The following is a 53273-nucleotide window of genomic DNA, read 5'->3' on the forward strand; positions in this document are numbered from 1 at the left end:
GCCTACCGTACGTTCCACAATCATATCGCGTTCGAGCTGCGCGAACACCGCCAGGACACCGATCATGGCCTTCCCTAATGGTGTACTGGTATTGAATGGCTCAGTAGCCGAAACAAAAGATACGCCATGCTTTTCGAATACATCCTCCAATAGATAAAGAACGTCTTTCTGCTTCCGAGATAGGCGATCCAGTTTCAGGACGATCGCGACATCAAGCTTCTTTTCCTCGATATGTCGAATAAGCCTTCTCATACCTGGTCTATCGAGGTTTGTAGCGCTTTCGCCATCATCCATATAGAATGTGTAGTCCACCCATCCCTGAGCCTTACAATAGGCTTCTAGGCGTTCACGCTGCATGTCTAAAGAATATCCCTGAACCTGATCTAGTGTACTGACTCGTAAGTAACAGGCTACCCGCATGATATCACCTCACTTCCATTCTACGCGGTTTAGTGGGCATAAGAAAACCCCCAAGAGACGAACAGAGGTATTATACAGACCTCAGTTTCAGGAGGAATGAGAAATGTCGGTCGCCACCCGCAAATCCTTGCTAATAAAGGGCTCAAGGCCTTTTCCTGTCACAAAAACGGTGAGTCGATCGGCACCGCGATAACTACATTTTACGTTCTTGATACGGGCAAAAGAAAAGCCCCCGGTTAAGGGGCCATATTTTTGTATTTTTGAACTTCATTATTCCATTCAACCAAACTGTCATTAGCAAATTTGAGATAGACTCCGTTATATTTGCTTTCTGGTTGACTCTCCGATCTGCTTAAAGCAGCCAAAACATTTGAAATAGAATTCGTTAACTTTCCATCAAGTTCGGCTTTGATTGATTCTACAGGAGATGTTGTAGTTGCATCAATATTGATTGCATCCATCCTATTCGATAATCCCTCAAATACCTGTTGAAGTTCCATTCGTTTGAATACACCAATAGAAAAGTTTTTTGCGTCAAGTGGATCTAAGTGTTCTTTTATCTTGTTGTAAATATCTACTCTATTCTTATAATATTGATCAATTTCTAAATGCATTTGTTTATTTGTTTCTTCAATATTCTTTTTCTCATTAAAGTCGTCAAACGATTTTTTAGCACGATCATAAAGTGCTTTTGCATCTTTATTCGTAGGTTCTTCAATCAAGGCGTTGTCAAAACTCTTTAACGCCTCATCAAATTCCTCAAGACGCAGTTGCTCTTTTCCTTGATCCATGTATTTATCGAAGTCACTTTTTCCGCACCCGGAAATCAGCACCAAAAATGCCGCTGTCAACAGAACTAGTATCATCTTCTTCATTAGACAAAAGATCTCCCATCGCATCGATTCTAAAAACTTATTTGTTTAAAAATATCATAAGAATTCTTAGGTATCCATATTTTTCATGTAGAATCTCCAAAACCGCTTTAGTACGATAAAGGGTAACACCAAGATAGGCGGTTGATGGAATTGCAGATGATCGGACTCAACATCGATACAAAAGAAATCGAGTATTACCGGTTGAGTGATGTTAATTATGTAAATCTGGTCAGGTTTAAGAAAAATGCGGATTTATCCCCTGTATACCATACCTCTTATGGTTCATTTACTCCGTTATTGACACTATCGGATCTAGGAAGGGGGCTACGACCTCACGGATTCGAGTTTATAGATAGGTCGCACTTGATTAATCGGAGGAGGGTAAAGGTTAAAAAGAGGGACCTAAACGTGCTCATAATTCAATTTGTCGATTTGTCAATAATTACCGTTTCCCCGAGAGGCCGCATAAAATAGCATGTCAAGTACAGTTTGACCCCCCTAAACTGTAAGATTATTTCGACATAGATCGACATTAATATTTTTTAATCATCTATATACTTACATTATCGACAATTGATGCGCTTCAGACTAATCGATTTCGGTTAGTCTACTCCAGGTCGGGAGGTGAAATTCCCTCCTAGCCTGTCGTCAATGCTCCTTGATATGTTCGTACAGGTCTTCTGCATGAACACCCAAGGTAAGCGCGATCGATACTGCTGTCGAATATCCCATCTTGGCATGACCGGTAATATAGTTGGATATTTTCTGTTCGGTTAATCCGGTCTGATCAGCTAGCCATGACTGGGAAACCCCTTTATCTTTTAGCAGTTGACGAAGCAGGCAACGACCGGGGGTAACCCGCATCGATGCAGCTCCTTTTGCCAATATGGTAAAATAGGTCTTGTTATGCGAACGTTCGTTCGTATAAAATAAGAACAATGACAAAACAGGACGGTGGAGACATGAATAAAATGAAGAAAGAGGTTGAAGTGATTGAGTTTCTGATACGTTATGGATTGTACGAGAAATGGCTCAATCTATTGAGCGATTCGCCCTCACAAAAGCCAAAAAACCCCTAGCTTCTTCCTCCGTCATGACTCGTCCGTCAATTTTCAATGTGTACTTCTGGATGATGTCATTAACATTTTTTATGTCTATGTCTTGGTTCAATTCGTCAATGGCATCTCTGTTTTCCCTTGCATTTGAAATTCCTTTTAGATAATCAATCGATGTCTCGTACAGTTGAGCCATTTTTACAAGCATGTCTGTGTCTGGATCTCGTATACCATACTCATAATTCGCATATGTGCTGACACGCTTAAATCCCAGTTTTTCTGATACATACTTTTTTGTCCATCCACGTTTTTCTCGTTCTAACTTTAATCGATCTCCTAATACAGACACTCGCAAATCACCTCCAGATTGGCACGGTACTATTTTACCACTGTTACACGTAAAATATATTTAGTTACACAAGAAGTGTTGACTTACACTTCACGTGTATGATATTCTTCAAATATGAGTTACACATTACGAGTAATCGAGGTGAGAATATGCTTTCTAAATTGCGACAATTGCGGCTGCAAAAAGGCATCAGCCAAACGTACATCTCTAAGAGATTGGGTTTCAAGCATCCGAGTGGATACGCGAATATCGAGATGGGAAGAAACCGGCTTAGTTTCGAAGATGCCGTTATTGTTGCTGATATTCTTGGAGTTGAAGTAAGCGAACTCCAGGAGGACAAGGTTTTTTTTGAACAAAAGTTACACGTAGAGAGTAAGACGTCAGCATGATCACAAAAATATTAGATTCGACGCAGCGTGATAAATTCCTTTAATTAACCCGGAGGTGAATTATTGTGAATCAATTGTTCAATTTCAACGGAAACGAAGTTCGTGTAGTCAGCAAGGACGGTGAACCGTGGTTCGTTCTCAAGGATGTTTGCGAGGTGCTTGAGATCGGTAACCCGAGTCAAGTAAAAACGAGGCTGGACGATGGGGTCATTTCAAATGAGGTCATCCCCGACTCGCTTGGCAGAACACAAATGACGAGCGTCATCAACGAAGACGGCCTTTACGATGTAATCCTCGAAAGTCGCAAGCCCGAAGCCAAAGCCTTCCGCAAGTGGATCACCTCAGAAGTAATTCCATCAATCCGCAAGACTGGAAGTTACAGCATTCAGCAACATTTGCCTCAATCCTTCGGCGAAGCACTCCGGCTACTGGCTGACAAAGTAGAAGAGAACGAGCGAGTAACAGCCGAAAATGCTCAGCTAGCCAGAATCATCGAGACCGATCGGCCCAAAGTCAATTTTGCCGAAACATGCATGACCAGCGACCGCAGCATATTGGTGCGTGAAGTTGCCAAGCTTGCCAGCAAACAAGGAGTGATGATCGGCGAACGTCGTCTGTTCCGACGTCTCCGTGAATGGGGCATGTTCCTCCAACATCGAAACGAACCGACACAACGCGCGATGGAAATGGGCTTATTTGAAATCAAGAAAGGCGTATATTCCCATCCGGACGGCACGCGTGATTATCAGACACCGAAAGTAACTGTTAAAGGCCAAGAGTACATCATCAATCGTCTCCTCAAAGAGGTTGAACAAGAGAAGGGAGCGTAACACATGTACACTCCAAAAAGCTTGAAAGAATTTCCCCAAGACGTACAGGACACCGTCAACAAGATTATCGCAAACGGAGCTAAAAGAAAGGCAAAACGAGAGAATGAGAAGAAAGGAGCTTAACGAACGGGAGGACGAGCATGGACAAGCCTAATCAGGTCACGAGCCTTGATCAGCTTAACAAATCCGCTCAAAAGAACATCTACAAAATCCTTGCCAAGATAGAGGTGAAAAAAAGGAGGACAAGCCATGCCATTACTGGGCCTCTACAAACACGGCGACTTCAAGGACAAGATAGTGAGCACGACTGACCCCATGAAGTTGCTGAAGGAGGAATAGACCAATGTCGAGCCACTTTGATCGCTTCGCCCAAGGCTTACCGGACCCGCAGGACAGGCCTATCAACAATCAGTACCGTCGTTATCGCACGATCGAGGAAATGGAACTGCTCAAACGCATGGATCTCTGGGAGGAGGAAGAAGACGATGAATAACCGCAATCCCCGCACGGTACGCAGCCAGAAGGTACGTAACCCGATCCCGAGAGGCGGTGACGCAGCATGAACCTTGAGAAGCTCCTGACGCGTTTATACGAGGCGCAGAAGATGAAGGGGACCAACGCCCTGAACGAGATCATGGAGGCGATTGACGCCCATCTGACGGGCGCTAGCAGCGAGTATGACAGCCTAATGGCTGACCTGGAATGGTATCGATCCGGCAACAAGGAGGATGATGCAGCATGACGAACGCAGCGGCAATTGGATACATGATTCTGGCGGCTAAAAAGCTAGATTGGAGCATCCATGATATACACACCTTGGAAAGCATGATGGTTGACATGATGGACGAGCGTACAGAGGAAGAGGCAGAAGAAATTTATCGCAATACTTGAGGTGATGTTGTGAAAAACAAATACGAAATTCATGGCGATGTTGCTGTAATTTTTTTGAAGCGAAAAGACGGAACCGTAATGGAAGCATTGGTTGATTCCGCTGACATTGAATTATTAAACACATACAAAGGAACGTGGCATGCGCATTGCGATTTAAAAAACAATGGATGTTATGCTCGCGGATGTATTTTCAAAGGAAAGATTAAGTCAACAATTTCAATGCATAGGTTCCTAATGAATCAACCTACAGGGTTTATGATCGATCACATTAACCACAACGGGTTGGATAATAGGCGGTCTGTCAATCTTCGAATAGTTTCAAATTCAGAGAATCAATTAAACAGAAAAGGAGTTACAAGACATAGCAAAAGCGGACTCAGAAATGTCTATTGGAACAATACAAGATCACGCTGGCAAGCCGCTATCAAAAAGAGCGGAAAAGTTTACTACTTTGGATTTTACGATGACATTCATGAAGCGTCTGTAGCAGCAGAAAATGGAAGAAGAAGTCTAATTGATTTTTAAGGAGGTGTACAGGATCACATGAAAGAGTGCCGCCATAAAACAACCGTGTACAGCCTAACCACCAAGCTCTGCGTAGAGTGCTCCGGGAAAGTAGTCAAGCGCAACAGAACGCTACAGCTCATGAGGCCGGTAGTCCGGCAGGAGGCGTAAGCATGCATCAACTTAAACCGGGATTGACACATGAAGATATTTTCAAGAGATTCACCGAATCATTCCACCAGATCGCAAAGAACATATTGGATGACGTTGTTGGTGAATACCTCCCACATGCTGAATCCGATTTGGACAGCAATGTTTATTACAGAGCAATGGATTATATCGCGGGCACTTTCGGTGCAGATTCGATGTATGGAAGTGCGGGAAAACGTTTCCGGCAGCACATTTTTGAAGATAACAAGGACCTCATAATTGACCAATTAAATCAGGATATCCAAGCAGAAAATGAACAGTTGAGAAACGAAGTTGAAGCATGGAAGTCGGCATATTACAGGAGTAGGCATGAGCAATAACGTCTACCTACGCCTAGCACGTCTGACCAACAACATTCCGCTAAGGTGGGTTTACGCCAAACAATACGCCAGGGAAGTGAGGAGAAAACGAGATGCTAACGGATGAACAACTCGCAAAGATGAATGCTTACGCCAAAGAAGGGAAAGCATTGCGCTCAACCCTCCGCATGATAGTGAGAGATCTCACGAAGGAATACAAGGCGCTGCGAGACTCTAAGGGCGGTGAATCCAATGGATGACCTCGCCGCCACATGGGCAGAAATGCGCGGGATGACAGGCCGGGAGTTGGAGGTGTTCATAGAGCTATACCCGGTCCTGTACCAAAAAGAAAAAGCCTCCGCGCCAACGGAGACCAAACAAAGCCTTCTCAATCCCAGTATAGACGAGATCCCATGGTAAGGGAAGTCAAACAAGCCTTCATCATCATGCGGATCGATGGAGTGCCCGTCAACGTGCGCTATGAGCCTGCCAGCTCCGTTTCTGCGGCGGCTAGGTTCTACACCATAGCAGACTACGAGACATTCATCAACGGCTTCTACAAGCCGCCAGACGTTGCGATGTACAAGCCCGTTAAAGTGACTATCACATACGAGGTGAACGAGGATGAGCGAGACGCGGAATCTTTACCAGAAGATCAGCGCTGTCATGAAGGACATCCAGTACCTGCAGAAGGATGACAAAGTTTCAACCGGCTCGAGCGGATCATATAAAGCGATGTCGGAGGAAAAAGTTACGCAAATCGTCAGAGAGTCCCTTATCACGCATGGATTAGTCATCCTCCCGGTCGCACAGACACACTGCAGAAACGAGCTGCGGGACAAGGAGAATATCCTTAAGGGATATCTGAGCATCGTTGATACGCAATACAAGATCGTTGACATCGAGACCGGACAATTTGAACTGCTGGCATCCAGCGGAACCGGCGCGGACAGCCAGGATAAGGGTGTCGGCAAAGCGATGACGTATTCGTACAAATACCTTCTACTCCGGACGTTTGCAATACCGACCGGCGATGATCCAGACAAAGTATCGAGCGCATCGCTAGACGAACAGCATGAGTTGGAGAAGTCCAAAAGAGCGGCGGAGGATGCGAAGAAACTCCCTGCATTGCAAGCAAAATGGCAGACGCTCGCCGGCAGCCTGGATGGTTTCAACGATTGGCACATGAAGCAGAAGAACAACGGTGTGACCAATGAGCAGATGAATGAACTGCTTGCAAAAAAACTACTTGAACGAACCAAGGAGAGTGCCTAGATGAATCGCATAGTGCTGATCGGACGAGCGGCAAAGGATTGGGAGCTGCGCTACACCGGGACCGGGACGGGAATCGCTAACGGCGTTATCGCGGTAGATCGTCAAGTATCGCAGGGCAAGGAGAAAGAAGCGGACTTCATCAACCTCGTAGCCTTCAAGCAGACGGCAGAAACATGCGCGAACTATATCAAGAAAGGTCACCGGTTCGCTGTAGAAGGACGGCTGCAGGTACGGAGTTACGACAACAATGAGGGCCGCAAGGTTTGGGTTAGCGAAGTCCTCGTTGATCGCATCGAGTTCCTGGAGCCTAAACAGCAAGGATCGCAGAACCAGACGGAAGGGCGCCACTCTACTCCACCGCCAATCGATGATGACGACCTTCCATTTTGACCTACAGGAGGCGCTAGACCATGGACCATATCCAACTATCAGATGAGATACGAACCGTCTCCACGCGCCTCCAGAAGGCCGCAGACGCGATGTTTAAACTCGGCGCTGAGAAGGCGGAGGCAGAGCGAGTGTACCGGATGAGATTGTCGCAGGAAATCCTGACGCTAAAGTCTGAGGGAATGAGTGCGACGCTGATCCCCGATATAGCACGCGGTAACGTATCGGATCTCCTGTTCCAGCGGGATGCAACGGAAGTGAAGTTCAAGGCAGCTACAGAAGCTTGCGCCGCACTCAAAGCATCCCTGAGCGCCCTCCAATCCATCCTCCGTATTCAGGAGTCCGCATGATGTACACCAAAGCCTACCAACTCCGCAACAACCGCCGAGGCAAGATGACCCAGCGCAAGAAAGGTGAAATATCCGCAAGTGTCACAGAAGAATTATACGAGCGCTCCGGCCACGTTTGCGAACGGTGTCACCGGCAGCGTGCAACACAGAGGGCGCACCTCACCAGACGTCCACAACTTGAACATAAGACTACCGTTCGGGATCTGGCTCATTTGTGCGCCTCTTGCCACAAATTTGCCGACGAGAGCGGAAAGCCAGGGAGAGAATGGCTAGCAGCATTCCACAAATTAATCAGCGCTGATGGCGCTTAAGGAGAATGGAAAAATGAATCCAAGACTTGCTATGAGAGAATCCATTAAATTTATCCTTGGAAATATCGGTATGGATGCGGATGTTGCTTATTCTGTAGCGGAACAAATGCACGAAGACCATGACTTTCTTGAGCAATTAGAAGAATTTGTCCAGGAGTATCTTGGAGATTTCGGCGAGAATTACGGACTTTAAGTTTTGGCCACAGGCCTCCGACTCGACCGAATAAGCATAGCGAAGCGGAGGCCGTACAGGGTCTAGCAGCATTCAGAGATCGGATAGGCGGTGACTATGAAAGCACTAAGTCTATTTAGCGGTATAGGCGGAATCGACCTGGCCTGTGAATGGGCCGGAATAGAGACGGTAGCATTTTGCGAGCGAGAGCCATTCCCGCAGAAAGTATTGCGTAAACACTGGCCGCACGTTCCCATATACGACGACGTATGCACTTTAACGAAAGAGAGGTTAGACGCGGATGGAATCGGGCCAATTGACATTATTCTCTCAGGAGACCCTTGCCAGCCTTACAGTCAATCCGGGGAGCGTAAAGGCGAGGATGATGACCGTTTCCTCTGGCCAGAGGTTGACCGCTTACTGGAAACCATCAGACCCCGCTGGGTATTGCGCGAAAATGTTGCTGGAAACATCACATTGGGCCTCGATGGCGTGCTTGCTGACTTGGAGCGTCACGGCTACACCTGGCAATCGTTTGTTATTCCATCTGCAGCTGTCGGAGCCTTTCACAGAAGAGACAGGGTATTCGTTGTGGCCAACCTTAACAGCATCAGAATGAATACGGAAGAACATGAGGTGGTTGAATGAGTTCGGTGGTTATCAGCGATAAATTCCATACCGCTCGTAAATGGCATTGGTGCGATAACTGCCGAGGCGCTATCCTGACAGGGCAAAAGTATAGGAGGCTGTTCGGGGCTGCGTACAGTTTTGAACAAAAGCGCGAACTGAAAATTTGCACACGCTGTACGGATGAAAAAGAAAATGGTCACTCCGTCCTAATTTTGAATTCCGACTGAATATCGAGGAACAAGGGAGGAAGAGACATGACCAATACGGTCGATAAGCAGGCGTTGCTGAAGGATATGGGCGACACCCTTACCGCTTATATCAAGCTTTATCAGGGAGCAAACGCCGCAGAAGTGAAATCTTGGATGGATGCTATCCGCAGCGGTAAATACGAATCCGCCCCACCCGCAGAGAGACAGGCAGACGTATACCGGGAGGCGCTGGAATGGTATGCGAACAAAGAGAATTACGAATGGAATGCAGATGACGAAGATTTTTTTAGTGCACCTTGGGCGAGCGTAGTTGACGATGACGGAGAACGGGCGCGCCAAGCCCTATCCGCATGCCCTACCACACAGCCTAGCGGCATCCGAGAGCCGGTCCAGTGGTTCGCCGAGCAAATGGAGCAGACGCTTCGGCGGAACGATCACAAGGGTGGATGGGGCGCATGCTCGGACGCTTACTTGTGGGGAAAGCTCGAAGAAGAGATCGAGGAACTGCGGCAGCACTATCCACGCTATGACAGACCGGGCGAGCTCGACGGCATTGCCCGGGATGCGTCTGACGTTGCTAATATCGTCATGATGCTCGCTGACAACGCCTGCCGCCCCGGCATCAATAGCACAGAGGGGGACCCGGCTGGGACGATCGGATACTACCCAGATGTAAGTATCAAGCGTAGCACAGAGGAGGAAGAGACGGATGACTGACACCCCGGAACCCGGAACCATTCGCTATCTCCTCTCCCAACTGGATGCCAAGGATGCGGAGATAGAGCGGCTTCAAGATAGGGTGGATGATATCTTTGCCGATAGAGAACAGCAACTTAACGCCTATGTCCGTCTCCGCGCTGACAACAAGGCTATGCGGGAGTGTCTTAACAGCGTTCGCGACTATAGCCAGGACCAAGAGTCACGACGGGCTGCTAGGGTCTGCCTCTCTACCCTCCAGGAGCCCGCCAATGACTAACCTAGCCCGTATCATCCAGATGGCTAGAGACGGAGAGGCCATATCCCCCAAGTCGATGAGGGATGCGATTGTGGCGTTGGCGGATGAGAACAAGCGGCTAACGTTGCTAAATGACGAGAAGTACAATCTGCTGCTCCGCATGAAAGATGAGGTTGACGAGTTCTCACGACTGATTGGAATAGATCCGGGCACGAAGACGATTGAAGAGCAGGCCAGAGAGTTCAATAGCATCCTCTCGAAGGCCAAAGGAGTCATGTCGCTGATAGGGGAGGGATCGGAGTGAATACAGAGCAGCCGAGGCCGGAGAATGAGCATGACTAAGCCCATGAACTGGCTATACGTAGCCTACATCGTGATATGTGCGGCGGTAATCGCTGTGATGGTTGAGGAGATGCACTAACTAGATTCGGAGGTTGATAGCGTGCCTGGTTACATCAGTCTTCACCGTGATATCCAAAAGCATTGGCTATACGAGGAAGACCGAGTATTTAGCCGATACGAAGCGTGGCTAGATATCCTGATGAGGGTTAACCACGCAGAGGGAAAAACGACGCATAACGGTACGGTCGAGGTGGTGCCAAGAGGATCGACGATATGGTCCATGGGCGACATGGAAAAGCATTGGGGATGGTCAAACAAGAAAGTTAAGCGGTTCTTAGATTGTCTCGAACGCGACCAAATGTTGTCCTATAAAAGCACCACCAAAAAAACCTATCTAACCGTTATAAACTATGACATTTACCAAGGTGGCGAGGAACCAAAAGCACCACCAATGCACCACCGAAGCACCACGGAAGCATTTCAAAAGCATACAAACAATAATGTTAATAATGACAATAAGGAAAATAAAGAACCTAAAACCAATCGTCGCAAACAAGTTTACGACATCGATTCGATTCCTTTTCGCTCTGCTAATTATCTCTATGAACAGATCCTAGTAAATTCACCTGACCTCAAGAAGCCTAACCTTCAAAACTGGGCGAACGATATGAGGAAGCTCATAGAGATCGATAAGCGAGAGCCGATCCAAATCGCGAGATTGATCGAATGGGTATCCAAAGACCAATTCTGGTCTGGAGTCATCCTGTCGGCAGAAAGCCTTCGCAAGAACTGGGACAAACTCATCGTTGCCATGAATCGAGGTGATAGCAATGCAAAGTATGGGCGACGCGCTAAAGGATATACAGCGGAGGATATCGCAAAGGCGACAAGAGACGACGACCTCGCAAGCGGTGGCCTACAGGTGTCCGGCCTGCAAGGATCTTGGAACGACGATCATATTCGAAACATATGAGGACGAGACCTATCAGCACAAAGGCAAGCCAATGAAGTACGAAAGAGCGGTCGTCCGTACCTGCAAATGCCATTATGACCAACAGGCCGAAAAGTACCGGGCTAATTCAGGGTTCACCGAGTCGATGAAGTCCAGGACGTTCCGAAGTGCTGAGATTGACGAGGACAACCGGAAGGCATTCGAAGAGGCTGCCGACTTCATCCGAAACATCGACGACCACCGCAAAGAGGGAACATGGATCTATATCTACGGCGATTCGGCTAAGGCGTCGGCACAAAGCAAGAGCGCATACGGTACCGGCAAAACGTACCTCATGCAATGCATCGCTAACGCCTTGGCGCATCGCAATATCCCATCGATCTACGTAACGGAAGAGACGCTGTTCGGAGAGATCAAATCTACCTATCAGCGAAACTCGGACGAGAACGAGCAAGACGTACTAAGGCGGTACTATACAATCCCTATTCTCATGATCGACGACTTATTCACCGCAAACTATACGGACTGGTCGGAAGGGAAACTGTTCAGCATCCTAGACTCCCGTTACAACGAGGACAAAATAACGATCATGACGAGCAACTTCGCAACCGGTCGGATCGAAACCAAGCTGCCGGAGAACGGCGGGAAGATCGGTAGCCGTATCGTGGGGAAGTCGATCTTAATCGAGATGCTAGGGAAAGACAGGAGGCGTAGAAAGCGATGAAATTACCGTTTGCAGACGATGACTTTGACCTAGCGGACCGCGACTTTGACGAATTCATCCGCAGAGGCCGCGCAGAACGCGAATGGGAAGCTGAGAATGAACACCGGCGCCAGATCGATTCGTACCACATCGACTAAAGCGAGAGATTATGAGAAAGCCGACGGAGAGGTGAGAAGGTGAATGCGCGTGATCTTGACTTTAGAAATCTATGGCAACAAGCACTTTAACTATCCAGGCATGAAGCGAAAACCGGCAATCATCCGAGCGATCGAAGCAGTACGAAACGATATCTATCTGTCGGGAAAACCGATCATCGATATTCGAACATCACAAAAATGAGGTGTAAAAGTGAGACACCAAATCAACATAGCCCGCAAACACGGTCGCCCGATCCCCAACAGGGGAGAGCTGACAACAGAGAAGGCAAACAGCGCAGTCATCAGCTCACTTGCAAAATGGCCTCTAGCAGACGCATAGACAGGCGATAGATTCAGCGGGCCGGATTATACCAAGTTGATGATAGAGGCGATAGAAACAGGCGTAGAGGAGGCGAGAGGGGTATGCGGAGGTATGAGGTCATCAAAGATATTCCCAGTGGGTGGGAAACTTCTGCAAAGGTCGGAGACATTCTAAGGCTTAGACACTGGGAAGGAATCCCGACGCTGTTCAAAAACAATAAGGCGGTATGTGATGCTGACAGTAGATATGCTATCGAATACTGCAAGCCCGTTGAAGAGGGGGAGGCGCTAAATGCTACGAATCAAGACGAGAACAAGTAAGTACGGAGCGCGTCACGTAATCGCAGACGGCAGACGTTTCGACAGCCGGGCAGAGTACCGCTACTACGAGCAATTAAAGCTGCGACTCAGGGCAAAGGACATCGCCAGTTTCGAATGCCAAGTACGATATACCATCCTGGACCCTTACAAGCACCCTACAACGGGCCGGAAGGTGCAAGGCATAGTCTATGTGGCTGACTTCGTTGTAACGCATCTAGACGGCTCCCACGAGGTGATAGACGTCAAGGGTGTGCGGACTGAAGCTTACCGGAATAAGAAAAAAATGTTCGAGAGCAAATATGGGATCGAGATCAAGGAGGTTAAGGCGTGAGAGGGTCTTTCACAGAACGCGTATCGCTAGGATCGATTGGATCAATGTCTGTAGGCCAAGAACTAGACAGCGGAGACATCATATGGGCCATATCATCAGTCACGATGGACGAGTATGGGATTTGGATACGCGGGGTCACAATGACGGAACCTGAGGAGGCGTTGTACCGAGCAGCTAGACGCCAACTGGTGGTCACCAAGGAGGTAAAAAGGTGAATCCTCTATCCGAACTTCAAGCCAAAGCGCAGGAAGCCAAGGAGCAGGGTATCAAGGTTATCAGCGTCGATTACATTCTGAGCCAATTCGACAAGGAAAAGGACTACTACTCTCTGGCCTCTAGAAGGCCGCATAAGGCGCGGTAATGTTCGAACAGTAATTTATACTACGGAGACGCTAGAGCGCGCCTACGAGGCGTATACGAGGCCACAACACTATGGGGGATGGATATGCGATACAAGTTTAGGGCGTGGAGTCACGGACTTAGGGCAGTGAAGAAGAAGTACGGCGAGTGGATTGCTCCACCACAGATGATCTACGAGGACCGCCCGGGTGAATGCCTGACGTGGAAATCGCAGGGGCAGAACATCGAGATCATGCAATGGACAGGCCTAGTAGACAAGAACGGGAAGGAAATATATGAGGGGGATATCCTCGAAACCCACTTAGGAAGATTCACCGTTGTATGGGACCGGTACAAGTTCATACTTCAAGGCTATTACTACAGTTCCCACGATGAGCCAAGCGACTACTTTTCAGAGCAAGGGAAGGATGAGGTAGTCGGCAACATCTACGAGAAGGAGGTGAACAAGCATGGTAGGCAAAGTGACAAGGATCGAGAATATCCCGAAGATGCGGAACAACAAGAAGAAGCAGAATCGGCGGGAGACGAAGTCGAAGAGTGACAATCCAATGCCTCCGTTTCCTGCATCGTAATGCATAAATAATCTATCATACCATGACAAGATATGGTATAATAAGTCTAGAATTCATCAACAGTTTGTGCTATGTAACGAAAAATCATAATATTGCGAATCATCAAACTATTGGGGGTAACAAACCATGGAACGGTTGCAAACGCAAATTGCGGAGCTTGAGAACGACATCAAGAAGCTGCAGGACGACGCGTCTAATGCGGTAGACGCTGACCAAGCGCTGGAAATCAAAGGCGAGATTGCAGCGCACGAAGAGGACCTTCGCCTGAAGCGCGATGAGCTGGAGAAGATCCAGAAGGCCGAGGAAGTAGCCCAGGTCATCGCAGCAAGCACGGACACGTTCAAAGTAGGGGATACGGTATTCACGCTTGAGCAACTGACGGCAGACGAGAACTCCGCCAAGATCATACGAAAAGGTCTGGAAGCGCTGGGAGAGCAACTAACGGTGAAGTCGGTCAAGTGGCTTTCGGATATCACGGCGCTGCGGACTGAGTACGAATCCAAGCTAGCAGAGAAAGACGCCGTTATCGACGTACTTAACAAAAACGCAGAGGATCTGCAGGACACCAATGCCAAGCAGCATATGGACCTTGAGCAGGTTTCGGCAGAACGTGACCATCTCGCTCAACGCGTCAGAGAGCAGGACACGATCATCCAGCAAAAGAATGGTGAACTGGATGACCTGCGTGTCCAACTGGCACAAGGCGCCGTCAACGCGGTCAAGGTCATCAATATCGACTCGACTGATGATGTGGAAGCTGCTGCACGGGCTGTAAAGGCGCGGATCGACGCAGACAATCGCCGCAAGGAAGCAGAACGGCAAGCAGCGAAACGCCGGATTTACAACGTACAAGAGATCAACAACGTGAAATCGACAGCACAATACGCCGACACGGACGAGTGGTTCGAATTCAATCCGCTGTACATCGCGCAGTATGTGGTGCTGAACGAGGACGAGCTGGCCCGATTTCGGGAAGAGAACAGCGCCAAGAACATCGAAACCGAAACGGACGTGGCTGGACCGGTTGATGTGGTGGCGCCTAGCGTAGAAGCACCGCCACTTGCCACCGAAGGTCAGTTTCAAGGCGAGAGCGGCGATGGATCACCAGTGGGTGAAGGACAGCCAAGCGAGGGTGGAACGGTGGCTGAGGTTACGCGCGAAGAGTTCGACGCGCTGAAGAAGCAAGTAAGCGAGATCGCGTCGCAGGTGTTCGGAAACCAAAGCGCGGCATAAAGGGCGGTGATCGCATGAACAACGACCAAGTATCCGATATCCTGACCAATTTCCGATCATACCGATACGCGGCGAAGGTGGGAGAGGTCGAGGGGTTCTTAGATGGGGCCCCTACCCTCTACAATGAGCGTAAGACGAGCCCCAACAGGTGGGACGCCACACGCTATAGCCGGATCGTGGAGACAGTCAAGGGAGCCGTAGACGAAGTGTTGTCGGACGAGCAGCGGACGGTCATCATGAAAAAGTATCTAGAGCGGAACAAACTGACGATGGGGCAGATCGCGAGCATCCTCAATTGTGACCGGACCACGATCACGCGTCGGCACAAAGAAGCGCTGAAGCAACTCGGGATCGCATTGGAGCCACTAGAGCACGAGGCGGAGATTACACCGTTCGAGCACATGTTTGAAGGAGAACCAACGAACCGAATTGCATCATTTTTGCACACAAATGCATCAAACGAAGGTGTATGATAGTAACATGGGGCGATGTGATGGAGGGAGCCGATGACTCTCTCTGTACCCGCCCTGTACCCCCAGGCGCGGCCGCATGCCCCCACTCGCGGCGGCTTCGCTTGGTGACATGCTGAGAACTGGGAAAGTCTGCGGCGCATGAGGAGTGCTAAGAAAGACACTCTACGTTGCGGTCGGTGGTTCAAACTCCATCATCTCGGCGCCAGGTGACAAGCGGGGACTTCGCATTCGAGGGCCTCGCATCACATAAACGCGCACGGTTGAGCAGAACGTGGTTAATAACACTCACGGGCAAAACCCCTCTCAACGATGGGAGCTAACCCGACCACTAACCGTCATGATAGCAGCATGGACGCGCTTTATAATCAAACAAGGAATCGGGATTCGCGGCGCATGACCGCGAGCGGCCCCGGTTCTTTTTGTTATGGAGACAAGCGCATAAAGCGCATCTCAAATAAGCGATGAGGATGATGAGGAATGGAAGAACGTGACTTGGCAATTTCGGAAGAGCGTGGAGCGAAGGCGAACATTCAGGATTTGGTTGTATACGGTAATACGGACAGCTTCGCCTTACTCTGTAAGGCATCTTCACAGGCACAAGGATTCATGAAGTCCACGAAGGTATGCAACGTCGAGGACGGTTGTATTGTACAGGTCACGACACAACAGAAGAATCCCGATGGAAGCTATGCCGTAGCGGAAGCGCTGACTTATGTCCCGCGCGTTCACATCGATTTGGCTGCTGAACCGCGCAAACTTATGCCGATTGATTACCCGAAATTGGGCTTGGAGAACTATCTGACACCCGTAGACGAGGCAGAACGCAAAAGAAGCGAGGACGAGTACCGTTACAAGGAATACCTCGGAATCCTTTTGCAACTGCATCAATCGGGTCATGACTGTCATTCGGAAATCAACACGACATTAGCCAAAGTACAGGAACTGATGTTCAAATAAAGTTCGTGGGCGGCTAACTACCGCCCTATTCCGGTTTGATTATAGGGGTGATGGGCATGAGAACCATCAACAAACGCTGCATCAAATGTGGAGCGTATGAGGACATGGTGCCGCAGGCTAAGAGGTGCACATACTGCAGAAGGCCGAGGGTATCACGGAAGCGCGAGACCGTCACGCTAACGTGGCAATAGCATGGACCGCATCACAAAACTATTACTACTCTACATCGCAATATGTACGGTGATCATCGCCTACTATGCGGTTAGGGTGATTACGGGGAGGTGAGAGGATGGCATTTAGGAAGGTGGTCAGGGTACCATTCGTCATTTTGTCCGCTATCTTACTAGCTGTTTTGTACCCTGTGATATTCATGATCGAACTAATTCCATGGATGCTAGATAAAGAGTACGAGTTCATGACACATCTGAATCCATTCAGAATAGAATTTTGGTCAATCACGAAAAGCATATTGAGAGATAAATGATAACTGGAGGTGAAAGGATGGCGTTGACGGCTAAACAGCAGCGGTTCGTTGAGGAGTATCTGATTGACCTCAACGCCACGCAGGCAGCGATTAGGGCAGGATATAGCGAAAATACTGCACAAGAGCAAGGAAGCCGACTGTTATCAAATGTTATGGTAAAAGAGGCAATCGAAAACAGGCAGGAAAAGATCCAGGAAAAGACTCAAGTGACGCAGGAATGGGTCATCCAGCAGTATATGGACATAATCAAGAACTGCAAGGAAGTCGAACCGAATACAGCTAAGGGCGCATTGGATAGCGTGGCTAAGCATTTAGGCATGTTCAAGGATAAATTAGAGATCACGGGGTCGTTGACCATCGAGAATGTGTTGGAAAAGATATGAACATGACACCGGAACAAGTGGAGAAGCTGCGGAAGTATAAATACGACTTCACCTACTACGCCCCACGTCACCTGAAGATCCGCACCAAGGACGGGCGACTAGCTAACTTCTCACTTAACAGCATGCAGATGAAGATTGACCGCACGATAGAGGAGCTCAAGGCTCAGAACAAGCCGGTGCGGATTATCATATTGAAGTACAGGCAAGGCGGTGCGTCCACCTACACGGAGGGGCGCATTTTTCATGCCACCAGCACCAACAAGCTCACGAATAGCCTGATCGTAGCGCATGAGGACGACGCCAGCACAAACTTGTTCAACATGTCGAAGCTGTTCTATGACGAACTGGCGGACGGGCTTAAGCCTATGAAAAAGGCGAGCAACGCTAAAGAGGTAGTGTTCGAGAATCCGACGCTGGACCCGAACGAGAAGAACCGTAACCCGGGACTGCGTAGCCGGATCAAGATAGCAACAGCCAACAACCTGGGCGCCGGTCGGTCGGCCACCATTCACAACCTGCACGCATCAGAGGTGGCGTTCTGGCGGGATGGTAAGACGATTATGCTTGGACTTATGCAGGCAGTGCCAAACACACCGAATACCATGGTCGTACTGGAAAGCACAGCGAATGGTGTAGGTGGATACTTTTACGACGAATGGCAGCGGGCGAAGAAGGGTGAATCCGACTTTGTGCCGTTGTTTTTTGCGTGGTTTGAGGAACCGAATTACGAGATGGACGTCCCAGAAGGCTTCGAACCTGACGAGACAGAGCGAATGCTCATGCAGCGGTTCCCGGATATCACCCATCGGAAGCTGGTATGGCGCCGGTGGTGTATCAAGAACAACTGCGGCGGCGATCCCGAACTATTCAAGCAGGAGTATCCTTCCGACGACATGGAAGCATTTCTCGTATCCGGTCGTCCACGCTTCGATACACAGGCTCTGACGGAGTATATGAGCCAAGTAAAGCCAGGGATGGTGGGCAACCTTGAACCATCTTTTGTACAGCAACCAGGAGGATACCTCGAAGTATGGAAGCTCCCGTCGCGCACGAAAGAATATTTCATTGGCGCGGACGTTGCTCGTGGTCTTGCGCATGGTGATTACTCTGCTGCGGTGGTTATGGATGAAGACTATGACGTTGCTGCTCTGTGGCATGGTCATATTGATCCTGACCTATTTGCTCAAGAGTTGGCGAAGCTAGGCAACTACTATCACGAAGCAGTCATCGCAATCGAGGAGAACAACCACGGCCTGTCGGTCATCAACAAGATTAAGGATAACTACTACAACCTTTACAAGCGCGTCAACGTGAACAAGGCGACAGACGAGACTCGCGAAGAGCTGGGATGGTTCACCTCAGAGCAGACGAAGCGGCTAGCGGTTGATCATCTCGCATCGCTTATCAGGGAGCGCAGGATAGGAGTGAGTAGCCGTTTGATGATCGAGGAGATGTTCACCTATGTACGAGATGATAAAGGCGCCACAAACGCGCAGGAAGGCTCCTATGACGACACGGTTATGGCGGCTGCTATTTGCGCGAAAGTTGTGGAGCAGATGGGCGGATCGGTTCAATCGATTGTTACTCCGATGGGAAGATCGATCGAACAGATAACGAGTGACTTCGTGCTGACGGATGAAGGATTCAGACATAAATCGGAGGTGCATGACGATGACGATTCCTCATGGTTCAAACGAGCCGGGTGGTAAAGAGGTGGTTACCACCATGGTTAGTGAGCAGACGTTCAGCGAGACCATTGTCAGGGCGATGGGTCGAGATCCCAACGAATGGGAGCTATCCAACTTGGACTATGACGGCAACGGGACATTCGCTGTGTCCATTAAGGAGCGATGAACATGCTTGAGGGACTTCTGAGTGTCCTTGTGGCGGTCCTAATCGGAGGCGCTGCCTACTATTCCGCCCACTACGTTGTGCGGCTGAGACACGACTACACGATTGCACACGAAGAACTGGTGAAGGCCGGGAAGTACGTGGAAGAGTTGGAGTCACGCGTGATGCACCTTGAGGCAGAGCGTGATGTTAACTCAGCTAGGATGGAACCGACAGGCGACACGACAGGATGGAGCGCAATGAATATTCGATCATAGGAGTGATGACATGTTACTCGTACAAGACTCAGCTAATGCTGGCATAGCCGTTACCCCTAGCGACACGGTAGATATCGCGTTTAGCGCAGGTACGACAGCCACTAGCTTTGTATACGTTGGCGGAACTGGTGATTTAGCGGTCGTTATGCATTCGGGTGCAACGCTGACGTTCAAGGCGATGCCGGTAGGGCTGTACAAGCTGTGCGTCAAGCGGATCAACGCAACCGGAACAACAGCGACGGATATCCTGGCCCTCTGGTCATAAGGTGGTGTGAATGTGGAGGACAAGAAATTACTTGGCAATGACCAGCCAGAGCAGGAGGCGCCGCAGACTGAAGCAGAGCGTTCTTTGGCGCTTAAAGTCCAACGGCTATTCAGGGAATCATGGGATTCCAAGCAACAGTTGAACCTGCCCCAACTCTGGCGTAAGTTCGACGACTACAAGCATAACCGGCAGAACCCAAAGCAGTCGGAGGACCACCCAGGAAGCACCACGAACGTCATTCACCGGGTGATAGAGTCTCAGATATCCGACCTATTGGACAAGCCCTACGGCAGCGTAGCAAAGGGCACAGAGCCTGGAGACGATATGTTTTCAGAGCAGGCACAGCACATGGTTGACTTCGTTCTTGACAAGGGGGATTTCAAGGAGAAGATCAATCTGTCTGAGCATGATCGGCTTGAGTTGGGCGACACGATCATCAAAGTGTGGACAGACAAGAAAGCGCTGAGTGGTAAGGGACTTCCGGTCTATGAAATTGTAAGTCCGGCCAACTTCTTTTCCGATCCGAAGATTACTGCAGCTCACCGATTGCAGGAGAGCGAATTCGTTATTCACGCTACACCGCGTGCGCTGTCCTGGTATCGCAGGCAATGGCCGAAGTTAGGGAAATACGTCCAGCGTCAGGTGCAGATCCCGTATGACCCAAATGCAACGTTTACAGACGATGGTGCGGATGAGGTACACGTTGAGACGTCCATGAAGGCGTTGCTGCTGGAGTGCTATCTGCGCGATGAGGAAGGCGAAGTTTATTGTCTTCATGTCGCCAATGACATCCTGTTGGAAGACAGTCGGAAGAATCAAGGTAAGCTGCAGCGTCGTAATCTGTTTCCATTCGTGCAGATCAACTGCTACCCACGGCGCGGAACCAGTTGGGGCATGGGAGATGTCGAGTATCTGATCCCCACGCAAGACCTGATCAATGAACTAGACGATCAGATCCGAATCAACGCTAGGTTAATGGGTAACCCACAGATCGTTGTAGGGCAAGGGGCAGGCAAGGGATTCGACTTCCGCAAATGGACGAGTAAGCCGGCGCTTCGTATTCCTATGCGCGATGTGAACGCATTTAGAGTCGTGCCGGGCGTTCCGATTAGCCCTGATGTACCTGTCAGGCGCGATAAGGCATTCCAAGAGGCTGACATAATCAGCGGCGTCAACGATGTGTCTCGTGGAGAGAAGCCGGGACAAGTAACGGCAGCGGCTGCAATCTATGCACTACAACAGGCGGGACAAAAGGGCGTTATCCACAAGAATGAGATGCTTAAAAACGGGTGGTCCAAGGTTCTGGGGCTTCTGTTCGACGAGATTATGGATAACTGGGACGAGGAAATGTGGATTCGCATTGATGGCGAGAAGCCAGACTTCAAATTCGTTAATCCTGCAGATTTCAAGAGCATCCCGATCCTGGTACCGAATGCCATGCACGGTGAGGTTGAAGGGGAAGAGCCGATTAAACAACTGACAGATGAATCCGGAAAGGTCATGACGAGGGAAGCAGAATACGACTTCCAACTTAGCCTCGGAAATGGATTGCCATATGACAAAGCATTCGTATTCCAAACGCTGCTAGATATGACGAAGGTGTCGTTCCCTGACGGCCCTGCTGTCACGCGTACGGAGCTTAGAAAGTTCCTGCGTGATCAGGTCGGACTCGATCTTGAAGACCAGCCAGAAGGTACGCAGCCACCTGAACAGCCACCAATGCAGCCAGGAATGCCACCTGTCGGATTGCCACAAGGGATGCCGGGTCCAATGCCTCCGCAAGCGCCACCGCCGGGGATGGGACAGCCACCAGCCCAGCAAATTCCGCCTGAGATCCTAGCGATGATAGGAGGTGTTCCACAATGACAACGAGGGTCATGACGCAGAAAGAGGCGGCGTGGATTGCACATGCGGTGGGCGGTGATCCCCTCATTGCAAGCTACATCGACAACCAAGTGGACCATGGACAAGACTTCTACCGGATTGCCGCTAACTTGCCTGTCTGCGGACGTTGCGAACGTCTTGTACTCGTCCACAACAAAGGATATGTGTGCCCAACATGCGGGCATACGGAGGAGAACAGCCGGGGCCACAAGATGAAGACACATTTACGGCGCGGTATGTACCGCTAAACGATGGCAATGAGGGGAGGTGATCAAATGTCTACTAGCGGCAAGGTGATCGGTCCAGGTGGAACGACGAAGGCGGCACGAGATGTAGGGTGCATGAGCAAAGGCCCAGGTGGCGTATCCGGCTCCAACACATCGACGACAACCGGCAAGGGTTATGAAAGCGGTCGAACACAGGGCCTGCGCAGCAACTACAAGCAAACGGGTTCTGGTAACTCCTCGAAAGCGTAATAAACCGGGCATCTCCAGTCGTGGGGGTGCCCTTTCCATATGCACAATCGGTGCTGACACTCTGAAAGCAGAGACGGGCGAAACGGTCGGATGCCGCGACCACATATGGGGGAATCGAAATGTCGGAAGCAATGGGATTAGCAGAGTACAGATCCGCTATGGCTGCGGGCGTTGATCTCTACCAACAAGTAGAGACCGGGGAGGATGCCGCTCCCAACACGGAGGAGCATGTCGAAATCGAGGTTGAACCAGAAGGCCTTGATGATGACACGCCCCCCGAAGAGCTAGAAGGCGCTTCTGAGGACGATGTAGACGAAGGGGATGAAGATCCCGAACCGATCCCCAAGGAGCAGAAGAACGCCTTCTACAAGCGCGTACAACGTGAGCGCAAGAAAGCACAGGAAGAAGCCGAAGCGAAGATCCGTGCGGAGATGGAACAGCAGATCAATCCGTATAAGCAGTTCTTTGACAAGCTCGGCGTAAGTCCGGATGAAGCATTGCGGGCGATCGAACAAAACAATCTCCGGCAAAGCGTGCAGCAGAGCGTTAACCAAGAGGCTCAGAGCCTCCAGTACCAGTACGGCTGGGATGACGAGCAGACGCGGCAGTATGTGGATCAGCAGACGCAAATCAGGATTCAACAGCAACAGCAGCAGCAAGAACTCCACGATCTGCGCATTCAGGTCCAATTGAATGACTTAGCCGAGAATCCGGACTACCCAGGCGCGAAGCAGATGAAGTCGCAGATCAGCGAGTTTATCCGCGCTAACCCTGCGGCGAGCGTGCAGCAAGCGTATTGGGCCGTAGGTGGGTCGTCGCTGGCTCAGCAGTTGAAGCGCGAAGCAGAACAACGGGAGATCGCCAAACGCGGGAAAACCCAACGTACGGTCGTCAAGGACGCTCCGGCATCGCTGGATGGACCGGCTCCGTTATCGCCTGAAGAAGTGGCCTTTGCACGACAACAGGGCATGAGCGAATCTGAGGTTCGCAAACTGCGGGAAGTACCGAACAACCTGCAAGAATTCAGAAAATGGAACAAAGGGAGGAAGTAAGAATGGCTCGTTTCGTACGTTCTGACGGCGGCTACAACCAACCTACTACGGTAGGCATCCCGGTGGCAGCAAGCCAAACAATCAATGTGGGTGACATCATCCAAATCACGGCAGCGTCTGGTCTTGCTTCTGCTGCTATTGCATCGTCCACGACAGTCGTAGGTGTAGCACAAAATGCTATCACAACCGGCGCAAGTCCTACCGCGCAAGATATCGTCTATATCATTCCCGCAGAGGACAATGTGTTCCGGGTGGCGTACAGCGGCACAACGAAGACGAGCATAGCGCAAGCCGATCTTTACGGTACGCTGTTCAATCTGGCGAACAAAACCACGGTCAACCTGGACAACACGACAGGTGGCATGTGCCAGATCGTCGGATACAACAATGCTCAGCAAACGGCCGACGTCGTGTTCGCCGTAGCGAAGAAAGTTTAAGGGGGATTAACCAATGCCAATGAATACAGGTCAGTTTCAGAATCTCTATACCCGCCGAATCGATCTCGCCTTTTTCGAGGGCTGGGAAGAAGTGCCGGAGCAATGGAGCCGCGTCTATAAAGACGTAGACGCTAAGACGAATAACCGCACGACTCAAATCATCGCTGGTACGGGATCCTGGGAGAAATCGAACGAAAACGGGAACCCGACCGAGCAGCAATTCCAACTCGGGCCGCTGGTGTTCACGCAATTCGACATCTTCAAGTCCGAGGTCGTCATGTCCAAGGAGCAAATCGACGACGAACTGTACGATGAAGTCGTCAACATGGCGAAGGATTCCGGACATGGCGGACGCAATACCGTCGAAGACGTCGCTGCGCAGTACCTGCAGGAGTTGTACTCCAATGCACTCGGCACTGGCTATGACGGTGTGTCCACGTTCAACGATAACCACCCGAACTACGGCACGAACGGTGGAACGCAGGACAACCTGACGACTGGTGCGCTTAACGACTCCACACTCAAACAAGCAATCATTCTGTTCCGCAAGCAGAAGGACGAGAACGGCAAGAAGATTTCGTCCATTCCGAACAAACTGGTTGTTCCTCAGTCTCTGCAATTTACGGCGGCTACGGTCCTTCAATCGGCTCTGCAGGCCGGAACGACGAACAACGACAAGAACGTTCTTCCAAACCTCGAACTCGTGGTGTCCGACTTCTGGGATGCATACACGCAAGTCCGTTGGTTCATCGAAGGCCCGCAGCATCAACTGAACATGATCTGGCGGAACCGTCCGACCTTCGACAAGTACCCGGTCACGAACAAAAACGGATCTCAATCGTGGCTTGGTTACGCCCGGTTCAAGCCGCGTGCTGAGAACTGGCGTCACCTTGTCGGATCGACGGGGATCTGATTGGAGGAGAAACGATGGCAGGAACTTACGGTACTCCCGACTACGCTCCAACGTCAGGGCCGGTTGACTTCGAACGCCTCTTTGTGAAAGGCGTAGAGGTCGTTCCGGGAGCTTCCGGCGGGGCGAAGATCGCCAACATTAAGCCGATCAGCACGCGCGGAGACGTTGATGCTACGGTCGTAGCAAAGTCTTTCAATGCGCTTCTCGTCGCGCTTAAAGAGGCTGGAATCATGGCAGATAACTAGGATTGTGGGGGCTACGGCCCCCTTTTCCTGTATACGGAGGTGATAGCGTGAATCATTTTGGAGGTATCACACCAAAAGAACGGTACGACAACGAGGTTTTAGAGGAACTTAGGGCGATCCGTCAGCTACTCGAACGCAATGCGCAAGCGTTTGAGCCGCAGCCGGTCGTCAAGATGGATGGAAGACGAGGGCCGAGGAAGAAAACTGTATAGGCGGTGATAACGTGTCTTCGATGAGAAGAGTGAACGAGGTTGTAAGCAGCAAGATCGGTGATTATCTGACGAACTTTGTTACTTGGAATGGAGTAATGTACAACGTCCTTCAAAATGATCTTGAAGGGGGAGGCGTTGTCGATGATACGGCCGCACTGCAAACACTCGTTAACGAAGCAATAGCAGAAGGTCGTAAGGCTATCTTCTTACCGTATGGCAAAAATGGACAGTACCGTGTGACCGACCTTACCAATGCGGATAAAGTTGTTTTCTTTGGTGACAACGCGACATTCGTAGGTGGATTCAACAAAAGAATTGAACAGATAGGCGCTTCAACCCCTACAATTCAGGCATCAACGTTACTAGCAGATGCTATCTCGCAGCAGATCGTACCTCTTAATGGATTGCTCGCAGCTAAACGTTCCATTACCGAGACGAGCACATTAAAAATTGCGTACTGGGGAGACTCCATTACGTACGGATACAACCTTAACGATCCGAACAACAAATATGCAGCGAGATTCGAAAATAGGTTGAAAGAAGTATTACCGTCGGTATCGATAACTTCTCAAAACTTTTCTCTCGGGTCCCGTACGGTACAGATGGCCGCAAGTAGCACGTATCTAGCATTAAGCTCTGAACCTCCTGATCCCACTCAGGGATTTTATGCTCCGTGGGCTACTGTGGGCAAATCATGGCGAGATAATGTGCGAGATTTCCAACCGGATTTGGTCGTCGTTGCATTCGGAATGAATGACGCATACGTGAACACGGTAAAGGCGGATGAAATATTTTCCGCTTCCTTGGATTCACTGGTTCAGTATTCAAAAACTTGGACAAAGCAACCTAGTATTGTGCTTGTTCCAGTGTTTTTGCCTACCCAAAACGCCGCCTTAACACCGGAACGCCAAGACGTAGTATTCTCGGTTGCACGAGCAACACGGGAATACGGTCAGCTCAACGGATATCCGGTTGCAGATGCGAATCGTATCTACAATATTTTGAGAAACGGTATCGATGACGTTGCTCGATCCAACATCACCGAAGTAGGATTTGTGAATTTTCCAAGTGGGTGGATAGGTGATACTAACTCATTCATTTTATCTGGCGCAATATTGACTCCGAAACCTGGAGTAGTGGGAAAGTTTGTTTACCGCAATAGGAATTTCTATAACGGGTTTATTCAATTTGACGTGATACCTTCTGTGGCGAGCTATTCGGGTGAAGCATGGGTTAACTTTCGGAATAGCACCCTCGGAACCATGACACTCCTAGTCAGAGGCGGAACTGGAACAACAGGAAATGTGCAACTGTTTGCAAATACGACATCTCTTGCCCAAGCGAACAATCTTACAATCCCACTTAATGTCGCTACCACAATTCGAATTGAGTCGTATGGTTCTAATCACAAAGTCTACGTCAATGGTGTAAAGGTTATCGATGTGACCGGTATCTATGTTCTCCATGATGGAACCGTCGGACTTGGTGGAGATGGAACAGTACCAACATATTCGAATCTGCAAATCGGATACGATGATCCACTCGGCGCTAAGCGTCCATTCAGGACTACGCCTATCTTTAGCGAGTCCGAACTGATAGGCGATTACAACAGCACGATCAACGATGGAAACGGGATTAATCATCCCACGGGCGCCGGGCATTATCTCTTCTACTACGTTGCATTTAAAGGCGTCATTCAAGAACTGGCAAGGCTGGAGGAGAAGGGTCTATATTTGCCGAACCGGATTCCGGCTGCGGATTGGGCCGTTCCTGGTACGGGTTGGACTACAACGACGCGAACAGGTAAAACCATCTACTTTAAAATTCTTAATGGTGCATATCGAAAAAGCCGAGGAATTGCGCTAAGGAATCTATCATCGTACGCATATTTAGGGCTCTCAGATAAAGCCATTGATGCAGGTACATTGATTGATCTGGAAGATGGGAAGTTCGCCTACTTCAACGTCAGCGGTAGCGATATGATATTCATTTCGAATACAGGCGCGCCGACATTCGATTCAGAATTGTATCGATTTTTAAGACAGCCATAATATGGTGGTGAAAAATGACAACTTCACAACAAATAGTTGATGATATTAACTTGAGATATCGTAATAGCTTTACTACAGATCAGAAACTTGTATGGATGAATGAGGAGCAACGAGAATTGTTTGATGTATTGGAACTCGACTCGCCTCCGTATACGTTTCAAACAGTTGCTGATCAGAACTTTTACCCTTTCCCTTCACAATTCGACGTAACAAAAATCAAAACCGTCACATTCCAGATGAACGATAGCACGAACGGGATCTCTTTCGTTGAGGTCCCTTTTGTTCGCAATGATGACCGCCAATTTGCACCGCACTCCCCCTGGTATACGATCACATCGAACGCGATGTTTTTATATGTACCGGACAAGATGCCTTCAGATAGACAGGTCTACATTTACCTGGATAGTGACCCGACAGAGATCACGTCAGACAACTTGAGCAGCATGCCTGACCTTCCAACGAAATTCCATGAGTTGCTTAAGCTCGGAGTCCTGGTCCGTATTGCCGAAGCCAGAAAAGACGTCATCATGCAAAACAACTACTACGCCACGTACAAAGAAAAGCTTGATGATATCTTATGGCAACGAAAGCTAGCAGAACCGGAATGGACACAGCCTGTTGATGGTAATTACCGTCCACAATGGACAACCCAGTTTTATCAGCGGGGATGGAGGGATGCATAATGGCGCTGTGGCAATCGTGGCCAAGAAATGCGGATAAGCGTAGCGCCAACAACTTCACAAAGGGTATCGATACGGGCGAGAGCCCTTTTTTTATCGATGACAATTCCCTCGTTGATGGTTATGGGTGGGACATGGATGACTATCCGGCGTTAAAGGTGCGGAAAGGTAGGACGGAAATCGGAACAAGTGTAAATGGAAGGACAATGCTCCTTACAAACTTTAATACCACTCACTTGGTTCGTAAAGTAGGACTTATCCTGCAATTTAATGCAGGATCTACCTGGGTCGACATCGCCACTACCTCCATAGCGACTGACACGGACGCCACAAACTTCGATATTAGAGGACCGGCCCTGATCCTGACAGATGGGAACAACACCCCATCGTATTGGAACGGGGTAACTATGACGAATCTCTCGCAAATGCCAAAGGGTAAGTACGTAACGGCAGATAACTTGCGGGTGTACACGGCTGGGGTAGACGGTAGTTCGGACACGTTGTACTACTGTGCCTTCCAGGATGCAACGAACTGGACTGCTACCAACAATGCCGGAGCAGTACAGTACTACACGGCAAACGGTGGGGGGATTACTGCTCTTCGCGCATTTGGCGTGGGCGTGTGGGTGTTCAAGAAAGATTCCTTTGCGATCCTGTACCATACCGGCGATTCACGTTTGGCATATCGCCTCCAACCTCAATCCGATAACATCGGATGCGTCAGCTTCAAGACGCTCGTAGAGGTTGGTCCGTTCCTGTTCTGGCTTGGGATGGACGATGTGTACATTGGCGGCGGGGACGCTGCGAAGCAGATCGGACAACCAATTCGCAGATATCTGAATAATATCAACCGCAACGCCATTGCGACTTCCTTCGCATTCGGGACGAACCGTCGCTACTATCTGTGCATCCCTACCGGATCAAATACGTACCCGGACACCTGCTTGGTATACGACTATGTGTTCAAGCAATGGTATCCGTACAGCAATACGTTGAACGGACTGTGCTATGGTGCAAGCCTCAATGGGGTAAATTACGCCGGAGATTCTAGCGGGCGAACGTTCAAGATGAACGATGGTGATACAGACAATGGCGCTCCCATTCCGTGGCGCGTACAGTCCAGGCCGTTCGATGACGGCGTAAAAGAGGCGCACAAAGAATTGTGGGAGATGCATCTGCAGGGATATTTCCCGTCAGGCACAACGCTCGGCGTAGACATTGCGCCCGACGATATCGGAACGACATGGTATCCGATCAGCTACGATCCGACTGCAGTGAGCGCCGCAACCCAGAATAAGAACCTGATCGTGCCGCTTGATACTGTACCTCTTTGCAACTTCTATTCATACCGGATTAGCGGTACCGGACCGGCGACGATTCAGGAAGTGCAAAGGTACGCGAGAATTCAACCTGTCCAATATTAGGAGGATAAACCATGCCAGTACCTACATTTGCAGGATTGCCGCCATTCCCCGAATTCGACGATGTTGTCAATAAAGTCAATCAGCTTGTGAATCAACTCAGGAACCTACTTCTCAATCTGGACACTCTGAACATCGTCGAACTGAACGCTGACGTCATCAATTCCGGTACAGTGAACGCCGGGAAGGTTACGGTTAAATCCGATCTCAATGCGGGCGCCTATATCCTTATCGACGGCAACGGCATGACGATCAACGATGGCAGCAAGAACACCTTCCAGGTGAATATCAACGGCCAAGTTACGATGACGAGCGCGACGATTCAAAGTTCAACGGGCTATCCTAAGGTCGTAATGAACCCAAACGGGACCCTATTCGGGGCATATAAAGATGCAAGCAACTTTGTATCGGTTGATCCTCAATTTGCTGGCGCTCCAGGATATGTCCTATATAGCGGAGGTAATCCTGTAGGCGTACTTCATTCTATTACAAACGGAATTGAACTTTTTGGATCGGGGAATCTGCAATTACAAGGCCCAAATGGTATTAATCTGATTACACTTGGACCACCTGTAACGATTCAAGATTGGTCGTACTTGCAAAATGTTGCCACAGGAAAGACGCTTGCTGATGATATGGCGACTAAAGGAATATCAACAGGTCCGTCTGGGGGGCACAACCATGGGATCCCCGATGGCACAGTACTGCTTACATCAGGTGGCGGGTCGGTAACATATTTCGCAGCCCCAAACCATACTCACGCACAGAAATAGATGGTATAATTACCCCAAATATAGGAAACGGGGTAGAATCATGAAGAAAGTTGTCATCGCCTTTGTCGCAGGTGCAGTTGTTATGTTCTCCGCTCAGGCGGGAGCTGCTACCTTAATCGGTTCAAAAGTAAACGGGAAGAAGGACGTTAAACTCAACGGCAAGACAATCGGGCAAGCTGCAATTATCGATGGGACAAGCTACCTCCCCGTGAGATCGATGGCAAATAGCCTCAATCTCGGCGTGGACACGAACGGAGGAACGATCAATTTGACTTCTGACGAGTCACAGCCCACACCAACACCTGCTCCTACTGACATTACATTAGGACCTGACCCAACGCCAACCCCTGATATAAAGTCCGAAAAGGAAATTCTGACGGAAAAATTGCAAGGTGTTAATGGGAAAATTTGGAGCCTTAACAAGTTCCTAAGCACTTTCAAACCGATCGTTGAGAGTGGCAAGAGTTCGCCAGAAGGACAAAAGCAACTAGATCAGCAGTTAGAAGACTACAACTCTCAATTAGCCGACCTCCAAAAGCAAAAAGCCGATCTGGAAGCGCAACTGGCTAAGCAGAACTGATTGAATGTCTAAAATGGGTATGATAAGATTAAACTAAAGAAACCGCAGATGCGTGAACATCTACGGTTCCGTCAGTACACAGGTTACGCTAACGCGGTTGGCCGTGACAAGGCGACGGGCAGAAAAGTAGACCGATTACCTTGGGTAGGGGCGGTCTACTTTTTCTTTAAGTAAGTGAGTAAAGCGAGAACGAACATTCCAAAAAGGAACATCAGACTTATCGCTTCGAAAACGCTCACCGGCATCACCTCCTCTCGGAGGGAGTGCCAACCGCCCTTACGGCCCCTATGTACTTAGCTCAATTATACCATTTTTAGCCACCTTCTGGGTGGCTTTTAATTTGAGGAGGATTAAACTATGATTAACGTAACAACCACGTTTTGTCGACATTGCGAAACCGCACGCTTTGACTCCAACATGGATGGTAAATGCCGTTTTTGCAACACACCTCTTGTGAGCAAAAATATAGAACTGCCCGAGATGAGCAGTTCTGAAAGAGAAGAAGCAGAGAAGTATTTGGAAAGCAGAAGAACTGGTAACATGCAAACCGTACATTAGAATTGGCCTTCGATCCAATTCCACACATTAGCTGGAACATTGTACCCAGCTGCGCCTTTTCCTGCAGTAATCACAAGCAGTACGTCGTTACCATCCAAGACATTGCGAATCTTGTCTCGGACAGTGGTTATAGACTCACTCGTGTTCAATAACCATTGTGATTCTGTTGGTCGGGCATATGAACCGTAGCTTTGGAGCACGCGGTATAAGTCTTTATAATCCCTTCCCGGTGCTTTAAGATCATATGTTACGCAGTAGATGGGCATATATGCCTCCTCCTTTCCTCATGTTTTGCAAACCAAAGCACATTTTAGCAGAGTTTGTCTGCCAGAGTCTACCATAGGTAGGCTCTTTTTCTATTCCACGAAAGGAGTTGAGCCTGTGGCTATTTCAAGTCCCACTTCTGGAGATGCATACAGCTTAGGCGTTCGTAATGCGTTGATAGGCAAGGGCGTTTCTGCCGGCGACATCGGTTATGACCCATCCAAGGGCGTGACGGTAAAAGGGCAAACGTTCATCAACCCCGATAAGGTATATCAGGGTTCTGCGTACACAAGCAGCAACAACTTCAACAAGGCGTGGGACGCGTATCAATCGACTCTGAACAATCCTGCACCGTCATCTACTGCCAACACAGGGTACACGGCAAGCGTACAGCCAACAGCGAATCCCTATGCCGCGTACAATCCTTACAGCAATGCAGGGGCTCAGAACCCATACAATAATCAGATCGCAGATGTTATCAAGGCTATACAGGTGATGGCGAGCGGTAATCAGTCCTATGACCCGTACTCTAGCCCAGAGTATGCAGCTCAACAAGCCCAGCAGCAACGGGCAGCGGATCAAAGCATAAGAGCGGCGCAGGAGACAATGGGGTCCGCAGGATTCGGTCGTTCTACGGCGCTCGGAGATGCCGCTCAGACCGCGCAGAACACAGCGAATGAGTATATGCAGCTTCAGGTGGTTCCGCAGCTCATAGCGGCAAATCAGGCGCGACAACAGCAGCAGTTCCAGAATACGCTGGCGGCGCTTGATCCGTTGCTGAATCAGCAGTCCAGGGCGGACAACCTGGTGCAACAAGGATTTAACAATTCCATTGCTCAGGGCCAACTGACTGGGAACTACGTGCCACAGGGTGCCAACGAGATCATCAATCAACTGCTGAACCTGAAGACTCAAGCCGAGGCAAAGGGGATTACTGCAGATCAGCGCACAGGACTCAGCCAGCAGGCGGACGTGCTTCGTAATCAGCTCGCATCCTTGGGCTATAATCCGACTCAGTTTGGATCGAACGTGACTGCATCTCAAGCAAGTCAAAACGTTGGTCAGGGCATGAGAACGTTGGGCGGTCAAGAGATGGACGAGAACGTTAGACAATACAATCAGAACTATGCATATCAGCAGGCACGCGACGCTATCAAGGACAAGCAGTATCAACAAACCTTTGATGAAAACGTGCGTGAACATGATCTTGCATATGCTCTGCAAAAAGCTCAGCTCGCTCATCAAATCAGCAATGATGCAGCGCAACTGGCGATCAGCCAAATGAACGCTCAGACATCGCGAATGAACGTCACTAATGACAATGCCCGAGCTGCCTCTACGGCCAACTTCAACCAACTCATGGACGTTTGGAAGGCTTCTGGAAAGGCGCCGGCAGGGCTAGAGAAATTCGGGATTACGCAAGGGACGTCATTCGGAAGCGGCAGTAATAATGGAATGAGTGAAGAATTGAGCGGATTGTATTCGGGACTCACCTCGGGGAAACTTTCCGCCGATCAGGCATTAAGCGAGATTAACGGTAGGGAACGAATGGGATTTACCACGAAGGAAGATGCGGCTAATATGCGGGCATTTGTCCAGCAGTATCTAGAAGGCGGTTCTGGTCAATCCACGCCGAAACCGCAGCAACCCGCAAAGACAACAGTAGGAAAGTCGGCAACAGAGCTACTGAAAGACTGGGAAACTGATCCGACCGGAAAATCTGCAGGACGCGCTAAATACGATTGGGTTCAATGGATGACGTCTCCACAAGGCTATTCAGCAGGAACGTCCTATGAAGTCTGGAAGGATAAATATGGTCCTAGGTTAGGGGGTTGATTCTCGTGTCATTCAGCAGATTCAATGGCCAGAGTAGCTTCACGCGGTTCAACCAACAAACTGCGCAAGAGGACCCTTTAGACAGACAGATTCAGAACGCCGAAACCCGGATAAAAGATTCGGGGTATAGTCTGAAATCGGCAGATAGGCGTAACTGGTTTGAAAAGGCAACGAATCTACCGCAAGGTCAAAACTGGTTCTTCGATGCTTTAGACCTCCTTGGGCGCCCAGCTCAGGGAGTTCTAAACGTATTAGACAAGAATAACACCATGAACGCGGGCAACGCATTTGCAAGGGGATTCAGCGGCGAAGACAAGGTGCGTGGGTCCGACTTAGTGGACAAAGCTGGAATTCATAACAAAGTCGCGAAGACTGTTCTTGGCACTGGCCTTGAGATCGCTCTAGATCCTCTCACATACGTTCCTGGTGGCGTAATAGCCAAAGGGGTAGGGAAAGGAGCTGGTCTCGCAGGGAAAGCCGTAGGAGGCGCGTACAAAGCGGCAGAAGAGACAATTCCAAGCTTTGCTAGGTTCAGCGAGAACAACCTACGGCCAGCAGCAGAAAACATAAAGGATGGCTTGGGATATATGTTCAAGCCGGACTATAAGAAGGATGTAACCTTAACGGGCGGCAAGAGCGACTTCCTCAAGAATGCCGAGTTGGATACCGAAAATAGCAGGCGGTTCATGAAAGAAAATGCCATGAGCGACTTGGCGAACACCGCAAAGGCGGCAGGGGGAATTGATACCGGCGTTGATGTAGGACGGATCATGGAGAAGGATCTGCAGGTCAACGGTCCGCGCCCATATAGGGAACTATCGAACGATCCGCAGATACTTCAAGCTGCAGATGATTTGATGAAGAGCAATGCGGATATCAGAAATTTTGCTGCAGAGAAGGGAATCGACATCCCCGAACTCTCTGGCTACATGACCCATATCCTCACCCAGGAAGAGAAAAAACGCAGGCAACTAGGTAAGCCGTTCAAGATCGATGTAGGTTCATTTGGAAAAGGAAACCCGAACAAGAAAATACTTGAGAAAAGGAAGCTTGAAGGGTCTGCCGAAGATATAAACCAACAGATGGGCAGGGAATTCTTTAACCCAAACGCATACTTTGCAACAGGTGTGGGCCATCAACGGTTGCTGGATTACATCCATGCAGTAGACTTCAGGCGCAAGGTACTTAGCAATCCAGATTTTGCGCAGCCGTTCCAGAAGGGTATGGACGTCGGCAAGAATGTGGTCATCGACTCAAACAACTACAAATTCCTGAAGGAATCCGGCGATACGCTGGACGGTCTGAATTTGGCCGATAAGGTTGGGGGCCAATACGTCGTTACCCCTCAAGTGAAGATGCTGCTTGATCGATATCAGCGCATGAATAGCGACGAGGGCACAAAGGCGTTCATGAAGGCGTTCGATGGCCTTACAGGTATGTGGAAGAAGATGGCCTTGTTCTCTCCGGGGTTCCATATTCGCAACGTCGCCGGTGCAATGTGGAACAACTATCTTGCTGGGATGAACACCGCTCAGTTAGGAAAGTACACCTTTCAAGGAGCGAAGGAAGTTGCTAAGGCCCTTAGAGGCAAGGAAAGCGCGATGTACAAGGAGTTCCGGTCGCAAGGTCTGGGATCGAGTGGGATGACTCAAGTCGAATTCGGGAGCCTGCGCGAGCCTGAGAAGGGTATTCAGAAGTCGATTGAAAACCTTTCAAAAGATACAAAGGGTAAGGTCCTTCAGCGTACGAATCCCCTGAATGCGTTCAATACTTCACGAGAGGTCGGAGAACTCGCGGACCAGGCCAATCGTTTCGCCCTCTACAAATGGGCTAGAGAAAAAGGAATGACGCCTGAACAGTCAGCAGCCAAGGTTAGGGAGGTTCAATTCGATTATTCCGACCTGACTCCGTTCGAGCAAAAGGCCAGACGAATCATCCCGTTCTACACGTGGTCCAGGAAGAACATTCCGTTTCAGCTCCAACAGTTCGTACAGGACCCGCGTAAATTCCAGAACATCAATAGGCTGCGGCTGAATGCTCAGGAGAACGTTGGGCTGACCGACGAGAACATTCCTGACTACATGAAGGAATCGTTCGCCATGCCTCTCTATGGATCGGAAGGAAAGGGTAGAATGCTCGGGCTGAATCTGCCTTTGAGCGATCTGACGAAGCTCTCTGATCCGTTAAAGCTGGGCGCTGATTCCCTCACTCCGCTTATCAAGACACCAATGGAGCTGGCGACGAACTTCAACTTCTTCAAGGGCAAACCAATCGAGAAGTTCGAGGGACAGACGAAGCAGTATTTGGGTGGGGCGCAAATCCCAATCAAGACCGCCTATGGACTCGAGCAGTTAACCGGCCAGATCGGGAGAGGACTTTCCGATTATCTGCAGACCGACAATAGCGTGGATCAGGACAACAAATTCCGTACACCATCATTCGGTATTAGCTCTCTGGCTAAACCGTTTGATGCGGAAAAGTACGATCATTACGCTAAGTTGGACCAGTTGAAGAAGCTTCAGGACTTCATTTTATATATCGAGCAACAGGAAGGTGCAAAGCCTAGGACGATCGCGCAAATTAAAAAGGGACAGTGATCTACTGTCCCCATCTATTGTTATCTCCTTGGCAACCTCGATCAGTATATGTACATTCAGGAGGATCACCAGAATATTTATCAGACAAATAGATCCATCCGGCAATTCCAAGGACAACTGCGATAATGATTATTGTAGCTAAGTGTTTTTCTACAATGTAACTCCAGCCGCTTTTAAACTCGTATATTGATTCTTCTTCATCAGGATTATTGTTGTTATCCATATTGAACAACCATCCTTATGTTGGGCCTCCTATTGGGGGCCTTCTTGTATTGTTCCATTCTCTTTTTCATACTCAGCGATATGCTGCTCAATGACATACTCTATATGCATTGTTAATGAACGCTTATTTTTACTGGCAATTAGTTTGATTTTCTCGAATACCTCGTCGTTTAATCGCAATGTAAACTGACGTTTGTCTGTCGCCACTTTAACACCTCTGAGAATAATATTGACTTCACTATTAGTTTATCCAAATCAATTCAACATAACAAAGAATCATATTGACAACAAAGTGAATTCAAATTAATATATGTTCAGGAGGTGAATACAAAGTGAATTCAAACAGGAGTCAATTGACGCTTAGGATTACAAGCAGTCTTGATGAAAAGTTATCGGAATTGTCTCAGGCTATGGGCGTATCGAAGAATGCATTTATTCTTATGATTCTTAACAAGGAGGTTAAGCAATGAGGATTATTGAGAGGAATAATCAGCGCGTACTTACCACTGAACAAGTAGCCGAGGCATTCGGAGCAACAGTTCAATTGATTCACAACAATTTCAATTACAACAAAAAGCATTTTGTGGAAGGGAAGCACTATATTGCTCTCAAGGGTGATGAACTCAAAGAGTTCAAAACTTCCTTTGAAATTCAGGGTAAGTTGAAACATTCTCCGGTAATCTACCTTTGGACTGAAAAAGGAGTGTTTCTTCACGCAAAGTCGTTAAATACGGATCAAGCTTGGAGTGCGTACACAGATTTAGTCGACGGTTACTTCAAGAAGGTTGAAGATCAGAAAACGGATTTAACGGCTCTTAGCCCACAACTTCAATTCATGATCATCACCGAACAACGCCAGAACGCTCTTGAGGCAAAGCAAAAGGAACTAGAAGATGAGAACGTCGAGCTTCGCCAATCTATGCGGCACTTGGAATTGGTCGTTGATAACGAAGTGTGGCTAACGGATCATCAGAAGGCGGATATTCAACTCGCGGTCAGGACGAGGATTGGTCAACTCAAATCGGAGAACATCGATGCTCACTTCAGAGGTTTGTTCACGGCACTTAATACTTTCTTCAATGTACCGTCTTACTCGAAAATTCCACGTAAGGATTTTGAAGAGGCAATGACTTTCATCCAAGGATGGTTTCCTAAGAAAAAAGAAGGAACCTCTTCCCGATAACCTTGGCCGGTTTGGAAGAGGCTCACACTCAGGGCTATCGCCCACATACCCACATTATAACCGACAATTACATACATTTAAAGTGGGCGAGCCCTTCAATTTGGAGGGCACATGAAAATAGAATTGGAACTAACCAATCGTCAACACGTCCTCGAACTAGCAGAAAAAACTTTAATGGTCTTCACAGGTGATGACCGTCCTTCTGTTGAAGAATTTGTAATGTTCCTAGAGATGAAAGTCGAAGAAATCAGAACTAAGAGATTAATTGAGGTGATTTGATGAGGATAAGGGATGCTCCGAATGTTTATTAGACTTTCACATCACGCAAGACAGCGATGCCGAGAACGAAGGGTAAGTGAGGAATGGGTAAAGGCTCGCCTCCAAACCATCCCACTGTTAACGGGCGTCCACAAGATTGTATTGCCCGGAACGAAGTTAGAGGTTGTCTATCAGGATGACGAGACATCAAGACTAATCATTACGTTGTACGGCGTTGAGTCTGGAGAAAAGGAGCAGAAGCCAGAAACAAGAAAGTACCTAAAGGACGCAAACGTTCAGGACATGGTGAAGAAAGAGAACCAGAAACACAAGCGACGTAAAAAGAACATCAAGAAGTTTCGCAACAAGTAATGCAATCAAACGAGACCTCCACATGGGGGTCTTTGTCATTTTACAGGGGGTGTAGACCATGAAGGGCGTAGAAAGCTCCATCAAAATGGAGGTAGGCATATTCATCCTGACCGGCAAAGTGGCCGACGAAGACCCGTTGTTCCAGCTCTACGTTGACTCCTTCGGCGAGCGGTTTGCGCGCAGCTTGGTCATCCCCATGGAAGTGCCGCAGACTGAATGACATGGATAGACTTCATAGCTACAGCGGTGAGCAACTTAGCCCGGGATGGGATCAAGCTTACATCGATTCTGGTGGTCGCAGCGGCCCTTATACGGGTCAAGTTCATTCAGAACCTACTGATACCCAAGCGGTTCAGACGGTCGCACACAACGAACACAGCGGTCCTATACGCGGTCAACGAACTCCGTGCCGCCGTACAATCTGGAGGCTTAAATACGGTCCAGCATCCGAACACCTTGACTGCTATTGTCCATGGTGCAGAGTCATCCACACGCCAAACGGCGACATTCCAATCTAAGAGGAGAATGATCATGAAAAGAAAATTTCTCTCGCGTAAGTTTCTTCTCGCGGTGGTATCCGCTGCCCTCATCATTCTGAACGACGGCCTAGACCTCGGCATTGACTCGCAGACGGTCCTTGCATTCGCCGGCATCATCGCTACCTATATCGTAGGCGAATCCGCTGTAGACCTCGCCAAGAAGCCACAAGGAGGGTCCGCCAATGCAGCCAACGAGCCTAATTTCCCCATTGAATCCGAGCAATAAGCTTGCTCAGGTTCCGATCATCGATCTGCGCCCCATTTTGCCACATCATCCTAAATACACGTGGGAGTCGCTGAAGGGGCCGCGCCGGATCGAGGATATCACGACGATCGTATTTCACCACACCGCCATATCCAAGGCTTCCAGCGCCATGTATACGGACGAGCAGATGGCGGTACGAATCGCTCAAAGCCATATCAAGTCAACGAAGAACCTGAGTTCCGGAGAACCGGGGATGCCGTACCACATCTATATCCGCAGCGGAAAGATGTACATCGTCAACAACTTCGAGGCGTTCACCTACGGTGTCGCCAGCAATAACGGATATACGCTCCATATCGCTGTAGAAGGCGATTACGTCAACGTGGACTCTCTGACCGATCAGGACCGGGATGCGCTGTACGCTGCATTCTTCTATGCCCGGTCGCACCTGAAGAACTACCGGAAGTTGTCTGGCCACAAGGAACTATCTGCGACGTCTTGCCCCGGCTACGACATGAACAGGGTCCGGAAGGATCTCGCACAGATCGAGCTTGACTTGTCCCTCATTGACACGCCAAACGATGTGCAGCAGCGGATCTTTGGATTCAAGGCACGCATGACGGACCTATTCAACAAGGGCCTGAACCCGAGCGATCCGAACTATGCTGCAGCTCAAGCAAAGCTGATGGATATCCTGCAGATCGCAATCGACAAGGGATACTACGTACCGTAGGGCCTTCGGGCCCTTTGTATTTATGTTATAATATGGACAGGTGATGTCATGAGAAGGCTATCCAAAAAGGAAAGTTACAAAGATCCCAATAAAATCGTTGGCGTCCACTTAGGGTGGGATCTCAAGCCGCACATTTTCCACGAGGACGGTACATACTTCCCGTCTGAAATCGAACGTATGAAGTATCCTGAATATTTTGCACACGGTGATGGTGTATGGCCTACAGATCCGATCACAAAAGAAAAGTTACCAATGGCAAAAATATAACCCTCCAACCGGAGGGCTTCTTTATTATCCTTGCCTCTTAACCTCCACCTTGTACTCCTCGAACTTCGCATTTTCGATCTGCTTCCCCAGCTTATCGCACATCACCCTCAGCTCATCTTCCAGCACGATCCGTTTGATGCCGAACCGGCTCTTGACACCCCGAACCGTAACGTCAAAGTAAACGATCTCCCCACCCTGGTCATCCTTGCGCACGTTGATGCCCTGGCGCCACATCGCCTTCTGCGCGTCCTTCAAGCGTGCGTTGAAGTATGTGCCGAACATCTTAGTCATGCGCATATTCAGATCCTTGAGCGTGACACGAGAGGTCTCCAGCACCTTAAGTTCGTGCAGCGACTCATGAACCAATTCGGATAGGTGGATGTATTCGCGGATCAATTTAGTTTGCTCTTCGTTGAACTCCATTTGATCACCCCATCTTATTATATGGGGAACGTGCGTTCTTATTCAATGGTGGTTTTTGATAAATTGTCTACATAGACTAGCGTCTACGGACGTCAGCGCGTATTGGGACAATGCGGCCACGGTATGCGCCATGCGGGAGGCCGACCACCGCTGTCTGGTGACGACGGGGAGCTTGACGCACTTCCAGGAAGACGTCAATCGCTGGACGGGACAGGTCGGGGCGCAGTTCGGCATCGACCAGCAAGACTATCAATTGGTACTGCTGCAAGGCAAGTATACGCATGCGGGGGGATTCGGAATGAAAGAGATTCGTAAAGAGACGGGGATCGTCTCGTTGTCCGAGCTTCATCTGGCCGAGAGCGTGCATCTGCAATTGGACAGCGGCAGACTGGACGAATGGCTGGCCGCCGAGGAACGGAACGCGGCCGCGTTCGACGCGGTCGCCGATCCGCTGCTGCGGAAGCTGAATTGGGGCGAACGCATGAAGCGTTCGGATCGTCCCTGGCTTCGCCGTCTGCTCTCCCATCGCGGGAGGGGGCGGTGAGGCCGGAGGCGGGGACGAAGCCCGAACGGTTCTCGCCGACCGCCTACGCCGCCAAGCTGCAATCGGACCGTGGCGCCGCTCCGCTGCTGGCGACGGAGGACGCCGCGCCCGGCGCGCTCGACCTGCGCGCCTTGACCGAGGAAGCGCGCCACATGTTGGCCGCGCCGCGCGGCTGGAGCGAAGAGGAACGCAAGCGCTACGCCGAGAAGCTCAACCGCGCGGTCATCGGATTCCCGCAGGAGCGGGCCGAGCTGCTCGCGATCATCTCGGACTGGATCATCAAGAAGCGGCTGCAGCACATCCCGCATGGGTCGCTGCCTTACGGGACGCTGGCCGAGGCGCTGTTCGCCGAAGTGATCGGCCTGAACGTCCTGGAGCTGGTTCTTCGCCATCGGGAAGGGCTGGAGGAAGTCCAGGTCGTCGGTACCCGCATCTTCGAGGTTCGCGACGGACGGGCCGTCAAGTCCGCTTACCGCTTCAGCGACATCGCGCAGGTGGAGCGGATTCAGCAGAACCTGGTCCTGTTCAACAACGACCGGATCAACCCGCGCAAGCGCTGGGCGGAGGTGCTGCTGCTGGACGGCTCGCGGGTGACGATGACCGGCTTCGGCTTCACCGCCCAGCCGACGCTGACGATCCGGTTCTACACCGTGCGCCGGTTCGATCTGGAGACGCTGGCGCGGCCGGATTACCGGACCATCGACGACGCCGTCCGGCAGATGCTGCTCTGCATCGTGCGGGCCCGCTTCAATATGGTGGTGATCGGCGCGACCAACACGGGCAAGACCCATCTGATCAAGGCGCTGATCTCCGCGATGCCGGACGAGGAGCGGATCGTGACGATCGAGGGACGCTACGAGCTGCGGCTGCAGCGGGATTTTCCCGAGAAGAACGTGGTCGAGTACGAGGCGGAGGAGGACGATCCGCTGCATGGACCGCGGCAGGCGTTCAAGCTTGCGCTGCGGCAGTCCCCGCAACGAATTTGCCATGCCGAGATTCGGGACGAGGACGCCAACATATACGTGCGCGCTTGTACGCGGGGACATGAAGGCAGCATCACTTCGGTTCACGCGAACACCTTGGAGGACGTGCCGGAGGCGATCACGGACATGTGCATGCTGGATGGCCGCGGGATGAATCCGTCTCGTCTGACGAAGCGGATCGCGGAGCATGTGACGCAGATCGGCTTCGAGATGCGGATGGTCGGCGAGAGCCGCAGACTCGTCCGGGTTGGAGAGTTCGCCGTCGAGGGCGGCGAGATCGCCGTTCGGGACTGGGCTCGCTACGACGAAGAGGCCGACGCGTGGAAGCTCCCGCTCGGGCTGACCGAACGGGCGTGGGAGCGGATCCGCCGAATGGATCCCGGAGGTTACGGCTGGCTGCGCGGCCTAAGGGAGGCGAGCGGATGCTGACGGCCGGCATTGCGCTGCTTGGCGGCGTCCTCTTCCTGCTTCTCTATGTCTCGTTGCGGATCGCTTTGGAGCTGTATGGCGGACGATTGTCGCGCGCAAGGCGATTGCGTTCGCATCGGGAGGGCCGCTCGGACGAGAGCTGGCGCCAATCGCGATTCGGGCGCCCCTACATGCACGTGGCGGACTTGCTCGCGGCTGCGGGATGGAAGCTGCGGCCGGATGCGTTCGCGGCGTTGTCCGCAGTCCTGGCATTGGCAGGAGCGGCCGGCGGCATCCTGCTGTTCCAGTCGGCGCGTTCGGCGCTCCTGCTGTCCGGCGTGCTTGGCGTTCTGCCCTACAGCTTGCTGCGCATGCGGCTGATCAGCCGGCAGTTGGCGGCCCGGCTCTATTTTCTCCCGGCGATCGAGTTGTTCTATCAGTGCTATCTGGTGACGGGATCGCGGCATGTGCGGACCGCCCTGCAGAAGACGGTAGAAGAGCGGCAGCTGCCGGGGGAGGCCCAGGCCATCTTCGAGGAGCTCTACCGGAACCTCTGCGTACGGGGAGACGACGAGCGGAGTCTGCGGACATTCGCGTTGGCGATCGGGCATGCCTGGGCCGACTACTTCGTCAGCATGATGAGGGTCGCGCTATCCGAGGGGAACAACATCGCGGACAATCTGAAGGAGCTGATCGACGACATGCGCAAGGCGCGGATGGACGACCAGGCGGAGCGGCATCGCCTGCTGGAGATCCGGATGGCGAACTTCTCGCCGGTAGGGTTCCTCGCGTTGTTTCTGGGGATCAATTTTCGGCTGAACCCCGAGGGGAGCTACCTGTACTACGTCCTGGATCCGGCGGGTAGAGGCATGCTGCTGAACGCGCTCGTCCTGCTATTCGCCTCGTTCTTGATGGGACTCTACTTATCGAGGAGAAAGATGTAGCAGCCGCTGGAGAGGAGGAACCGGGATGACGGATATCAGCTTGGGGATCTACGCGGCGGCGGGATGGGTCGTTCAGTTCGTCCTAGCGGCATGCGGGTTCGGTGCGCTGCTGCGCCTGTTGCTCTATCGCAGGCCGAGATGGCGCGTCGCCATCAAAGGCTGGCGGCTGCGGGAGCCGCCGCTCTGGTGGCTGCGCAGCATGCGATGCGACGCCGAGAGCACGGCGCTCCAAGAGCGCCGGATGCTGCTCGCCGGCTGCGGCATTCGCGTGGCGCCCGCGCTGTACCTGGCCGTCCGACGGAGCGCCATCGCGCTCTCGGCCGCGGCCGCGGCGGCAGGCTATGCGCTGGGGCGGGCCGGCTGGATCTCGCCGGCGCTGACCTGGAACGCGCTGTTCCTGTTCGTGCTGCTGGGGGCTGGCGCGCTGTTCGATCGTCCCTATCTGGAGGCGATCCAACGATACCGGACCGACCGGATTCGCCGGGAGATCGTCGCCGTCGTCAGCCAGTTGCTGTACTATACGGGGTCCCGCTTGCATCTGCACGGCAAGCTGATGCGGTGCCTGCCCCATACCCGGCTGATCCGCGGAGAGATGCAGCTATTGCTGAACGAATGGTATCACGACGCGGATGCGGCGCTCGGACGGTTCAAGACCCGGCTAGGGACGCAGGAGGCCTTCGGCTTCACGGAGACGGTCCGCTCTCTGCGGCTCTATGAGAGCAGCGAAGTTTACGGGATGCTCCGGGAGGTCGTGAGCGAGTACAAGGCCAATATCGAGCTGGCCAAGGCCGGCCGCAAGGAGACGACCTCCTACGTGCTTTTCGTGCTCGCGGGCATTCCGATCCTGTATACGTTTCAGATCTTCCTGTACCCCTGGGTGCAGGAAGCGCAGCGCTTGTTCGACGCTTTGAATCCATAGTTTGAATCCATAGAAAGGAGGTGCGACAATGCGGAACATTCTGATCACCGTCATGATGCTGATCGTCGTAGCTTTGCTGTTCAACACGATCATCGCGAACGACACGACCGGCACCAAAGCGCGCATCCAGACGCACGGCAGCACGGCCAATACGACGCTGGGGAACATGGAACCGTAAGCGAAGGAGGGGCAAGATGCGGCAGATCTTAATTACCGTGATGCTGATCTTAACCGTCGTCGCGATCTATACGGCCGTCGTGGGCGGCGACGGGGGGATGCGGGCGCAGATTCGATCGTCGGGATCGGGCATGGCGGGCGCGATCTCCAGGGTTAGCCCATGAAGCAGTTGCTCGTCTTCGTGCTGTTCGCGGGGATCTTCTGCTGGTTGATGTTCTCCCCGATCTACAAGCACGTCTGGGTGATTCGCCAAGCGCTGCTGCAGCAAGAAGCGGATTACCTGCTCGAGATCGGCGCGAGCGGCCGATACGGCTATATCGACGGGGCGATGGTCGGCGAGTCGCGGACGAGGCTCGCCAGTTACGGCTTCCAGCCCGCAATGCTCATCTATGAAGTCGGTTCGACGACCGGGCAGGAAGGAGACGATCCTTCGTCGCCGCTGCCGCGCGGAACCGGACTGAAGCTGGTTATTCGCTATCCTTACGAAGGGTTGTTGAACATCGACCGGCTGATCGGCGTCGAGCCGCCGTCCGCAGACGCCCGCATGGCGGCTGCCGGCATGAAGATGAGCGAGTACGTGCCATAGGCAGAGGGGACAGAGATGCACAAACTGTTGTTCGGCGTGTTGATGATCGTCGTCTGGTGGATGCTGCACGGAGTGCAAATGGACGAAGAATTGGCGATGGGGACGCTGCACGAGGGCAAGCGCGCCATCGACCGCGCCGCGCATGCGGCCGCCCAACAAGTAGATCGCGACAAGTTGGAGTGGGGCGTCTTGTCCATCTCGTCCGCGGCAGCCCGGACGACGGCGATGGATTACTTGCAGGCGAACCTGCGGCTGGGGACCGATCTCGAGCCGCAGCCGGGCAGTTGGCTGCGCGAGGGGCTGGAGGTGCGCGTCTTTCAAGTCATTAACGAAGACGTCACGTTTCCCTATACTTACCGGAATCCCGAATACGGCTACGAGGTGACGCTGGATCGTCCGGGCGTCGTCCTGATCGCGCATATGAAGTATCCGCGCATCTTCGGCATACTCGCCCCCGTCGAATGGGACCTCAAAGGGACGGCCGAACTCGTTTACACTTGAATGGAGAGCCGATTCCTGACGCCTTCTCTTGCATTTTTGGACATTGCGGAACTTTTTTAGTAGGATAGAGCTACGTCCGCGTTCAACAAGGGGAGGGAGAACCGCGTGCTGAAACTGGGAGAAAAGATCGTCATCGTAGGCGACCGCTTCGAGCAGCATTTGCCGGTCGGGGAATACGGCTACGTTATCGCTTACGATCGGAACAACGACAGCGCCTTCGACTATATCATCCGGGTTCCCAGAGCGAACCGCCAGTTCTACGTGCCTGCATCGGACGTCGAGCTGGAGGAATTGCTGTTGGAGCAAGAAGCGGAGCGGATCGGCCGGGAAGCGCTGATCGATTATGCGCTGGCCACGCGCAACGAGGAACTGTTCAAGCGCATCATGAACGGGGACGAAGAGCCCGCCGAGGAAGAAACGGCCAAGGAAGCGCTCAGCCGGGAGGAGTTCATCCGGCAGGTCAATCTCAAAGCCTGGATCTAAACGATAGCACGACGCCACGACAAGGGAAGCCCGCCGGTTCGAATGAGCCGGCGGGCTTCTATTTTACTTGCAGGGATGTTCGTATTCGTCAGTATCCGTCGCTTAGACGAATAGAGTAAAAACTCAAGCCTGCGCCTGATGGGCGACCGCCCGAACCTCAACGTCGATGTCGCCCCGCGTCGCCTTCGAGTAGGGGCAAGTCTCGTGCGCCTTGTCGGCGACTTCGCGGGTCTGCTCCTCGCTGAGACCGGGGATGTAGACGTCGAGCCGGACGGAGAGCCGGTAGCCCTCCTCTTCGCCCTTCATTAACGTGACGTTCGCCGTCACTTCGGAGTCCTCGCAGTCCAAACGACGGCTCTTGGCGACAGCTTTCACCGCGCTGTGGAAGCAGGCGCCGTAGCCGGCCGCGAACAGCTGCTCCGGATTCGTAGGGCCTTCGGCGGCGGCTTCGTTCGGCGCCGACAGCTTCAAGTTCAGTCGTCCGTCCGAAGAACGGACGAAGCCTTCGCGTCCGCCGCGGGAAGTAACGTGTGCCGTATAGAGAGATTCCATCTCGATCGCTCCTTTTTCTTCATCTAATATGGCGTCGTATCCATGATGTTTGTCTCGATTGGTCATCCGGCCCTGAGACAGGGGGACTTACGCCCGCGCGGTCACCCGCGTCGGCATCGGTACGGGGGAGGGCTTCCCGAACAGGTAGCCCTGCAACAGCGGAACCCCAGCGTTCCTTAAATATTGCCACTCTTCGTCCCGTTCGACGCCTTCCGCCAGCACGACCCCGTGGAAGCGGGAGGCGCGTTCCATCACGTCCTCGATATGGCGCTGCTTGCGTTCGTCGGCATGGCAACCGCTCACCCATTTGCGGTCGAGCTTGACGTAGTCCGGCTTCAGCTCATCCATTACATCCAGCGTCGCATAGCCGTCGCCGACGTCATCCATCGCCAGGCGAATGCCTTGTCTGCGATAGGCCGCGAACACCCGCTTCAAATGATCGAGATCGTCCAGGCGTTCGGTCTCCACCACTTCGAAGACGAAGTCGGCGGGATCCATGCCGCTCATCAGGATCTGTTCGAACGTCGTCTGCAAGCAAGCTTCGGGGCGGTAGATCGACGAAGGCAGGAAGTTGATGAACTTCTTCACGCCGGCGGGAACTTGCCGTTTCGCCAGACGGATGGCGCTGCCGCGCGCCTCGCGATCCAGGAACGAATGCAGCCCCGCTTCGCGGGCCGCCGAGAACAGTTCGGCCGGACGGAAAGGCGGATGGTCCGGCAGCGGCCGGAGCAAGAACTCATACCCGATCGCCGTGCCGTTCAACTGTACGATCGGCTGCATATAGCTGGAGAAGCGCTTGTTCAGAATATAATCGATGACTTCGTGCGGACCGACTCTTGCGAAGAGGCGTCCGATCGGCACCCATCCGTCCGACTCGTCGGCTGGGTTATCCGCTTCTTCTTCGTAGGAGATTCTGCATCTAAGGTTATCTCCAAGATGAGGCTGCAGCTTGCGCTGTACGCCGTTCAAGATCTGCAGCAATTGCTGATGGTTGTCGTATCGGATGCCCCATGTGGCTTGCGACTCGTTACGCGGACCGACAAGTTCATCAAGAATGGCGACGGCGCCCAATTCGTCGGCGGCGAATTCCACGTGGCCGCAGTCGCGAAGGGGCGCGTGACGTTGACAAGTATGGTAGCGTACCATAACCGGTGTACCCTCCTCGTCTTGAGATGATCTTCACTTCTTCCCGACACTTCACCTATTTAAGTATTCCCCGAACTTGTCCGATATGAAACGAATTTGCGGAACGAACGGGAAGGGCGGCGCTTCGGCGGGCCATCTTCGCCGCTCGCTGGGCGGGTCCATTGCGCGGTTATCCGGGGAGGATCCCAAATCGGGATGAAGGCGAAGCCGTTTTTACTTGATTGAGTTCAATCCGCTTGTCCGATATAATAATGAGAATGACTGGATTGATAGCACGACGGGAGGTCCACGTACGATGAGCATTACGGTAAAAGACGTCGAGCATGTCGCCAACCTGGCGCGCCTGACGCTGTCCGAGGCGGAGAAAGAGCAGTTCGCGGGACAATTGAACGCCATCTTGAAATACGCGGAGAAGTTGAACGGCCTGGACACGACGGGCATCGAACCGACCAGCCATGTGCTTCCTCTGGCGAATGTGATGCGCGACGACGAGCCGCGGGAGTCGCTCCCGCTCGAGAAGGCGCTGCGCAACGCGCCGGACGAAGAGGACGGCCAGTTCAAAGTGCCGGCTGTATTGGAATAGCTTATCTAAGGAGGAACACGCGTTGTCTTTGTTCAACTTGCGGTTGTCGGAAGTACATAACCGACTTCACCATAGAGATTTGTCTGTCGCGGAGCTCGTCGAAGCTTCGCTTGCGCGCATCGGCGAGACGGACGGCGATATTGGCGCCTTCCTGACGCTGGACGAAGCGGGCGCCCGCGCCCAGGCCAAGGCGCTGGACGATGCGGCCGGCCCGGAGCGTGGCCTGCTATTCGGCCTGCCGGCCGGCATTAAGGACAATATCGTCACCGAAGGGCTGCGCACGACTTGCGCCAGCCAATTCCTGTCCAACTACGATCCGATCTACGACGCGACCGTCGTCCAGAAGCTGAAGGACGCCCAATCCGTCACGGTCGGCAAGCTGAACATGGACGAGTTCGCCATGGGCGGCTCCAACGAGAACTCCTCCTTTCACGTTACCCGCAACCCGTGGGACAAGGACCGGGTGCCCGGCGGCTCCAGCGGCGGCTCCGCCGCGTCCGTCGCCGCGGGCCAAGTCTACTTCTCGCTCGGCTCCGATACCGGCGGCTCGATCCGCCAGCCGGCGGCCTATTGCGGCATCGTCGGCTTGAAGCCGACGTATGGCCTCGTGTCCCGCTACGGCCTCGTGGCGTTCGCTTCGTCGCTGGACCAGATCGGCCCCCTGACGAAGAACGTCGAAGACGCGGCCTACGTGCTCCAGGCGATCGCCGGACACGATCCGCGCGACACGACGTCGGCGAACGTGTCGATCCCGGACTACGCTTCCGCGCTGACGGGCGACGCGAAGGGACTTAAGATCGGCGTTCCGAAGGAGTACCTCGGCGAAGGGATCGACCCGCAGGTGAAGGCCCGCGTCATGGAGGCGCTCCGGGTGTTCGAATCCATGGGCGCCGTCTGGGAAGAGATCTCCCTGCCGCACACGGACTACGCGATCGCGACTTATTATTTGCTCGCTTCGTCCGAAGCATCCTCGAACCTCGCCCGGTTCGACGGCGTCCGCTACGGCGTGCGCGCGGACAACCCGGACAATCTGCTGGAGCTCTACAAGCGCTCCCGGAGCGAAGGCTTCGGGCCGGAAGTGAAGCGGCGCATCATGCTGGGCACGTACGCGCTCAGCTCCGGGTATTACGATGCCTATTATAAGAAGGCCCAGCAGGTCCGCACGCTCATCAAGCGCGACTTCGATCAAGCCTTCGAGAAATACGATCTCATCATCGGTCCGACGGCGCCGACGACGGCTTTCCGCATCGGAGAGCAAGTCGGCGACCCGCTCACGATGTATCTGAACGATATCTGCACGATCCCGGTGAGCTTGGCCGGCGTGCCTGCCATTAGCGTGCCGTGCGGTCTGGCGGACGGCCTCCCGGTCGGTCTGCAGATCATCGGCAAGCCGTTCGACGAGTCGACCGTGCTGCGCGCGGCCCACGCCTACGAAGGGCAAACCGAACATCATCAGCTGCGCCCGGCGCTGACCTAGGAGGAGCCACCATGTCTGTCGTTTCCAAATACGAGACGGTCGTGGGACTGGAAGTGCACGTCGAGCTGCACACGAAGTCCAAGATCTTCTGCGGCTGCGCGACCTCGTTCGGCGCGCCGCCCAATACGAATACTTGCCCGGTCTGCCTCGGACACCCCGGGGTGCTGCCGGTTCTGAACCGCCAAGCCGTCGAATACGCGATGAAGGCCGCGATGGCCATCAACTGCGAGATCGCGGAATGGTGCAAGTTCGACCGCAAGAACTATTTCTACCCGGACTCGCCGAAGGCATACCAGATCTCGCAGTTCGACCAGCCGATCGGAAGCAACGGCTGGATCGACATCGAGGTGAACGGCGAGACCAAGCGCATCGGTATTACGCGCCTTCATCTAGAGGAAGATGCCGGCAAGCTGACCCATATCGACGGGGGCTACGGCTCGCTCGCGGACTTCAACCGGGTCGGCACGCCGCTCGTGGAGATCGTCTCCGAGCCGGATATCCGCTCGCCGGAGGAAGCCAAGGCGTACCTCGAGAAGCTGAAGGCGATCATGCAATATTGCGACGTGTCCGACGTCAAGATGGAGGAAGGCAGCCTCCGCTGCGACGCGAACGTGAGCATCCGGCCTCGCGGCCAGGAAGCGTTCGGCACGCGGACCGAGCTGAAGAACATGAACTCCTTCCGCGGCGTTCAGCGCGGTCTCGAATATGAAGTCATGCGTCAAGCGGACGTGCTCGACGGCGGCGGCCGCGTCGTCCAAGAGACGCGCCGTTGGGACGAGTCCCAAGGCAAGACGTTCAGCATGCGGAGCAAGGAAGAAGCGCACGATTACCGCTACTTCCCGGATCCCGACCTCGTCCGCGTCCATATCGATGCGGCGTGGAGGGACCGCGTCCGGGCGTCGATCCCCGAGCTGCCGGACGCCCGTCAGGCGCGATATACGTCGCAGTACGGCCTGCCGTCGTACGATGCGGGGGTCATCACCTCTTCGATGAAGCTCGCGAACTTCTTCGAGGAGAGCTTGAAGTATACGAGCGACGCGAAGGCGTCCGCGAACTGGATCATGGGCGACTTGCTCGGTTACCTGAACGCGAACAACTTGGAGATCGAACAGGTGAAGATCACGGGCCAAGGGCTCGGCGAGATGATCCAGTTGATCGAGAAGGGCACGATCAGCACCAAGATCGCCAAGACGGTGTTCAAGGGGATGCTGGAGTCCGGCAAGCTGCCGCAGCAGATCGTCGAAGAGCAAGGCCTCGTACAGATCAGCGACGAAGGCGCGATCCTGTCCATCGTCGACGCCGTCATCGCCGCCAACCCGCAGTCCGTGGAGGACTTCCGCGGCGGCAAGGACAAGGCGATCGGCTTCCTCGTCGGCCAGATCATGAAGGAGACGAAGGGCAAGGCGAATCCCGGGCTGGTCAACAAGCTACTCATGGATCGCCTCAAAGGATAATATATATTTTTAAAGAGAGAGACGGCGGACCTGTCCAAGGCGGGGAGGCCGTCTCTTGCGCTAAAAGGAGAGATGGGCATGACCGCGATCATGCAGCTAGACCTGCGTAAGACGGAGGTCGCAGAGGAGCTGTGGCTGCTTCAACATGCGGCTTATCGGGTAGAGGCGGCCCTCATCGGCGTCCCCGATCTGCCTCCGTTGCGGGACACGGTGGCTACCCTGCAGGCCGCCAGGGAGACCTTCTGGGGCTGCCGCGACGAAGAAGGGGAACTGATCGGCGTGATCGCCACGGAACGGGAGAACGAGACCGAGGTGATCGCCCGGATGATGGTGCATCCGTCCCGGTTTCGCCAGGGGATCGCGGGCAAGCTGTTGGGCCATGTCCTCCAAGCTTCTCCGGCGTCTACCCCGTGGGAAGTGACCGCGGAGGAGCGGAACCTCCCCGCGATCGCCCTGTACGAGCGGTTCGGGTTCCGCGAGGCCGGCCGGTTCCGCCCGCGGGAGGATATCGGCATGATTCGGATGGTTCGTCCCGCAACCAAGACTTGAGTCGGGCTTGAACCCCGCCGCGAATCCGTTGAGGGGATTGTAGAGCCAATGATACAATGTGAAAAATAAGGCGGAGAAGTGTATGCATAATCCATGGATCATTGACGATTGGCACTTGATGCTTCGCTTGTTGCTGTCGGTACTGCTCGGCGCGCTGATCGGATACGAACGGGAGAGAAAGAATCATGCGGCCGGTTTGCGGACGCACACGCTGGTCTGTCTGGGATCCAGCCTCATTATGGTGTTATCCATTTACGGTTTTCCCGAATTCGTCAATCTGCCGGGCGTGAACCGGGATCCCGCGCGCCTTGCCGCGCAAGCGATTACGGGGATCGGCTTCCTGGGCGCCGGCACGATCATGTTCACCGGCAAGTCGATCACCGGTCTGACGACGGCCGCATCCTTGTGGGTCGTGATGGCGATCGGGCTGGCGGTAGGAGCGGGTTTTTACCTGGCCGCGGCTTTCTCCGTTTTTCTCGCGCTAATCGTGCTCTGGGGCTTGAATATCTTGGAGAAGCGGTTCGTGAACCACCCGGGCGAGCATGTCTTCACGGTTACCGTCGACGCGAACAATGTCACGACCGAGCCGATGCAGAGGCTGTTGCAGCAAAGCGGAGCCAAGCTGATGCGGGTTCAGTTCGACGAAGTGACCGATCATATGCGCGGCAATTCGCTCATGCGCATTCGCTTAACGGTGCGCTTGCCGAACACGCAGATGCTAGGGATCGCCGAACAGCTGCGGACGATGTCGGGCGTTACGGCCGTGTCCGCGGAATAACAGAAACTATCCATTTCAATTTCGGAGGATGAGAACATGAACGAGTCGAACGAATGGCAGCAGCAGCCGCCCCAATCACCGCCTAATCCGGAACGGGGCCCGAATACGGAGCCTCCTTGGGGCGCATCCGGCTCCGTCCCCCTTCCTCCGGGATACCGGCATGATTACGAGATGCCTCAACGGTCGAAACGGAGCAAACTGCTCGCCGGCTTATTCGCGTTCTTTATTCCGGGCACCGGACATATGTATCTGGGACTCATGGCAAAGGGCGTCGTGATCATGCTGTTCCTGGCGCTGAACATCTGCGGCGTCGTATTCGTGGCGAACGAGAACTCGAATAACGTCTTGACGATCGTCCTGCTCAGTCTGCTCCTGCCGATCATCTACTTCTACAATATCTTCGATGCGGTACAGAGCGCGGAAGCGGTCAACGAACGGATAGCGGCAGGGCCCGCATACCCGTACGGCCCCGGCTGGAACGGCCGCGCCAACGGGCGCGATGCCGATCCCCGCGCGGTGCCGGCGCTCAGCATCGTCCTGCTGGCTGCGGGCGGCGCGATCCTGCTCGGAATGGCGAATATCCGCTGGCTGTTCCATTCGGCAGGGTCGATGATTGGGGCGCTGATCCTGATCGGCGCCGGCGCCGTGCTCTGGCTCTGGGAGCGTCGCGGTCACCCCGGCGGCAAGGAATGACGGAAGCTCGGGCATCGCGTCCGGCTTCGGATCGCCATTCATTCGGGCGGACAGAGGCGCCATCTTCCATTGACAATTCTGAAAACGAACACGTACAATGGTGCTAACTTGAAGGAAAGGCTGTGAAGAGCATGGACTCCAGGGTTCACCATGCCGTGGACCAGCTCAAATCCGGAGGAGTCCGGATGACGCCGCAACGGTACGCCATTCTCGCATACCTGATGGAATCGCCTTCGCACCC

Annotated in this window: 80 protein-coding genes and 1 pseudogene (2 of these 81 running past the window's edge); 71 read left to right on the forward strand and 10 right to left on the reverse strand. The window is 52.3% G+C overall.

Annotated elements, in window-relative coordinates; translation table 11 throughout:
- From H7C19_RS18030 to H7C19_RS18045, 4 genes and pseudogenes are all read right to left on the reverse strand, one after another.
- A pseudogene (locus H7C19_RS18030) lies at positions 1-420 on the reverse strand (recombinase family protein) (its annotated part extends 567 nt beyond the left edge of the window); the annotation flags it as partial.
- Between the two features lie 236 nt (positions 421-656).
- The gene (locus H7C19_RS18035; RefSeq protein ID WP_185144063.1) at positions 657-1295 is read right to left on the reverse strand and encodes an outer membrane protein assembly factor BamD; all 639 of its coding nucleotides are present in this window, start codon (positions 1293-1295) and stop codon (positions 657-659) included.
- A gap of 648 nt (positions 1296-1943) precedes the next feature.
- Positions 1944-2159: a helix-turn-helix transcriptional regulator gene (locus H7C19_RS18040; protein ID WP_185144065.1), complete on the reverse strand. Its 216-nt coding sequence runs from the start codon at positions 2157-2159 to the stop codon at positions 1944-1946.
- A gap of 168 nt (positions 2160-2327) precedes the next feature.
- A complete protein-coding gene (locus tag H7C19_RS18045; RefSeq protein ID WP_185144067.1) occupies positions 2328-2699 on the reverse strand; it encodes a helix-turn-helix domain-containing protein in 372 nt (123 codons plus the stop codon).
- A 149-nt stretch (positions 2700-2848) separates the two neighbouring features.
- On the opposite strand from H7C19_RS18045, the gene H7C19_RS18050 reads away from it, so the two are divergent.
- The 46 genes from H7C19_RS18050 to H7C19_RS18260 all read left to right on the forward strand — a co-directional run bounded on the left by H7C19_RS18050 (position 2849) and on the right by H7C19_RS18260 (position 30798).
- Positions 2849-3088 carry a helix-turn-helix domain-containing protein gene (locus tag H7C19_RS18050; RefSeq protein WP_185144069.1) on the forward strand — a complete coding sequence of 80 codons (240 nt, stop codon included), beginning with the start codon at positions 2849-2851 and terminating at the stop codon, positions 3086-3088.
- A gap of 65 nt (positions 3089-3153) precedes the next feature.
- Positions 3154-3918, forward strand: coding sequence for a phage antirepressor (locus H7C19_RS18055; RefSeq protein ID WP_185144071.1), 765 nt, complete (start codon positions 3154-3156; stop codon positions 3916-3918).
- A gap of 140 nt (positions 3919-4058) precedes the next feature.
- Positions 4059-4229: a hypothetical protein gene (locus tag H7C19_RS18060; RefSeq protein WP_185144073.1), complete on the forward strand. Its 171-nt coding sequence runs from the start codon at positions 4059-4061 to the stop codon at positions 4227-4229.
- Between the two features lie 32 nt (positions 4230-4261).
- Positions 4262-4411 carry a hypothetical protein gene (locus tag H7C19_RS18065; RefSeq protein WP_185144075.1) on the forward strand — a complete coding sequence of 50 codons (150 nt, stop codon included), beginning with the start codon at positions 4262-4264 and terminating at the stop codon, positions 4409-4411.
- A gap of 66 nt (positions 4412-4477) precedes the next feature.
- Positions 4478-4660, forward strand: coding sequence for a hypothetical protein (locus H7C19_RS18070; protein WP_185144077.1), 183 nt, complete (start codon positions 4478-4480; stop codon positions 4658-4660).
- Positions 4657-4809: a hypothetical protein gene (locus H7C19_RS18075; RefSeq protein WP_185144079.1), complete on the forward strand. Its 153-nt coding sequence runs from the start codon at positions 4657-4659 to the stop codon at positions 4807-4809. Before H7C19_RS18070 ends, H7C19_RS18075 begins: the two co-directional genes overlap by 4 nt.
- 9 nt (positions 4810-4818) lie before the next feature.
- Positions 4819-5334, forward strand: a complete 516-nt coding sequence (locus H7C19_RS35500; RefSeq protein WP_185144081.1) for an HNH endonuclease — start codon at positions 4819-4821, stop codon at positions 5332-5334.
- Positions 5335-5486: 152 nt separating this feature from the next.
- Positions 5487-5843 carry a hypothetical protein gene (locus H7C19_RS18085; RefSeq protein WP_185144082.1) on the forward strand — a complete coding sequence of 119 codons (357 nt, stop codon included), beginning with the start codon at positions 5487-5489 and terminating at the stop codon, positions 5841-5843.
- Positions 5844-5935: 92 nt separating this feature from the next.
- Positions 5936-6082: a hypothetical protein gene (locus H7C19_RS18090; protein ID WP_185144084.1), complete on the forward strand. Its 147-nt coding sequence runs from the start codon at positions 5936-5938 to the stop codon at positions 6080-6082.
- Positions 6083-6235: 153 nt separating this feature from the next.
- The gene (locus H7C19_RS34360) at positions 6236-6520 is read left to right on the forward strand and encodes a hypothetical protein (protein ID WP_221469330.1); all 285 of its coding nucleotides are present in this window, start codon (positions 6236-6238) and stop codon (positions 6518-6520) included.
- Positions 6489-7097 carry an ERF family protein gene (locus tag H7C19_RS18095; RefSeq protein ID WP_246469588.1) on the forward strand — a complete coding sequence of 203 codons (609 nt, stop codon included), beginning with the start codon at positions 6489-6491 and terminating at the stop codon, positions 7095-7097. Before H7C19_RS34360 ends, H7C19_RS18095 begins: the two co-directional genes overlap by 32 nt.
- The gene (locus tag H7C19_RS18100; protein WP_185144087.1) at positions 7098-7487 is read left to right on the forward strand and encodes a single-stranded DNA-binding protein; all 390 of its coding nucleotides are present in this window, start codon (positions 7098-7100) and stop codon (positions 7485-7487) included.
- A 20-nt stretch (positions 7488-7507) separates the two neighbouring features.
- On the forward strand, positions 7508-7834 hold the full coding sequence (locus H7C19_RS18105; protein WP_185144088.1) for a hypothetical protein: 327 nt from the start codon (positions 7508-7510) through the stop codon (positions 7832-7834).
- Positions 7835-8158: 324 nt separating this feature from the next.
- The gene (locus tag H7C19_RS18110) at positions 8159-8338 is read left to right on the forward strand and encodes a hypothetical protein (RefSeq protein ID WP_185144090.1); all 180 of its coding nucleotides are present in this window, start codon (positions 8159-8161) and stop codon (positions 8336-8338) included.
- A gap of 96 nt (positions 8339-8434) precedes the next feature.
- Complete coding sequence (locus tag H7C19_RS18115) at positions 8435-8965, forward strand: DNA cytosine methyltransferase (protein ID WP_185144092.1); 531 nt, start codon at positions 8435-8437, stop codon at positions 8963-8965.
- Positions 8966-9201: 236 nt separating this feature from the next.
- Positions 9202-9873, forward strand: coding sequence for a hypothetical protein (locus tag H7C19_RS18120; RefSeq protein WP_185144094.1), 672 nt, complete (start codon positions 9202-9204; stop codon positions 9871-9873).
- Positions 9866-10132, forward strand: coding sequence for a hypothetical protein (locus tag H7C19_RS18125; RefSeq protein WP_185144096.1), 267 nt, complete (start codon positions 9866-9868; stop codon positions 10130-10132). Before H7C19_RS18120 ends, H7C19_RS18125 begins: the two co-directional genes overlap by 8 nt.
- Positions 10125-10415, forward strand: a complete 291-nt coding sequence (locus tag H7C19_RS18130) for a hypothetical protein (RefSeq protein WP_185144097.1) — start codon at positions 10125-10127, stop codon at positions 10413-10415. The genes H7C19_RS18125 and H7C19_RS18130 overlap by 8 nt, the downstream gene beginning before the upstream one ends.
- Before the next feature lie 138 nt (positions 10416-10553).
- Positions 10554-11426 carry a phage replication protein O gene (locus H7C19_RS18135; protein WP_185144099.1) on the forward strand — a complete coding sequence of 291 codons (873 nt, stop codon included), beginning with the start codon at positions 10554-10556 and terminating at the stop codon, positions 11424-11426.
- 31 nt (positions 11427-11457) lie between these two features.
- A complete protein-coding gene (locus H7C19_RS18140) occupies positions 11458-12129 on the forward strand; it encodes a DnaA ATPase domain-containing protein (protein WP_185144101.1) in 672 nt (223 codons plus the stop codon).
- Complete coding sequence (locus H7C19_RS18145) at positions 12126-12266, forward strand: hypothetical protein (RefSeq protein WP_185144103.1); 141 nt, start codon at positions 12126-12128, stop codon at positions 12264-12266. The genes H7C19_RS18140 and H7C19_RS18145 overlap by 4 nt, the downstream gene beginning before the upstream one ends.
- A 43-nt stretch (positions 12267-12309) precedes the next feature.
- A complete protein-coding gene (locus H7C19_RS18150; RefSeq protein WP_185144105.1) occupies positions 12310-12468 on the forward strand; it encodes a hypothetical protein in 159 nt (52 codons plus the stop codon).
- A gap of 221 nt (positions 12469-12689) precedes the next feature.
- Positions 12690-12908 carry a hypothetical protein gene (locus H7C19_RS18155; protein ID WP_185144107.1) on the forward strand — a complete coding sequence of 73 codons (219 nt, stop codon included), beginning with the start codon at positions 12690-12692 and terminating at the stop codon, positions 12906-12908.
- On the forward strand, positions 12880-13239 hold the full coding sequence (locus H7C19_RS18160) for a DUF1064 domain-containing protein (protein ID WP_185144109.1): 360 nt from the start codon (positions 12880-12882) through the stop codon (positions 13237-13239). The genes H7C19_RS18155 and H7C19_RS18160 overlap by 29 nt, the downstream gene beginning before the upstream one ends.
- A 211-nt stretch (positions 13240-13450) precedes the next feature.
- A complete protein-coding gene (locus tag H7C19_RS18165; protein WP_185144111.1) occupies positions 13451-13600 on the forward strand; it encodes a hypothetical protein in 150 nt (49 codons plus the stop codon).
- Positions 13601-13684: 84 nt separating this feature from the next.
- Positions 13685-14140 carry a YopX family protein gene (locus tag H7C19_RS18170; protein WP_185144113.1) on the forward strand — a complete coding sequence of 152 codons (456 nt, stop codon included), beginning with the start codon at positions 13685-13687 and terminating at the stop codon, positions 14138-14140.
- A 157-nt stretch (positions 14141-14297) separates the two neighbouring features.
- Positions 14298-15404 carry a coiled-coil domain-containing protein gene (locus H7C19_RS18175; RefSeq protein WP_185144114.1) on the forward strand — a complete coding sequence of 369 codons (1107 nt, stop codon included), beginning with the start codon at positions 14298-14300 and terminating at the stop codon, positions 15402-15404.
- A 14-nt stretch (positions 15405-15418) separates the two neighbouring features.
- Positions 15419-15877: a sigma factor-like helix-turn-helix DNA-binding protein gene (locus tag H7C19_RS18180; RefSeq protein ID WP_185144115.1), complete on the forward strand. Its 459-nt coding sequence runs from the start codon at positions 15419-15421 to the stop codon at positions 15875-15877.
- Between the two features lie 477 nt (positions 15878-16354).
- Positions 16355-16834, forward strand: coding sequence for a hypothetical protein (locus H7C19_RS34870; RefSeq protein ID WP_246469589.1), 480 nt, complete (start codon positions 16355-16357; stop codon positions 16832-16834).
- Between the two features lie 50 nt (positions 16835-16884).
- Complete coding sequence (locus H7C19_RS35920; RefSeq protein WP_512698977.1) at positions 16885-17025, forward strand: hypothetical protein; 141 nt, start codon at positions 16885-16887, stop codon at positions 17023-17025.
- A 310-nt stretch (positions 17026-17335) separates the two neighbouring features.
- Entirely contained in the window at positions 17336-17701 is a 366-nt protein-coding gene (locus H7C19_RS18190; protein ID WP_185144116.1) for a terminase small subunit, read from the forward strand.
- A 2-nt stretch (positions 17702-17703) separates the two neighbouring features.
- Entirely contained in the window at positions 17704-19410 is a 1707-nt protein-coding gene (locus tag H7C19_RS18195; RefSeq protein ID WP_185144117.1) for a phage terminase large subunit family protein, read from the forward strand.
- Between the two features lie 141 nt (positions 19411-19551).
- A complete protein-coding gene (locus tag H7C19_RS18200) occupies positions 19552-19809 on the forward strand; it encodes a hypothetical protein (protein WP_221469320.1) in 258 nt (85 codons plus the stop codon).
- A gap of 10 nt (positions 19810-19819) precedes the next feature.
- On the forward strand, positions 19820-20074 hold the full coding sequence (locus H7C19_RS35880; protein ID WP_185144119.1) for a spike base protein, RCAP_Rcc01079 family: 255 nt from the start codon (positions 19820-19822) through the stop codon (positions 20072-20074).
- A gap of 12 nt (positions 20075-20086) precedes the next feature.
- Entirely contained in the window at positions 20087-21940 is a 1854-nt protein-coding gene (locus H7C19_RS18210) for a portal protein (RefSeq protein WP_185144120.1), read from the forward strand.
- Positions 21937-22206, forward strand: a complete 270-nt coding sequence (locus H7C19_RS18215; RefSeq protein WP_185144121.1) for a hypothetical protein — start codon at positions 21937-21939, stop codon at positions 22204-22206. Before H7C19_RS18210 ends, H7C19_RS18215 begins: the two co-directional genes overlap by 4 nt.
- 347 nt (positions 22207-22553) lie before the next feature.
- A complete protein-coding gene (locus tag H7C19_RS18220; protein WP_185144122.1) occupies positions 22554-23486 on the forward strand; it encodes a hypothetical protein in 933 nt (310 codons plus the stop codon).
- Between the two features lie 2 nt (positions 23487-23488).
- Positions 23489-23923 (forward strand): hypothetical protein, encoded by a 435-nt coding sequence (locus tag H7C19_RS18225; protein WP_185144123.1) that lies wholly within the window; start codon positions 23489-23491, stop codon positions 23921-23923.
- A 13-nt stretch (positions 23924-23936) separates the two neighbouring features.
- Entirely contained in the window at positions 23937-24836 is a 900-nt protein-coding gene (locus H7C19_RS18230; RefSeq protein WP_185144125.1) for a Mu-like prophage major head subunit gpT family protein, read from the forward strand.
- A 14-nt stretch (positions 24837-24850) separates the two neighbouring features.
- Positions 24851-25081: a hypothetical protein gene (locus tag H7C19_RS18235; RefSeq protein ID WP_185144127.1), complete on the forward strand. Its 231-nt coding sequence runs from the start codon at positions 24851-24853 to the stop codon at positions 25079-25081.
- A gap of 47 nt (positions 25082-25128) precedes the next feature.
- Positions 25129-25293: a hypothetical protein gene (locus tag H7C19_RS34365; protein WP_221469321.1), complete on the forward strand. Its 165-nt coding sequence runs from the start codon at positions 25129-25131 to the stop codon at positions 25291-25293.
- A 20-nt stretch (positions 25294-25313) separates the two neighbouring features.
- Complete coding sequence (locus H7C19_RS18240; RefSeq protein ID WP_221469322.1) at positions 25314-27344, forward strand: SGNH/GDSL hydrolase family protein; 2031 nt, start codon at positions 25314-25316, stop codon at positions 27342-27344.
- Positions 27345-27358: 14 nt separating this feature from the next.
- Complete coding sequence (locus H7C19_RS18245; RefSeq protein WP_185144130.1) at positions 27359-28027, forward strand: phage adaptor protein; 669 nt, start codon at positions 27359-27361, stop codon at positions 28025-28027.
- Entirely contained in the window at positions 28027-29448 is a 1422-nt protein-coding gene (locus H7C19_RS18250; RefSeq protein ID WP_185144131.1) for a hypothetical protein, read from the forward strand. The genes H7C19_RS18245 and H7C19_RS18250 overlap by 1 nt, the downstream gene beginning before the upstream one ends.
- A gap of 11 nt (positions 29449-29459) precedes the next feature.
- Complete coding sequence (locus H7C19_RS18255) at positions 29460-30218, forward strand: hypothetical protein (RefSeq protein WP_185144133.1); 759 nt, start codon at positions 29460-29462, stop codon at positions 30216-30218.
- A 40-nt stretch (positions 30219-30258) separates the two neighbouring features.
- A complete protein-coding gene (locus tag H7C19_RS18260; RefSeq protein WP_185144135.1) occupies positions 30259-30798 on the forward strand; it encodes a stalk domain-containing protein in 540 nt (179 codons plus the stop codon).
- A 155-nt stretch (positions 30799-30953) separates the two neighbouring features.
- Here H7C19_RS18260 and H7C19_RS35290 read toward each other — a convergent pair whose 3' ends face one another.
- Positions 30954-31043 (reverse strand): putative holin-like toxin, encoded by a 90-nt coding sequence (locus tag H7C19_RS35290; protein ID WP_221469324.1) that lies wholly within the window; start codon positions 31041-31043, stop codon positions 30954-30956.
- Between the two features lie 112 nt (positions 31044-31155).
- Here H7C19_RS35290 and H7C19_RS18265 point away from each other — a divergent pair, with 112 nt between their 5' ends.
- From H7C19_RS18265 to H7C19_RS18275, 3 genes are all read left to right on the forward strand, one after another.
- A complete protein-coding gene (locus H7C19_RS18265) occupies positions 31156-31356 on the forward strand; it encodes a hypothetical protein (RefSeq protein WP_185144136.1) in 201 nt (66 codons plus the stop codon).
- A gap of 381 nt (positions 31357-31737) precedes the next feature.
- Entirely contained in the window at positions 31738-33456 is a 1719-nt protein-coding gene (locus tag H7C19_RS18270) for a hypothetical protein (protein ID WP_185144138.1), read from the forward strand.
- 5 nt (positions 33457-33461) lie between these two features.
- Complete coding sequence (locus H7C19_RS18275) at positions 33462-36053, forward strand: hypothetical protein (protein ID WP_185144140.1); 2592 nt, start codon at positions 33462-33464, stop codon at positions 36051-36053.
- A gap of 1 nt (position 36054) precedes the next feature.
- On the opposite strand, the gene H7C19_RS18280 is transcribed toward H7C19_RS18275, so the two are convergent.
- On the reverse strand, positions 36055-36276 hold the full coding sequence (locus H7C19_RS18280) for a hypothetical protein (RefSeq protein WP_185144142.1): 222 nt from the start codon (positions 36274-36276) through the stop codon (positions 36055-36057).
- Positions 36277-36305: 29 nt separating this feature from the next.
- Positions 36306-36482: an Arc family DNA-binding protein gene (locus H7C19_RS18285; RefSeq protein WP_185144144.1), complete on the reverse strand. Its 177-nt coding sequence runs from the start codon at positions 36480-36482 to the stop codon at positions 36306-36308.
- Between the two features lie 125 nt (positions 36483-36607).
- Between H7C19_RS18285 and H7C19_RS35725 the strand changes: the two genes are divergently transcribed.
- From H7C19_RS35725 to H7C19_RS18315, 6 genes are all read left to right on the forward strand, one after another.
- On the forward strand, positions 36608-36745 hold the full coding sequence (locus tag H7C19_RS35725; protein WP_185144146.1) for a toxin-antitoxin system HicB family antitoxin: 138 nt from the start codon (positions 36608-36610) through the stop codon (positions 36743-36745).
- The gene (locus H7C19_RS18295; RefSeq protein ID WP_185144147.1) at positions 36742-37458 is read left to right on the forward strand and encodes an ORF6N domain-containing protein; all 717 of its coding nucleotides are present in this window, start codon (positions 36742-36744) and stop codon (positions 37456-37458) included. The genes H7C19_RS35725 and H7C19_RS18295 overlap by 4 nt, the downstream gene beginning before the upstream one ends.
- Positions 37459-37569: 111 nt before the next feature.
- The gene (locus tag H7C19_RS18300) at positions 37570-37737 is read left to right on the forward strand and encodes a hypothetical protein (protein ID WP_185144149.1); all 168 of its coding nucleotides are present in this window, start codon (positions 37570-37572) and stop codon (positions 37735-37737) included.
- Between the two features lie 409 nt (positions 37738-38146).
- A complete protein-coding gene (locus H7C19_RS18305; protein WP_185144151.1) occupies positions 38147-38308 on the forward strand; it encodes a hypothetical protein in 162 nt (53 codons plus the stop codon).
- A 311-nt stretch (positions 38309-38619) separates the two neighbouring features.
- On the forward strand, positions 38620-38853 hold the full coding sequence (locus H7C19_RS18310; protein ID WP_185144153.1) for a hypothetical protein: 234 nt from the start codon (positions 38620-38622) through the stop codon (positions 38851-38853).
- A complete protein-coding gene (locus tag H7C19_RS18315; protein ID WP_185144155.1) occupies positions 38810-39565 on the forward strand; it encodes a peptidoglycan recognition protein family protein in 756 nt (251 codons plus the stop codon). Before H7C19_RS18310 ends, H7C19_RS18315 begins: the two co-directional genes overlap by 44 nt.
- A 291-nt stretch (positions 39566-39856) precedes the next feature.
- Here H7C19_RS18315 and H7C19_RS18320 read toward each other — a convergent pair whose 3' ends face one another.
- The gene (locus H7C19_RS18320) at positions 39857-40255 is read right to left on the reverse strand and encodes a YhjD family protein (RefSeq protein WP_185144157.1); all 399 of its coding nucleotides are present in this window, start codon (positions 40253-40255) and stop codon (positions 39857-39859) included.
- A 130-nt stretch (positions 40256-40385) separates the two neighbouring features.
- Between H7C19_RS18320 and H7C19_RS18325 the strand changes: the two genes are divergently transcribed.
- The 9 genes from H7C19_RS18325 to H7C19_RS18365 all read left to right on the forward strand — a co-directional run bounded on the left by H7C19_RS18325 (position 40386) and on the right by H7C19_RS18365 (position 45800).
- Positions 40386-40799 (forward strand): hypothetical protein, encoded by a 414-nt coding sequence (locus H7C19_RS18325; protein ID WP_185144159.1) that lies wholly within the window; start codon positions 40386-40388, stop codon positions 40797-40799.
- Positions 40796-42211, forward strand: coding sequence for an ATPase, T2SS/T4P/T4SS family (locus H7C19_RS18330; RefSeq protein ID WP_185144161.1), 1416 nt, complete (start codon positions 40796-40798; stop codon positions 42209-42211). Before H7C19_RS18325 ends, H7C19_RS18330 begins: the two co-directional genes overlap by 4 nt.
- Complete coding sequence (locus H7C19_RS18335; RefSeq protein WP_246469590.1) at positions 42205-43134, forward strand: type II secretion system F family protein; 930 nt, start codon at positions 42205-42207, stop codon at positions 43132-43134. Before H7C19_RS18330 ends, H7C19_RS18335 begins: the two co-directional genes overlap by 7 nt.
- A 25-nt stretch (positions 43135-43159) precedes the next feature.
- Complete coding sequence (locus H7C19_RS18340) at positions 43160-44053, forward strand: hypothetical protein (RefSeq protein ID WP_185144162.1); 894 nt, start codon at positions 43160-43162, stop codon at positions 44051-44053.
- A 28-nt stretch (positions 44054-44081) separates the two neighbouring features.
- Positions 44082-44231: a hypothetical protein gene (locus H7C19_RS18345; RefSeq protein ID WP_185144164.1), complete on the forward strand. Its 150-nt coding sequence runs from the start codon at positions 44082-44084 to the stop codon at positions 44229-44231.
- A gap of 16 nt (positions 44232-44247) precedes the next feature.
- On the forward strand, positions 44248-44394 hold the full coding sequence (locus H7C19_RS18350) for a hypothetical protein (RefSeq protein ID WP_185144166.1): 147 nt from the start codon (positions 44248-44250) through the stop codon (positions 44392-44394).
- Positions 44391-44816, forward strand: coding sequence for a hypothetical protein (locus tag H7C19_RS18355; RefSeq protein ID WP_185144169.1), 426 nt, complete (start codon positions 44391-44393; stop codon positions 44814-44816). The genes H7C19_RS18350 and H7C19_RS18355 overlap by 4 nt, the downstream gene beginning before the upstream one ends.
- A 15-nt stretch (positions 44817-44831) precedes the next feature.
- Entirely contained in the window at positions 44832-45317 is a 486-nt protein-coding gene (locus tag H7C19_RS18360; protein ID WP_185144171.1) for a hypothetical protein, read from the forward strand.
- Between the two features lie 105 nt (positions 45318-45422).
- Positions 45423-45800 (forward strand): ATPase, encoded by a 378-nt coding sequence (locus H7C19_RS18365; protein ID WP_185144173.1) that lies wholly within the window; start codon positions 45423-45425, stop codon positions 45798-45800.
- 123 nt (positions 45801-45923) lie between these two features.
- On the opposite strand, the gene H7C19_RS18370 is transcribed toward H7C19_RS18365, so the two are convergent.
- Positions 45924-46352 carry an organic hydroperoxide resistance protein gene (locus H7C19_RS18370; RefSeq protein ID WP_185144174.1) on the reverse strand — a complete coding sequence of 143 codons (429 nt, stop codon included), beginning with the start codon at positions 46350-46352 and terminating at the stop codon, positions 45924-45926.
- A gap of 87 nt (positions 46353-46439) precedes the next feature.
- Positions 46440-47498: an EAL domain-containing protein gene (locus H7C19_RS18375; protein WP_185144176.1), complete on the reverse strand. Its 1059-nt coding sequence runs from the start codon at positions 47496-47498 to the stop codon at positions 46440-46442.
- 295 nt (positions 47499-47793) lie between these two features.
- On the opposite strand from H7C19_RS18375, the gene gatC reads away from it, so the two are divergent.
- From gatC to H7C19_RS18410, 7 genes are all read left to right on the forward strand, one after another.
- A complete protein-coding gene (gatC, locus tag H7C19_RS18380) occupies positions 47794-48081 on the forward strand; it encodes an Asp-tRNA(Asn)/Glu-tRNA(Gln) amidotransferase subunit GatC (RefSeq protein WP_185144178.1) in 288 nt (95 codons plus the stop codon).
- A gap of 22 nt (positions 48082-48103) precedes the next feature.
- Positions 48104-49558, forward strand: a complete 1455-nt coding sequence (gene gatA / locus H7C19_RS18385; RefSeq protein WP_185144179.1) for an Asp-tRNA(Asn)/Glu-tRNA(Gln) amidotransferase subunit GatA — start codon at positions 48104-48106, stop codon at positions 49556-49558.
- Positions 49559-49569: 11 nt separating this feature from the next.
- On the forward strand, positions 49570-51012 hold the full coding sequence (gene gatB, locus H7C19_RS18390; RefSeq protein WP_185144181.1) for an Asp-tRNA(Asn)/Glu-tRNA(Gln) amidotransferase subunit GatB: 1443 nt from the start codon (positions 49570-49572) through the stop codon (positions 51010-51012).
- Positions 51013-51090: 78 nt separating this feature from the next.
- Positions 51091-51561: a GNAT family N-acetyltransferase gene (locus H7C19_RS18395; protein WP_185144182.1), complete on the forward strand. Its 471-nt coding sequence runs from the start codon at positions 51091-51093 to the stop codon at positions 51559-51561.
- Between the two features lie 82 nt (positions 51562-51643).
- Positions 51644-52339 (forward strand): MgtC/SapB family protein, encoded by a 696-nt coding sequence (locus H7C19_RS18400; protein ID WP_185144184.1) that lies wholly within the window; start codon positions 51644-51646, stop codon positions 52337-52339.
- A gap of 36 nt (positions 52340-52375) precedes the next feature.
- Positions 52376-53032 (forward strand): hypothetical protein, encoded by a 657-nt coding sequence (locus H7C19_RS18405; RefSeq protein ID WP_185144186.1) that lies wholly within the window; start codon positions 52376-52378, stop codon positions 53030-53032.
- A 131-nt stretch (positions 53033-53163) separates the two neighbouring features.
- Positions 53164-53273 carry the 5' end (the start) of a Fur family transcriptional regulator gene (locus tag H7C19_RS18410; RefSeq protein WP_185144207.1) on the forward strand. 322 nt of this gene lie beyond the right edge of the window, so the window shows 110 of its 432 coding nt (coding positions 1-110); it begins with the start codon at positions 53164-53166; its stop codon lies beyond the right edge, outside the window.

The organism is Cohnella nanjingensis (assembly GCF_014212125.1).
GTDB classification, from domain to species: Bacteria; Bacillota; Bacilli; order Paenibacillales; family Paenibacillaceae; genus Cohnella; species Cohnella nanjingensis.

What these genes read in the sequence shown, in the direction of transcription:
- H7C19_RS34870 (WP_246469589.1), top strand. Translation starts at nt 16,355, where the DNA reads ATGGAAGAACGTGACTTGGCAATTTCGGAAGAGCGTGGAGCGAAGGCG.
- H7C19_RS18310 (WP_185144153.1), top strand. Translation starts at nt 38,620, where the DNA reads ATGAAAAGAAAATTTCTCTCGCGTAAGTTTCTTCTCGCGGTGGTATCC.
- H7C19_RS18085 (WP_185144082.1), top strand. Translation starts at nt 5,487, where the DNA reads ATGCATCAACTTAAACCGGGATTGACACATGAAGATATTTTCAAGAGA.
- H7C19_RS18350 (WP_185144166.1), top strand. Translation starts at nt 44,248, where the DNA reads ATGCGGCAGATCTTAATTACCGTGATGCTGATCTTAACCGTCGTCGCG.
- H7C19_RS18180 (WP_185144115.1), top strand. Translation starts at nt 15,419, where the DNA reads ATGAACAACGACCAAGTATCCGATATCCTGACCAATTTCCGATCATAC.
- H7C19_RS18050 (WP_185144069.1), top strand. Translation starts at nt 2,849, where the DNA reads ATGCTTTCTAAATTGCGACAATTGCGGCTGCAAAAAGGCATCAGCCAA.
- H7C19_RS18355 (WP_185144169.1), top strand. Translation starts at nt 44,391, where the DNA reads ATGAAGCAGTTGCTCGTCTTCGTGCTGTTCGCGGGGATCTTCTGCTGG.
- gatB (WP_185144181.1), top strand. Translation starts at nt 49,570, where the DNA reads ATGTCTGTCGTTTCCAAATACGAGACGGTCGTGGGACTGGAAGTGCAC.
- gatC (WP_185144178.1), top strand. Translation starts at nt 47,794, where the DNA reads ATGAGCATTACGGTAAAAGACGTCGAGCATGTCGCCAACCTGGCGCGC.
- H7C19_RS18230 (WP_185144125.1), top strand. Translation starts at nt 23,937, where the DNA reads ATGCCAATGAATACAGGTCAGTTTCAGAATCTCTATACCCGCCGAATC.
- H7C19_RS18145 (WP_185144103.1), top strand. Translation starts at nt 12,126, where the DNA reads ATGAAATTACCGTTTGCAGACGATGACTTTGACCTAGCGGACCGCGAC.
- H7C19_RS18405 (WP_185144186.1), top strand. Translation starts at nt 52,376, where the DNA reads ATGAACGAGTCGAACGAATGGCAGCAGCAGCCGCCCCAATCACCGCCT.
- H7C19_RS18300 (WP_185144149.1), top strand. Translation starts at nt 37,570, where the DNA reads ATGAAAATAGAATTGGAACTAACCAATCGTCAACACGTCCTCGAACTA.
- H7C19_RS18280 (WP_185144142.1), bottom strand. Translation starts at nt 36,276, where the DNA reads ATGGATAACAACAATAATCCTGATGAAGAAGAATCAATATACGAGTTT.
- H7C19_RS18160 (WP_185144109.1), top strand. Translation starts at nt 12,880, where the DNA reads ATGCTACGAATCAAGACGAGAACAAGTAAGTACGGAGCGCGTCACGTA.
- H7C19_RS18375 (WP_185144176.1), bottom strand. Translation starts at nt 47,498, where the DNA reads ATGGTACGCTACCATACTTGTCAACGTCACGCGCCCCTTCGCGACTGC.
- H7C19_RS35880 (WP_185144119.1), top strand. Translation starts at nt 19,820, where the DNA reads ATGTTACTCGTACAAGACTCAGCTAATGCTGGCATAGCCGTTACCCCT.
- H7C19_RS18295 (WP_185144147.1), top strand. Translation starts at nt 36,742, where the DNA reads ATGAGGATTATTGAGAGGAATAATCAGCGCGTACTTACCACTGAACAA.
- H7C19_RS18150 (WP_185144105.1), top strand. Translation starts at nt 12,310, where the DNA reads ATGCGCGTGATCTTGACTTTAGAAATCTATGGCAACAAGCACTTTAAC.
- H7C19_RS18370 (WP_185144174.1), bottom strand. Translation starts at nt 46,352, where the DNA reads ATGGAATCTCTCTATACGGCACACGTTACTTCCCGCGGCGGACGCGAA.
- H7C19_RS18170 (WP_185144113.1), top strand. Translation starts at nt 13,685, where the DNA reads ATGCGATACAAGTTTAGGGCGTGGAGTCACGGACTTAGGGCAGTGAAG.
- H7C19_RS18250 (WP_185144131.1), top strand. Translation starts at nt 28,027, where the DNA reads ATGGCGCTGTGGCAATCGTGGCCAAGAAATGCGGATAAGCGTAGCGCC.
- H7C19_RS34360 (WP_221469330.1), top strand. Translation starts at nt 6,236, where the DNA reads ATGGTAAGGGAAGTCAAACAAGCCTTCATCATCATGCGGATCGATGGA.
- H7C19_RS18305 (WP_185144151.1), top strand. Translation starts at nt 38,147, where the DNA reads ATGAAGGGCGTAGAAAGCTCCATCAAAATGGAGGTAGGCATATTCATC.
- H7C19_RS18215 (WP_185144121.1), top strand. Translation starts at nt 21,937, where the DNA reads ATGACAACGAGGGTCATGACGCAGAAAGAGGCGGCGTGGATTGCACAT.
- H7C19_RS18200 (WP_221469320.1), top strand. Translation starts at nt 19,552, where the DNA reads ATGAACATGCTTGAGGGACTTCTGAGTGTCCTTGTGGCGGTCCTAATC.
- H7C19_RS18120 (WP_185144094.1), top strand. Translation starts at nt 9,202, where the DNA reads ATGACCAATACGGTCGATAAGCAGGCGTTGCTGAAGGATATGGGCGAC.
- H7C19_RS18040 (WP_185144065.1), bottom strand. Translation starts at nt 2,159, where the DNA reads ATGCGGGTTACCCCCGGTCGTTGCCTGCTTCGTCAACTGCTAAAAGAT.
- H7C19_RS18100 (WP_185144087.1), top strand. Translation starts at nt 7,098, where the DNA reads ATGAATCGCATAGTGCTGATCGGACGAGCGGCAAAGGATTGGGAGCTG.
- H7C19_RS18105 (WP_185144088.1), top strand. Translation starts at nt 7,508, where the DNA reads ATGGACCATATCCAACTATCAGATGAGATACGAACCGTCTCCACGCGC.
- H7C19_RS18065 (WP_185144075.1), top strand. Translation starts at nt 4,262, where the DNA reads ATGTCGAGCCACTTTGATCGCTTCGCCCAAGGCTTACCGGACCCGCAG.
- H7C19_RS18195 (WP_185144117.1), top strand. Translation starts at nt 17,704, where the DNA reads ATGACACCGGAACAAGTGGAGAAGCTGCGGAAGTATAAATACGACTTC.
- H7C19_RS18130 (WP_185144097.1), top strand. Translation starts at nt 10,125, where the DNA reads ATGACTAACCTAGCCCGTATCATCCAGATGGCTAGAGACGGAGAGGCC.
- H7C19_RS18245 (WP_185144130.1), top strand. Translation starts at nt 27,359, where the DNA reads ATGACAACTTCACAACAAATAGTTGATGATATTAACTTGAGATATCGT.
- H7C19_RS35920 (WP_512698977.1), top strand. Translation starts at nt 16,885, where the DNA reads ATGGGCATGAGAACCATCAACAAACGCTGCATCAAATGTGGAGCGTAT.
- H7C19_RS18175 (WP_185144114.1), top strand. Translation starts at nt 14,298, where the DNA reads ATGGAACGGTTGCAAACGCAAATTGCGGAGCTTGAGAACGACATCAAG.
- H7C19_RS18220 (WP_185144122.1), top strand. Translation starts at nt 22,554, where the DNA reads ATGTCGGAAGCAATGGGATTAGCAGAGTACAGATCCGCTATGGCTGCG.
- H7C19_RS18235 (WP_185144127.1), top strand. Translation starts at nt 24,851, where the DNA reads ATGGCAGGAACTTACGGTACTCCCGACTACGCTCCAACGTCAGGGCCG.
- H7C19_RS18240 (WP_221469322.1), top strand. Translation starts at nt 25,314, where the DNA reads ATGAGAAGAGTGAACGAGGTTGTAAGCAGCAAGATCGGTGATTATCTG.
- H7C19_RS18315 (WP_185144155.1), top strand. Translation starts at nt 38,810, where the DNA reads ATGCAGCCAACGAGCCTAATTTCCCCATTGAATCCGAGCAATAAGCTT.
- H7C19_RS35290 (WP_221469324.1), bottom strand. Translation starts at nt 31,043, where the DNA reads ATGCCGGTGAGCGTTTTCGAAGCGATAAGTCTGATGTTCCTTTTTGGA.
- H7C19_RS18095 (WP_246469588.1), top strand. Translation starts at nt 6,489, where the DNA reads ATGAAGGACATCCAGTACCTGCAGAAGGATGACAAAGTTTCAACCGGC.
- H7C19_RS18260 (WP_185144135.1), top strand. Translation starts at nt 30,259, where the DNA reads ATGAAGAAAGTTGTCATCGCCTTTGTCGCAGGTGCAGTTGTTATGTTC.
- H7C19_RS18060 (WP_185144073.1), top strand. Translation starts at nt 4,059, where the DNA reads ATGGACAAGCCTAATCAGGTCACGAGCCTTGATCAGCTTAACAAATCC.
- H7C19_RS18190 (WP_185144116.1), top strand. Translation starts at nt 17,336, where the DNA reads ATGGCGTTGACGGCTAAACAGCAGCGGTTCGTTGAGGAGTATCTGATT.
- H7C19_RS18110 (WP_185144090.1), top strand. Translation starts at nt 8,159, where the DNA reads ATGAATCCAAGACTTGCTATGAGAGAATCCATTAAATTTATCCTTGGA.
- H7C19_RS18400 (WP_185144184.1), top strand. Translation starts at nt 51,644, where the DNA reads ATGCATAATCCATGGATCATTGACGATTGGCACTTGATGCTTCGCTTG.
- H7C19_RS18345 (WP_185144164.1), top strand. Translation starts at nt 44,082, where the DNA reads ATGCGGAACATTCTGATCACCGTCATGATGCTGATCGTCGTAGCTTTG.
- H7C19_RS18320 (WP_185144157.1), bottom strand. Translation starts at nt 40,255, where the DNA reads ATGGAGTTCAACGAAGAGCAAACTAAATTGATCCGCGAATACATCCAC.
- H7C19_RS18360 (WP_185144171.1), top strand. Translation starts at nt 44,832, where the DNA reads ATGCACAAACTGTTGTTCGGCGTGTTGATGATCGTCGTCTGGTGGATG.
- H7C19_RS18125 (WP_185144096.1), top strand. Translation starts at nt 9,866, where the DNA reads ATGACTGACACCCCGGAACCCGGAACCATTCGCTATCTCCTCTCCCAA.
- H7C19_RS18265 (WP_185144136.1), top strand. Translation starts at nt 31,156, where the DNA reads ATGATTAACGTAACAACCACGTTTTGTCGACATTGCGAAACCGCACGC.
- H7C19_RS18325 (WP_185144159.1), top strand. Translation starts at nt 40,386, where the DNA reads ATGCGGGAGGCCGACCACCGCTGTCTGGTGACGACGGGGAGCTTGACG.
- H7C19_RS18225 (WP_185144123.1), top strand. Translation starts at nt 23,489, where the DNA reads ATGGCTCGTTTCGTACGTTCTGACGGCGGCTACAACCAACCTACTACG.
- H7C19_RS18115 (WP_185144092.1), top strand. Translation starts at nt 8,435, where the DNA reads ATGAAAGCACTAAGTCTATTTAGCGGTATAGGCGGAATCGACCTGGCC.
- H7C19_RS18140 (WP_185144101.1), top strand. Translation starts at nt 11,458, where the DNA reads ATGAAGTACGAAAGAGCGGTCGTCCGTACCTGCAAATGCCATTATGAC.
- H7C19_RS18070 (WP_185144077.1), top strand. Translation starts at nt 4,478, where the DNA reads ATGAACCTTGAGAAGCTCCTGACGCGTTTATACGAGGCGCAGAAGATG.
- H7C19_RS18075 (WP_185144079.1), top strand. Translation starts at nt 4,657, where the DNA reads ATGACGAACGCAGCGGCAATTGGATACATGATTCTGGCGGCTAAAAAG.
- H7C19_RS18395 (WP_185144182.1), top strand. Translation starts at nt 51,091, where the DNA reads ATGACCGCGATCATGCAGCTAGACCTGCGTAAGACGGAGGTCGCAGAG.
- H7C19_RS18035 (WP_185144063.1), bottom strand. Translation starts at nt 1,295, where the DNA reads ATGAAGAAGATGATACTAGTTCTGTTGACAGCGGCATTTTTGGTGCTG.
- H7C19_RS18335 (WP_246469590.1), top strand. Translation starts at nt 42,205, where the DNA reads ATGCTGACGGCCGGCATTGCGCTGCTTGGCGGCGTCCTCTTCCTGCTT.
- H7C19_RS18340 (WP_185144162.1), top strand. Translation starts at nt 43,160, where the DNA reads ATGACGGATATCAGCTTGGGGATCTACGCGGCGGCGGGATGGGTCGTT.
- H7C19_RS18255 (WP_185144133.1), top strand. Translation starts at nt 29,460, where the DNA reads ATGCCAGTACCTACATTTGCAGGATTGCCGCCATTCCCCGAATTCGAC.
- H7C19_RS18090 (WP_185144084.1), top strand. Translation starts at nt 5,936, where the DNA reads ATGCTAACGGATGAACAACTCGCAAAGATGAATGCTTACGCCAAAGAA.
- H7C19_RS18155 (WP_185144107.1), top strand. Translation starts at nt 12,690, where the DNA reads ATGCGGAGGTATGAGGTCATCAAAGATATTCCCAGTGGGTGGGAAACT.